This window comes from Dactylosporangium sp. NPDC000555 (assembly GCF_040300025.1).
Taxonomy (GTDB): domain Bacteria; phylum Actinomycetota; class Actinomycetes; order Mycobacteriales; family Micromonosporaceae; genus Dactylosporangium.
Window position 1 is genome coordinate 1 of the sequence record NZ_JBEPDB010000053.1, and the last position, 57300, is coordinate 57300.

Annotated in this window: 56 protein-coding genes; 24 read left to right on the plus strand and 32 right to left on the minus strand. The window is 71.6% G+C overall.

Annotated elements, in window-relative coordinates; translation table 11 throughout:
- The 6 genes from ABT297_RS27415 to ABT297_RS27440 form a co-directional block, all read left to right on the plus strand.
- On the plus strand, positions 1–649 hold a 649-nt coding region (locus ABT297_RS27415; protein ID WP_350554696.1), incomplete at its 5' end, for a sensor histidine kinase.
- Positions 650–691: 42 nt separating this feature from the next.
- Positions 692–2086, plus strand: coding sequence for an AMP-binding protein (locus ABT297_RS27420; protein ID WP_350554698.1), 1395 nt, complete (start codon positions 692–694; stop codon positions 2084–2086).
- A gap of 32 nt (positions 2087–2118) precedes the next feature.
- Positions 2119–2571 (plus strand): cold-shock protein, encoded by a 453-nt coding sequence (locus ABT297_RS27425; protein ID WP_350554700.1) that lies wholly within the window; start codon positions 2119–2121, stop codon positions 2569–2571.
- Position 2572: 1 nt separating this feature from the next.
- Complete coding sequence (locus ABT297_RS27430) at positions 2573–3562, plus strand: NAD-dependent epimerase/dehydratase family protein (protein ID WP_350554702.1); 990 nt, start codon at positions 2573–2575, stop codon at positions 3560–3562.
- A 5-nt stretch (positions 3563–3567) separates the two neighbouring features.
- The gene (locus ABT297_RS27435) at positions 3568–4137 is read left to right on the plus strand and encodes a DinB family protein (RefSeq protein WP_502885653.1); all 570 of its coding nucleotides are present in this window, start codon (positions 3568–3570) and stop codon (positions 4135–4137) included.
- Between the two features lie 253 nt (positions 4138–4390).
- Positions 4391–5704 (plus strand): HNH endonuclease signature motif containing protein, encoded by a 1314-nt coding sequence (locus ABT297_RS27440; protein ID WP_350554706.1) that lies wholly within the window; start codon positions 4391–4393, stop codon positions 5702–5704.
- Between the two features lie 429 nt (positions 5705–6133).
- Here ABT297_RS27440 and ABT297_RS27445 read toward each other — a convergent pair whose 3' ends face one another.
- From ABT297_RS27445 to ABT297_RS27475, 7 genes are all read right to left on the minus strand, one after another.
- On the minus strand, positions 6134–6502 hold the full coding sequence (locus ABT297_RS27445) for a group I truncated hemoglobin (protein ID WP_350554708.1): 369 nt from the start codon (positions 6500–6502) through the stop codon (positions 6134–6136).
- 167 nt (positions 6503–6669) lie between these two features.
- Complete coding sequence (locus tag ABT297_RS27450; RefSeq protein WP_350554710.1) at positions 6670–6825, minus strand: hypothetical protein; 156 nt, start codon at positions 6823–6825, stop codon at positions 6670–6672.
- Positions 6822–7010: a hypothetical protein gene (locus tag ABT297_RS27455; RefSeq protein ID WP_350554712.1), complete on the minus strand. Its 189-nt coding sequence runs from the start codon at positions 7008–7010 to the stop codon at positions 6822–6824. The genes ABT297_RS27450 and ABT297_RS27455 overlap by 4 nt, the downstream gene beginning before the upstream one ends.
- Before the next feature lie 27 nt (positions 7011–7037).
- Positions 7038–7403, minus strand: coding sequence for a hypothetical protein (locus ABT297_RS27460; protein ID WP_350554714.1), 366 nt, complete (start codon positions 7401–7403; stop codon positions 7038–7040).
- Positions 7404–7725: 322 nt separating this feature from the next.
- Complete coding sequence (locus ABT297_RS27465; RefSeq protein ID WP_350554716.1) at positions 7726–8598, minus strand: enoyl-CoA hydratase; 873 nt, start codon at positions 8596–8598, stop codon at positions 7726–7728.
- 63 nt (positions 8599–8661) lie between these two features.
- On the minus strand, positions 8662–9678 hold the full coding sequence (locus tag ABT297_RS27470) for an acyl-CoA dehydrogenase family protein (protein ID WP_350554718.1): 1017 nt from the start codon (positions 9676–9678) through the stop codon (positions 8662–8664).
- 7 nt (positions 9679–9685) lie between these two features.
- Positions 9686–10825 carry an acyl-CoA dehydrogenase family protein gene (locus tag ABT297_RS27475; RefSeq protein ID WP_350554720.1) on the minus strand — a complete coding sequence of 380 codons (1140 nt, stop codon included), beginning with the start codon at positions 10823–10825 and terminating at the stop codon, positions 9686–9688.
- A 162-nt stretch (positions 10826–10987) separates the two neighbouring features.
- On the opposite strand from ABT297_RS27475, the gene ABT297_RS27480 reads away from it, so the two are divergent.
- The 7 genes from ABT297_RS27480 (at position 10988) to ABT297_RS27510 (ending at position 19016) form a co-directional block, all read left to right on the plus strand.
- The gene (locus ABT297_RS27480) at positions 10988–12154 is read left to right on the plus strand and encodes an acyl-CoA dehydrogenase family protein (RefSeq protein ID WP_350554722.1); all 1167 of its coding nucleotides are present in this window, start codon (positions 10988–10990) and stop codon (positions 12152–12154) included.
- 69 nt (positions 12155–12223) lie between these two features.
- The gene (locus ABT297_RS27485) at positions 12224–13393 is read left to right on the plus strand and encodes a thiolase C-terminal domain-containing protein (protein ID WP_350554724.1); all 1170 of its coding nucleotides are present in this window, start codon (positions 12224–12226) and stop codon (positions 13391–13393) included.
- Positions 13390–13809: a Zn-ribbon domain-containing OB-fold protein gene (locus tag ABT297_RS27490; RefSeq protein WP_350554726.1), complete on the plus strand. Its 420-nt coding sequence runs from the start codon at positions 13390–13392 to the stop codon at positions 13807–13809. Before ABT297_RS27485 ends, ABT297_RS27490 begins: the two co-directional genes overlap by 4 nt.
- Positions 13806–15293 (plus strand): class I adenylate-forming enzyme family protein, encoded by a 1488-nt coding sequence (locus tag ABT297_RS27495; protein WP_350554728.1) that lies wholly within the window; start codon positions 13806–13808, stop codon positions 15291–15293. The genes ABT297_RS27490 and ABT297_RS27495 overlap by 4 nt, the downstream gene beginning before the upstream one ends.
- A complete protein-coding gene (locus tag ABT297_RS27500; protein ID WP_350554730.1) occupies positions 15290–16312 on the plus strand; it encodes an MBL fold metallo-hydrolase in 1023 nt (340 codons plus the stop codon). The genes ABT297_RS27495 and ABT297_RS27500 overlap by 4 nt, the downstream gene beginning before the upstream one ends.
- The gene (locus tag ABT297_RS27505) at positions 16309–17352 is read left to right on the plus strand and encodes a ketopantoate reductase family protein (protein WP_350554732.1); all 1044 of its coding nucleotides are present in this window, start codon (positions 16309–16311) and stop codon (positions 17350–17352) included. The genes ABT297_RS27500 and ABT297_RS27505 overlap by 4 nt, the downstream gene beginning before the upstream one ends.
- Entirely contained in the window at positions 17349–19016 is a 1668-nt protein-coding gene (locus tag ABT297_RS27510) for a thiamine pyrophosphate-binding protein (protein WP_350554734.1), read from the plus strand. Before ABT297_RS27505 ends, ABT297_RS27510 begins: the two co-directional genes overlap by 4 nt.
- Before the next feature lie 32 nt (positions 19017–19048).
- On the opposite strand, the gene ABT297_RS27515 is transcribed toward ABT297_RS27510, so the two are convergent.
- Positions 19049–20626: a class I adenylate-forming enzyme family protein gene (locus tag ABT297_RS27515; protein WP_350554736.1), complete on the minus strand. Its 1578-nt coding sequence runs from the start codon at positions 20624–20626 to the stop codon at positions 19049–19051.
- 74 nt (positions 20627–20700) lie between these two features.
- On the opposite strand from ABT297_RS27515, the gene ABT297_RS27520 reads away from it, so the two are divergent.
- Positions 20701–21522: an IclR family transcriptional regulator gene (locus ABT297_RS27520; protein ID WP_350554738.1), complete on the plus strand. Its 822-nt coding sequence runs from the start codon at positions 20701–20703 to the stop codon at positions 21520–21522.
- 25 nt (positions 21523–21547) lie between these two features.
- On the opposite strand, the gene ABT297_RS27525 is transcribed toward ABT297_RS27520, so the two are convergent.
- The 16 genes from ABT297_RS27525 to ABT297_RS27600 form a co-directional block, all read right to left on the minus strand.
- Positions 21548–21688 (minus strand): hypothetical protein, encoded by a 141-nt coding sequence (locus ABT297_RS27525; protein ID WP_350554740.1) that lies wholly within the window; start codon positions 21686–21688, stop codon positions 21548–21550.
- Positions 21685–21843, minus strand: coding sequence for a hypothetical protein (locus tag ABT297_RS27530; protein WP_350554742.1), 159 nt, complete (start codon positions 21841–21843; stop codon positions 21685–21687). Before ABT297_RS27530 ends, ABT297_RS27525 begins: the two co-directional genes overlap by 4 nt.
- Positions 21827–23116 (minus strand): CaiB/BaiF CoA transferase family protein, encoded by a 1290-nt coding sequence (locus tag ABT297_RS27535; RefSeq protein WP_350554744.1) that lies wholly within the window; start codon positions 23114–23116, stop codon positions 21827–21829. The genes ABT297_RS27530 and ABT297_RS27535 overlap by 17 nt, the downstream gene beginning before the upstream one ends.
- Positions 23113–24207 carry a CoA transferase gene (locus ABT297_RS27540; RefSeq protein WP_350554746.1) on the minus strand — a complete coding sequence of 365 codons (1095 nt, stop codon included), beginning with the start codon at positions 24205–24207 and terminating at the stop codon, positions 23113–23115. Before ABT297_RS27540 ends, ABT297_RS27535 begins: the two co-directional genes overlap by 4 nt.
- The gene (locus tag ABT297_RS27545) at positions 24200–25027 is read right to left on the minus strand and encodes an ABC transporter ATP-binding protein (protein WP_350554748.1); all 828 of its coding nucleotides are present in this window, start codon (positions 25025–25027) and stop codon (positions 24200–24202) included. Before ABT297_RS27545 ends, ABT297_RS27540 begins: the two co-directional genes overlap by 8 nt.
- 41 nt (positions 25028–25068) lie before the next feature.
- A complete protein-coding gene (locus tag ABT297_RS27550) occupies positions 25069–26286 on the minus strand; it encodes an amidohydrolase family protein (RefSeq protein WP_350554750.1) in 1218 nt (405 codons plus the stop codon).
- A gap of 11 nt (positions 26287–26297) precedes the next feature.
- A complete protein-coding gene (locus ABT297_RS27555; RefSeq protein WP_350554752.1) occupies positions 26298–27137 on the minus strand; it encodes an ABC transporter permease in 840 nt (279 codons plus the stop codon).
- 159 nt (positions 27138–27296) lie between these two features.
- On the minus strand, positions 27297–28235 hold the full coding sequence (locus tag ABT297_RS27560; RefSeq protein ID WP_350554754.1) for an SDR family NAD(P)-dependent oxidoreductase: 939 nt from the start codon (positions 28233–28235) through the stop codon (positions 27297–27299).
- Positions 28232–29917: an AMP-binding protein gene (locus ABT297_RS27565; RefSeq protein ID WP_350554756.1), complete on the minus strand. Its 1686-nt coding sequence runs from the start codon at positions 29915–29917 to the stop codon at positions 28232–28234. The genes ABT297_RS27560 and ABT297_RS27565 overlap by 4 nt, the downstream gene beginning before the upstream one ends.
- A complete protein-coding gene (locus ABT297_RS27570) occupies positions 29914–32076 on the minus strand; it encodes an acyl-CoA dehydrogenase family protein (RefSeq protein WP_350554758.1) in 2163 nt (720 codons plus the stop codon). Before ABT297_RS27570 ends, ABT297_RS27565 begins: the two co-directional genes overlap by 4 nt.
- The gene (locus ABT297_RS27575; protein ID WP_350554760.1) at positions 32076–33212 is read right to left on the minus strand and encodes a steroid 3-ketoacyl-CoA thiolase; all 1137 of its coding nucleotides are present in this window, start codon (positions 33210–33212) and stop codon (positions 32076–32078) included. Before ABT297_RS27575 ends, ABT297_RS27570 begins: the two co-directional genes overlap by 1 nt.
- 100 nt (positions 33213–33312) lie before the next feature.
- A complete protein-coding gene (locus ABT297_RS27580; RefSeq protein WP_350554762.1) occupies positions 33313–34461 on the minus strand; it encodes an ABC transporter substrate-binding protein in 1149 nt (382 codons plus the stop codon).
- A 92-nt stretch (positions 34462–34553) separates the two neighbouring features.
- Positions 34554–34967 carry a MaoC family dehydratase gene (locus tag ABT297_RS27585; RefSeq protein WP_350554764.1) on the minus strand — a complete coding sequence of 138 codons (414 nt, stop codon included), beginning with the start codon at positions 34965–34967 and terminating at the stop codon, positions 34554–34556.
- Positions 34964–36088, minus strand: a complete 1125-nt coding sequence (locus ABT297_RS27590) for an acyl-CoA dehydrogenase family protein (RefSeq protein WP_350554766.1) — start codon at positions 36086–36088, stop codon at positions 34964–34966. The genes ABT297_RS27585 and ABT297_RS27590 overlap by 4 nt, the downstream gene beginning before the upstream one ends.
- Entirely contained in the window at positions 36088–36657 is a 570-nt protein-coding gene (locus ABT297_RS27595; protein ID WP_350554767.1) for a MaoC family dehydratase, read from the minus strand. Before ABT297_RS27595 ends, ABT297_RS27590 begins: the two co-directional genes overlap by 1 nt.
- Positions 36654–37847, minus strand: a complete 1194-nt coding sequence (locus ABT297_RS27600) for an acyl-CoA dehydrogenase family protein (RefSeq protein WP_350554769.1) — start codon at positions 37845–37847, stop codon at positions 36654–36656. Before ABT297_RS27600 ends, ABT297_RS27595 begins: the two co-directional genes overlap by 4 nt.
- Before the next feature lie 110 nt (positions 37848–37957).
- Here ABT297_RS27600 and ABT297_RS27605 point away from each other — a divergent pair, with 110 nt between their 5' ends.
- Complete coding sequence (locus ABT297_RS27605) at positions 37958–38716, plus strand: enoyl-CoA hydratase/isomerase family protein (protein WP_350554771.1); 759 nt, start codon at positions 37958–37960, stop codon at positions 38714–38716.
- Positions 38717–38720: 4 nt separating this feature from the next.
- Here ABT297_RS27605 and ABT297_RS27610 read toward each other — a convergent pair whose 3' ends face one another.
- The gene (locus ABT297_RS27610; protein ID WP_350554773.1) at positions 38721–39365 is read right to left on the minus strand and encodes a hypothetical protein; all 645 of its coding nucleotides are present in this window, start codon (positions 39363–39365) and stop codon (positions 38721–38723) included.
- Positions 39366–39385: 20 nt separating this feature from the next.
- Positions 39386–40936: a class I adenylate-forming enzyme family protein gene (locus ABT297_RS27615; RefSeq protein ID WP_350554775.1), complete on the minus strand. Its 1551-nt coding sequence runs from the start codon at positions 40934–40936 to the stop codon at positions 39386–39388.
- 57 nt (positions 40937–40993) lie between these two features.
- On the opposite strand from ABT297_RS27615, the gene ABT297_RS27620 reads away from it, so the two are divergent.
- Genes ABT297_RS27620 through ABT297_RS27635 form a run of 4 tightly spaced genes read left to right on the plus strand, consistent with a single transcriptional unit; the run spans position 40994 to position 45966 of the window.
- A complete protein-coding gene (locus ABT297_RS27620; RefSeq protein ID WP_350554777.1) occupies positions 40994–42649 on the plus strand; it encodes an acyl-CoA mutase large subunit family protein in 1656 nt (551 codons plus the stop codon).
- 27 nt (positions 42650–42676) lie between these two features.
- Positions 42677–43516, plus strand: a complete 840-nt coding sequence (locus tag ABT297_RS27625) for a MaoC/PaaZ C-terminal domain-containing protein (protein WP_350554780.1) — start codon at positions 42677–42679, stop codon at positions 43514–43516.
- 22 nt (positions 43517–43538) lie between these two features.
- The gene (locus ABT297_RS27630; RefSeq protein ID WP_350554782.1) at positions 43539–44555 is read left to right on the plus strand and encodes an enoyl-CoA hydratase/isomerase family protein; all 1017 of its coding nucleotides are present in this window, start codon (positions 43539–43541) and stop codon (positions 44553–44555) included.
- A complete protein-coding gene (locus tag ABT297_RS27635; RefSeq protein ID WP_350554784.1) occupies positions 44548–45966 on the plus strand; it encodes an amidohydrolase family protein in 1419 nt (472 codons plus the stop codon). The genes ABT297_RS27630 and ABT297_RS27635 overlap by 8 nt, the downstream gene beginning before the upstream one ends.
- Positions 45967–46037: 71 nt before the next feature.
- Here the strand turns inward: ABT297_RS27635 and ABT297_RS27640 are convergent, their stop codons facing one another.
- From ABT297_RS27640 to ABT297_RS27655, 4 genes are all read right to left on the minus strand, one after another.
- Complete coding sequence (locus ABT297_RS27640) at positions 46038–46631, minus strand: DUF305 domain-containing protein (protein WP_350554786.1); 594 nt, start codon at positions 46629–46631, stop codon at positions 46038–46040.
- Between the two features lie 518 nt (positions 46632–47149).
- Entirely contained in the window at positions 47150–48016 is an 867-nt protein-coding gene (locus tag ABT297_RS27645) for a phosphotransferase (protein ID WP_350554788.1), read from the minus strand.
- Between the two features lie 42 nt (positions 48017–48058).
- The gene (locus ABT297_RS27650) at positions 48059–49093 is read right to left on the minus strand and encodes a LacI family DNA-binding transcriptional regulator (protein ID WP_350554790.1); all 1035 of its coding nucleotides are present in this window, start codon (positions 49091–49093) and stop codon (positions 48059–48061) included.
- Positions 49094–49169: 76 nt separating this feature from the next.
- A complete protein-coding gene (locus ABT297_RS27655) occupies positions 49170–52637 on the minus strand; it encodes a discoidin domain-containing protein (RefSeq protein WP_350554792.1) in 3468 nt (1155 codons plus the stop codon).
- Positions 52638–52871: 234 nt separating this feature from the next.
- Between ABT297_RS27655 and ABT297_RS27660 the strand changes: the two genes are divergently transcribed.
- The gene (locus tag ABT297_RS27660) at positions 52872–54281 is read left to right on the plus strand and encodes a GH1 family beta-glucosidase (RefSeq protein WP_350554794.1); all 1410 of its coding nucleotides are present in this window, start codon (positions 52872–52874) and stop codon (positions 54279–54281) included.
- A gap of 25 nt (positions 54282–54306) precedes the next feature.
- On the opposite strand, the gene paaK is transcribed toward ABT297_RS27660, so the two are convergent.
- Positions 54307–55605: a phenylacetate--CoA ligase PaaK gene (gene paaK / locus ABT297_RS27665; protein WP_350554796.1), complete on the minus strand. Its 1299-nt coding sequence runs from the start codon at positions 55603–55605 to the stop codon at positions 54307–54309.
- A gap of 123 nt (positions 55606–55728) precedes the next feature.
- On the opposite strand from paaK, the gene ABT297_RS27670 reads away from it, so the two are divergent.
- From ABT297_RS27670 to ABT297_RS27680, 3 genes are all read left to right on the plus strand, one after another.
- The gene (locus tag ABT297_RS27670; RefSeq protein ID WP_350554798.1) at positions 55729–55947 is read left to right on the plus strand and encodes a hypothetical protein; all 219 of its coding nucleotides are present in this window, start codon (positions 55729–55731) and stop codon (positions 55945–55947) included.
- 8 nt (positions 55948–55955) lie between these two features.
- The gene (locus ABT297_RS27675; protein WP_502885654.1) at positions 55956–56141 is read left to right on the plus strand and encodes a helix-turn-helix transcriptional regulator; all 186 of its coding nucleotides are present in this window, start codon (positions 55956–55958) and stop codon (positions 56139–56141) included.
- 171 nt (positions 56142–56312) lie between these two features.
- Entirely contained in the window at positions 56313–56480 is a 168-nt protein-coding gene (locus ABT297_RS27680; protein WP_350554816.1) for a zinc-binding dehydrogenase, read from the plus strand.
- Here ABT297_RS27680 and ABT297_RS27685 read toward each other — a convergent pair.
- Positions 56470–56910 (minus strand): DUF309 domain-containing protein, encoded by a 441-nt coding sequence (locus ABT297_RS27685; RefSeq protein ID WP_350554800.1) that lies wholly within the window; start codon positions 56908–56910, stop codon positions 56470–56472. The genes ABT297_RS27680 and ABT297_RS27685 overlap by 11 nt on opposite strands.
- A 66-nt stretch (positions 56911–56976) precedes the next feature.
- Between ABT297_RS27685 and ABT297_RS27690 the strand changes: the two genes are divergently transcribed.
- Positions 56977–57252, plus strand: coding sequence for a hypothetical protein (locus tag ABT297_RS27690; RefSeq protein WP_350554802.1), 276 nt, complete (start codon positions 56977–56979; stop codon positions 57250–57252).
- Positions 57253–57300 lie beyond the last annotated feature (48 nt).

The window sequence follows — 57300 nt, forward strand, 5'->3', positions numbered from 1 at the left end:
GGCGCCGCTCCTGATCATCCTGGGCGGCATCGTGTACGTCATCGTGGTCACCGCGCTGCGCCTCGACGCCGACGCCATGCCGCCCGGCCCGATCGGCGAGCGGATGCGCCAGGCGTTCGACGCCCTCGACGACGAGATCGAGCAGATCATCACCGCCGCCCGCCGCTCCGCCGCGGACCGCCGGCCGGAGAGCACCGACCTGGTCGAGGTCGTCGCCGACCGGCTGGCGTTCTGGTCCGTACTCGCCGAGGACCAGAACCGGCCGTGGCGGGTCACCGGCGGGCAGGAGCCCGTGTACGTGCCCGTAGCCGAGTCCGACCTGGTCTCGGCGGTGGACTGCCTGCTCGGCAACGTGTTCCAGCATACCGCCGAGGGCACCGCGTTCGAGGTGCACGTCTCCGCGCGGGGGCTCATCGTCGACGACGCCGGGCCGGGTATCGCCGACCCTGACCGGGCGCTGTGCCGCGGCTCCAGCGGCACCGGCTCCACCGGCCTGGGCCTGGACATCGTCCGCCGCGTCGCCGAGGCCGCCGGCGGCCGGCTGAGCATCGAGCGCGGTCCGCTGCGGGGCGCGCGGATCGCGATCGAGCTCGGCCCGTCCGCCCCCGAGGTCCCCGCGCCCCGCAACACCCGCCGGATCGTGCGCTGACCGTCGTCGCTGTCGCACTGCGCGCGTGTGACCATTGGGCCCATGCGTCTGCTCGAGGGACTGCGCGCCCATGCACCCACAGTGTCCGTCGCCGGTCGCGCACTGTCGGCCGAGCGGTTACTCAGCGCCGCCACGGCGGTCGCGCACGACGTCCACGGCGCCGCCACGGTCGCGGTCGACGCCACCCCCACGCTGGAGACCGTCGTGGCGGTGACCGGTGCGCTACTCGCCGGGGCCGCGGTCGTGCCCGTGCCGGCCGACGCCGGCCCGGCCGAGCGCGAGCACATCCTGCGCGACTCCGGCGCCGAGGTGACGCTGGGCAACCGCCCCGGGCCGTTCGCCGCGCCGGTGCCGGTCGACGTGGGAAGAGCCTCGACGGGCTCCGGGGCCGGATGCCCGGCGCCGCCCGGGGACGCCGTCGCGTTCGTCATGTACACCAGCGGTACGACGGGAGCCCCGAAGGGCGTCGAGCTGACCCACGCCGCCGTGGAGGCCGGGCTGGACGCGGTCGCCGAGGCGTGGGCCTGGACCCCCGAGGACCGGCTCGTCCACGGCCTGCCCATGTTCCACGTGCACGGCCTGATCCTCGGCGTGCTCGGCGCGCTGCGGCACGGCTCGGCGCTGACGCACACCGGCCGCCCGCACCCGGCCGCGTACGCCGCCGCCGGCGGCACCCTCTACTTCGGCGTGCCGACCGTGTGGTCCCGGGTGTGCGCCGAGCCCGCCGCCGCCCGCGCCCTGCGCCCGGCCCGACTGCTCGTCTCCGGCAGCGCCCCACTGCCCGCACCGGTCTTCGAGCGGCTCTACGCCCTCACCGGCCACCGCCCGGTCGAGCGCTACGGCATGACCGAAACGCTCATCACCATCAGCAGCCGCGCCGACGGCGAGCGCCGCCCCGGCCAGGTCGGCGTGCCGGTCGCCGGCGTGCGCACCCGGCTCGTCGGCGATGACGGCACCGAGCTGCCCCGCGACGGCGAGGCCATCGGCGAACTGTGGGTCGACGGCCCGATGCTGCTGCGACGGTACCGCGGGCAGCCCGAATCGGCGGCCCGCACGCCTGACGGCTGGTTTCGCACCGGCGACCTCGCCCGCGTCGGCGCCGACGGCTGGCACCGCATCGTCGGGCGGTCCTCCACCGACCTCATCAAGTGCGGCGGATATCGCATCGGCGCCGGCGAGGTCGAGGACGCCCTGCTCACGCACCCGGCCGTGCGCGAGGCCGCGGTCGTCGGCGTCCCGCACGCGGACCTCGGCGAAGCGGTGACGGCCTTCGTCGTGACCGCCGGCGTCCCGGTCGGCGAGCGCGACCTCATCGACTTCGTGGCCGCACACCTGTCGGTCCACAAACGGCCACGTGTCGTACACTTCGTGGACGTCCTGCCACGCAACGCCATGGGCAAGGTGCAGAAGAAGCGGCTGGCGGGTCCTATGCTGTAGCGCAGACTTTTCTTGGTGGGTGGTGGTTCGCGGTGGAGACGGGCCGGATTCTGCGGTTCGACGAGGTTCGTGGTTATGGTTTCATCGCGCCGAACGCCGGCGGTGAGGACGTGTTCGTCCACGCCAACGACTTCGGCGAGCAGCGCCATCTCGTACATCCCGGCATGCGGGTCGAATACGAGGTGGAGGAGGGCGAGCGCGGCCTGAAGGTCTCGAGCGTCCGCATCCTCGACGTCTCGGCCCGCCGCGAGCACGCCCGGGCCACCACGTCGCCGTTCGCGCCGGTGGCCACGGCGACGCCCGGCACGCCCGGCCCATCCGGCGAGGACGACGGCCTGTGCGATGTGCTGTCCAGCCGCGAGTTCACCGCCGAGGTGACCGAGCTGCTGATCCAGCACGTGCCGTCGCTGACCGGCAGCCAGATCGCCCAGGCCCGCCAGCATCTGGTCAGCTTCGCCCGCAGTCACGGCTGGGTGGAGAGCTGACGTGGCGTTGAAGGTCCTGTTCATCGGCGGCAGCGGCATCATCAGCTCGGCGTGCTCGCGGCTGGCCGTCGAGCGCGGCATCGACCTGCACGTGCTCAACCGCGGCGAGTCGAGCCTGCGGCCGCTGCCGGAGGGCGCGAAGGTCCTGCGCGCCGACATCCGCGACGCCGCCTCCGTGCGTGAGGCGATCGCCGGGCACACCTTCGACGCCGTCGTGGACTGGGTCGCCTTCACCACCGACCACGTCCACGCCGACATCGAGCTGTTCCGCGGTCGCACCGGGCAATACGTGTTCATCAGCTCCGCGTCGGCGTACCAGACCCCGCCGGCCCGCCTGCCGGTCGTGGAGTCCTCGCCGCTGCGCAACCCGTTCTGGCAGTACAGCCGCGACAAGATCGCCTGCGAGGACCTCCTCGTCAAGGTGTACCGCGACAAGGGCTTCCCGGCCACGATCGTGCGCCCCTCGCACACGTACGACCGCACGCTCGTGCCGTTCGACGGCGGCTGGACGGTCCCGGCCCGCATGCGCGCCGGCAAGGAGATCGTCGTGCACGGCGACGGCACCTCGCTGTGGACGCTGACCCACCACGAGGACTTCGCCCGCGCGTTCGTGCCGCTGCTGGGCCACCCCCGCGCGATCGGTGACGTCTTCCAGATCACGAGCGACGACGTACTGACCTGGAACCAGATCGCCGAGCACCTCGCCGCCGCGCTGGGCACCACCGCGAAGATCGTCCACGTCCCGTCGGACGCGATCGCGGCCACCGACGCGGAGTGGGGCGCGGGCCTGCTGGGCGACAAGGCCCACTCGATGGTCTTCGACAACGCGAAGGTCAAGGCCCTCGTCCCGGACTACGTTGCCACGATCCCGTTCCACCGCGGCGCTCGCGAGATCGTCGCCTGGTTCGACGAGGACCCGGCCCGCCAGGTCGTCGACGAGCGCCTGGACAAGATCATGGACGATCTCGTCGCCCGCTACCGCCTGGGTTGAGCCCGGTGTCGAAGGCGGATCTCAAGCAGTACCTGCAGACCGGGCGCGAGAACCTGCTGTGGAAGCTCGACGGGCTCTCGGCGTACGACATCCGGCGCCCGATGGTGCCCACCGGCACCAACCTGCTCGGGCTCGTCAAGCACGTCGCGTCGGTCGAGGCCGGCTACTTCGGCGCCACCTTCGGGCGGCCGTTTCCCGAGCCGCTGCCGTGGATCGAGGACGGCGCCGAGGACAACGCCGACATGTGGGCGGCCCCGGACCAGACGCGCGAGGACATCATCGGGCTGTACCGCCGGGTGTGGGCGCACTCTGACGTGACCATCGACGCGCTGGAGCTCGACTCGCCCGGGCGGGTGCCGTGGTGGGACCCGGCGCGGAACGAGGTGACCCTGCACCGCGTGCTGATCCACATGATCGCCGAGACGGACCGGCACGCCGGGCACGCCGACATCGTGCGGGAGCTCATCGACGGCGCCGCGGGATGGCGGCCGGCGACGTCCAACCTCGTCGGCGGCGACGCCGACTGGTGGGCCGCCTACCGCGACAAGCTCGAGCGGGCCGCCCGAGAGGCTTAGGAGTTTCACGATCCTGTCGCCGCGGTTGACACGGTGGGTGGTGCTCTGATCGCGGATGGTGCTGGTTTGGGTGGGTTGCGGGCCGGGTTTCGGGCGTTGTGGGTGTGGGGTTTGGATCTTTCGGCGGCCTGGGGTGAGGCTGGTTACGCTGCGGGAACGCCGTGCCGGGGTGGTCCGGGGTGGTGGGTGTGCCGGGTGGGGCGGTGGTGTTGCGGGGTGCGGAAGTGTCGGTGGCGGCGGCTATGGTCCGGGCATGAGTTCGGACCAGGGATGCGTGGCAGCGCTCGGCGACGCGCTCGCCGCGCTCCTCGAACACGACCCCACCCACCTGGACGACACCACCCTGCGCCAAGCGATGCTCGCCCTGCTCCGCCACACCAACCAACTCGACGCCATCATCGCCCACTACATCAGCGCCTTCGACGACCGCCGACTCGCCCGCGCCGACGGCTGGCCCAACACCAAACAATGGCTCCAAGCCTACGGCCGGCTCTCCGGACCAGCCGCCACCTCCCGCATCCGCGCCGCCACCACCATCCAACTCCTACCCACCCTCGAAACCGCGTTCGACGCCGGCGACGTCACCCGCGAACACGTCGACCGCATCGCCCTGACCGCCCAGGAAATCGGCGACGACATCATCGAAACCGCCGAACAACCCCTCGTCACCATCGCCCGCCACCACGAACCCGAAGCCCTCCGCGAAATCTGCGAACGCCTCATCGACGAAACCATCCGCGACCAGCACACACCCACCCAACACCACGACCGCCGCGGCCTCACCATCACCCAAACCGGAACCATGTGGAAACTCCGCGGCATCCTCGACACCGAAACCGGCGCGCTGCTGACCACCGCCCTCGACGCATACACCCAACCCCCACCACCCGACGACGACCGCACCCCCACCCAACGCCGCCACGACGCCCTCGCCGACCTCCTCAACACCACCCTCCGCGAAGGCCGAACCCCCCTCGTAGCCGGCGTCCGACCACACCTCACACTCCTCATGCCAGTCCGCCGCTACACCAAACTCCACAACCACGACAACAACCCCACCACCCCCGAAACCACAGCCGACCCGGCCGACGCGGAGGACGGGCCCGCCACCCTCACCGGCTACGGCATCATCCCCGACACCCTCACCACCCGACTCAGCTGCGACGCCAACCTCCAACACATCTGGCAACACCCCAACAATGGACTACCACTCCACCTCGGCCGCGCCTACCGCAACACACCACCAGCACTCCGCCGCGCCCTCGCCACCCGCGACCCACACTGCCGCTGGCCCGGCTGCCACACACCCGCCAACTGGTGCGACAGCCACCACCTCAAAACCTGGATCCGCGACCACGGCAACACCGACATCGACAACCTCATCAACCTCTGCCGCCACCACCACATCAACGTCCACGAACGCGGATGGCAACTCCACCACCACCCCACCAACGGCACCATCACCATCACCCGACCCGACGGCACACCATACGACCTCGGACCCAGCCGACCACGCACCGGACGATTCCCACCATTAATGAGAAAACCGACCACGAATACAACCTGAATCCGCGAACCGCGCCACCGACCAGCGGCACCCCGTGCCGCAGGGCGAGCGCCTGCCGCTGCCGCTTCGGCAGCGACCAGGACGCACGAGCCGCTCCTCTATGTGCTCGGCAATGGTGAGCCCCGGCTCGGCTCGTTGACGCCCATGACGTAGCCGAGCGCGGCGGGTGCGCCGCGCCGCATGCTAAGAACGGTGATCTTGAGGTGTCCGGCGAGCGCGCGCAGCGGCGATGTGCGCCCACTCCCCCCGCCCCGACGGCCAGCTCGACGCCGCGGAACGCCTACCCGCGCCGCGTCCGCGCCCCCCGCCCCTCGGCGACGGAGCACCTCGTCCGCCACGCTTTGCACTGTCTGAAACTGAGGCGCCCGTGTGCCGCCATTCCGCCCCCACGGTTTGTGCCCGGCTCACGCCACCCGGCGCGGGCCGTGGTCAGCCGGACAGTCCGGACACCGAGACGATCCGCTCCCGCAGCGGGCCGAGCGCCGTTGCGATCTCGGCGATCCGGTCGCCCGGCACGCCCAGTTCGGTCAGGGTGTCCGCAAGGTGGGCCACCACGGCGTCGAAGTGGGCGTCGGTAAGACCCAGTCCGGCGTGGGCCGCGGCCATGTCGCGCCCCGCGTAGACTTCCGGACCGCCGAGGGCCGCGGCGATGAAGGCACGCTGGTGGGTCTTCAGTCGGCTGATGTCCACGTCGGCGAAGAAGCCCGCAAGCCGGGAGTCGCCGAGGACCCGGGTGTAGAAGCCCTCGACGGCGGCCCGGACGGACTCCGCGCCACCGATCGCGTCATAGATGCTCATCTCGCCTCCCGCCTGCGCGGCGACGCGGACGCGCCGCCGCGGCCGATCGTACGGCGACCGTAGCGCCGGCCCGTTACCCCAGCGTTGGTGCCGCGCGACATCCGTGCTACAAACACCGCACCTCGGCATCGGGCAGGAACTGAGCCACCGGCGGCGCGACCACGCCGTCACCGCCGGACGCCGGCCGGGCCGTGGACGGTGACCAGGGCGAGCGCCACGCCGGTCCAGAACGAGACCGCGGCATTGACCAGGGCCAGGCGCAGGCCAGGTATCAACCCCGTGCCGTGGCCGACCAGCGCGCCCAGCAGGGCCGCCCCGATCACACTGCCCACCTGGCGGGCGGCGTGATCACGCCGGCGGACGGCCCGGCCTGCTCGGTGGGGACGCCCTCGGTGACCGCGGTGGTGGCCGCCGGCATCGTGAACGACATGCCGAAACCGGCCGCGACCAGCGGCACCACCAGCAACGGGTAGGGGGTGTGCGCGCCGGCCACGGTCAGTCCAGGCAAGTCCGGCGCCGCACGCGAGCAGCCCGATCAGCAGGGTTGGCCGGGGGCTGCCCGTGCGAGCGGCGAATCGGCCGGAGGCGGCCGAGCCGACCGCGACCACGCCCATCTGCGGCAGGAGGCCAGACCGGCCGGCAGCGCCGAGTAATTGATCGCGAACAGTTCACCGTAGAACCCGAGGTTGATCAACAGGCCGACGATGGTGGCCCCGGTCAGGGTACGGCCGGCGAACAACCGCAACGGCAGCATCGGGGCCGCAACGCGCCGTTCGACCAGCAGAAGCCCGACCGCCGCGGCAACGAACACAGCGCCGTCGGCCAGCACCGCCGGCCAGCACCGTCGGCCAGCACCGTCGGCCCCAGACCGAAGCAGGCCGGGCAGGTCGACGAAGCCCACCGAGATCAGCGTGCCGATGCGGCAGCTCACCACACAGACCGCCGCGAACCTCGGCGACGGGGCGTCGCGGACGACCTGGGCGGCGTCGATGCCGTGGTGGACCGCTCGGAGACGATCAACCGCACCATGCGGGTGGAACGCGAACGCACTCCCCGCCCGTGCAACTCGCCCGTCACCGACATCAAGCAGAGCCCGGAGTCGCAGGTCTGCGACCGGCTCTTTCACCACGGTCGCCCGTGGTGGCGGCCGCGTGCCGCAGCCGCGGCAGGAAACCCGCCCCAGACTTTGCAGGCGTCGCGGCGGTGACCGTCAGGCCGGAATCTCAGCCGGCGTCGGCCTCCCGGCCGGCGTCGCGCATCGATCGGGCGTCGTGGCCGGCTAGGGCGTCCTGTCCTACCTCCGCGTTGTGCGCGTGCGCCAGGTGGTGCAGGCCGAACGCGGCGTCCATGCCGTCCCGCAGTCCCATGAGATCCTCGGCCTGGTTCACTGCCCGCTTTGCCAGCGCCAGGCCCAGGGGCGGCATCGACGCGATCCGCGTCGCGATGTCGAGTGTGAACGCCTCCAGATCCTCCCGCGCAACGACCCTGTTCACCATGCCGAGCTGGTACGCGCGGTGGGCGTCGATGCGCTCGCCGAGGAAGAGAAATTCCTTGGCCTGCCGGGCACCGAGCGCCCACGGGTGCGCGAAGTACTCCACTCCGGGGATGCCCATCCGCAGCACGGGATCGGCGAAGAACGCGTCATCGGCGGCGACGATGAGGTCGCAGACCCAGGCCAGCATGAGCCCGCCCGCGATGCAGGCGCCGTGTACCGACGCGATGGTCGGCTTGGGCAGATCCCGCCACCGGCGGCACATCCCCAGATAGACCTCTGATTCGCGGGCGAACCGGCTCTCGGCGCCCGAGCGGCCGACGTGGTCCCACCAAAGACCGGCCCGGCGCGGGAAGCTCCGGTCGATGTCCCGCTCCGGCGTCCCGATGTCGTGCCCGGCGCTGAAGTGCTCACCCGCACCGCGAAGCACGATCACCGCGACCTCGTTGTCGTCGGCGGCACGGTAGAAAGCGTCGTCGAGGGCGTACGTCATCGCCGAGTTCTGCGCGTTACGGTATCGAGGCCGGTTCATGGTGATGATGGCGATCGGACCCCGGCGCTCGTAGCGCACCACGTCATCGCCAGTGCCGGACTGCTGCGTCACCGGTGTTGCCTCCCTTGTCTCCAGGTCACCCGGGGTTTCCCCCTGCCATCGAGCCATTTCCGATCAATGCGGCGTCAGGCTCAGCGCCCGACCGACCTCCCGACGGTGCCAACTGGCCGCGCCCCACGCTCCTGCCAGAGCCCAGGTGCGTTTCAGGAACAGGTGCAGGTCGTACTCGACCGTGTAGCCGAGGGCGCCGTGGCACTGCAGGGCTGTCCGCGCGACAGCTGACGCGGCCGCCGACGCCAGTGCCTTCGCCATCGACACGTCCCGCCCCGCGTCGGGGGAACCGGTGGCCATGCTGTGGCCCGCCCGCAGTACCGCGGGCTCGGCGAACTCGATCCGGACGAGCGCGTCGGCCAGCGCGTGCTGAACGGCCTGGAAGCTTCCCACCGCAACGCCGAACTGCCGGCGTTCGCGCACGTACCGGGCCGCCATGTCGAGCATCCGGCGAGCGAGTCCGATGAGTTCTGCGGCCGTGCCGAGAACCGCGCGGCGCCAGGCACGCAGAACCTCGGGACCATCGGCGATGGGCTCGCCGATCGGTCCGGTGCGGCGAACCAGCCCACGGGTCGGATCAACCGATTCGACCGGTTCGACGTGACCCGTGTCGAGCGCCGCCAAATGAATGGAGCCGGTTCCACCCCACCCTCCGGTCAGGAGGTACGCGGCTGCGCGCCCGTGCGGAAAGCAGCCGGCACCGGCGGGGTCGGCGGCCACGGTCACCTCACCCCGCAGCAGCGACGCCAAGGTACTGCGGTGCTCAGTCCTCCCGGCGAGCACCGGACCGGCGAGCACCGGACCGGCCAGCGCGAGGGCCTCCAGTACGGGAAGCGGCAGGGCGACCCGGCCGGCCTCGATGAGCAAGGCGACCATCCCGACTTCGTCGAGCCCGAGTCCGCCGAGTTCCTCGGGGACGAGCACGCCCAGTGCCCCGATCTCACCGAGCCGGCGCCAGAGTGCCCGCAGCGCTGGCGCGTCCGGGGCGGAGCGGACCACGGCGGTGGAGCACTCGCGCTCGAGCAGAGACCGGGTCAGTGACCGGAGCTCCTCGTGCTCCGCGGAGTACCCGAAGTACATCGGCCGCTCATTTCCTGGGTAGGCCGAGCAGCCGCTCGGCCACGATGGTGCGCTGGATCTCGTTGGTTCCGGCGTAGATCGGCCCCGCCAGCGCGAACTGGAAACCGCGACTCCACGGGCCGTCCAGCTCGCCCGCGGGGCCGAGCAGTTCGAGCGCTGTGGTGTGCAGCCGGACGTCCAGTTCGGACCAGAAGAGCTTGTTGAGGCTGGATGCCTGGCCGGGGTCACGGCCCTCGAGCATGTCGGTGACTTGACGAAGCGTGAACAGGTGGTAGGCCTCAGCGGCCATCCATCCCTGCACCACCTCGTCCGCGAGCAGGGGATCGAGGTCGTCTCCACGGGTGGTGGCCAGGTGGACGAGGCGTCGCGCGGTGTGCCGGAAGCGGCCGGGCGAGCGCAGGGTGAGGCCCCGCTCCGATCCGGTGGTCGCCATCGCCACGTGCCAGCCCTGGTCGACCTCGCCGAGCACGGCGTCGTCCGGGACGAACACATCGTCGAAGAAGACGTCGGCAAAGCCCTCGTCCCCGTCGAGCCGGCCGAACCCGCGCACGGTGACACCCTCGGCGTCCAGCGGCACGAGAAAGTAGGTGAGCCCGCGATGCCGCGGCGCCTGGGCATCCGTGCGAAACAGTCCGAACAGGTGGGTGCAGAACGCGCCGCGGGTCGTCCACGTCTTCTGGCCGCTCAACAGCCAGCCGCCGGCCCGCTCATCACGGAGCGCACGACTGCGGATCGCGGCCAGGTCGCTGCCCGCCTCGGGTTCGGACCAGCCCTGGCACCACAGATCCTGCGCCGCGGCCATCCGTGGCAGGAGGCGGTTCTGCTGTTCCGCGGTACCGAAACGGAACAGGGCCGGGGCGAGCAGGAAGATGCCGTTCTGGGTGACCCGCTGCGGTGCGCCTGCCCGGTAGTACTCCTCCTCGAAGATGAGCCACTCGACGAGCGAGGCTTCCCTGCCGCCATACCGGCGGGGCCACGACACGACCGACCAACCGGCGTCGAACAGCATGCGCTCCCACTCGACGTGTAACGCGAACCCGGTTGCGGTGTCCCCGGACGGCAGCGGTGGATCTGGGCGGTTCGCCGTGAGCCAGGCCCTCGCCTCCGCGCGGAAGGCGGCCTCCGCCGGACTGTCGCTCAGGTCCATCCAGCACTCCGGCGACGGACTTCCAACATGTGGAGAACGTATCCACTTCACCCCGACGTCGTCAATCCCGAAGGTGGGGGCTTGACCAGACCCGGGGCGCATCCGTAACTTCCACTTTATGGAAGTTACTTTCGCAACCAGTCGGCGGGGGGTGGAAGCGGGGTGGATTTCGAGCTGAGCGACGTTCAACGGGACCTCCGGGAGTCCACCCGGAAGCTCTGTCAGGGCTTCGACTCGCACTACTGGCGTCGCATCGACGGAGAGAAAATCTTTCCAGAGGAGTTCGCCAAGGCGTGCGCCACAGCCGGCATCCCCGGCACCATGCTCCCCGTCGAACTCGGCGGCGTGGGCCTGCGCGTCACCGAGGCCGCCCTCGTGCTGCAGGAGATCGCGGCGAGCGACGGCGGGCTCGACGCCTGCTCCGTGGTGCACATGGGCATGTTCGGGCTCAATCCGGTGCTCGTGCACGGGACCGAAGAGCAGAAGCAGGCATACCTGCCACGGGCGGCGCGCGGCGAGCTGAACTCCTGCTTCCTGGTCACGGAGCCGGATGCCGGGGTGGACACGACCCGAATCACCACCACCGCCCGGCGCGAGGGCGACGATTACGTAGTCACCGGCCGCAAGGTGTGGATCAGCCGGGCCGCGCAGGCCGAGTACGGATTGCTGTTGTGCCGCACCCAGCCGTACTCGGCGGTGAGCCGCAAGACCGACGGCATGACGCTGCTCTTCATCCCCATGCGTGTTCCCGAGATAGTCATCACCGAGATCCCGAAGATGGGCCGCAACGGGGTCTCATCCAACGAGGTCGTCATCGACGGGCTGCGAGTGCCGGTCTCATGCCGCATCGGCGTGGAGGGGCACGGCTTCCGGCACCTGCTCGACGGGATCAACCCGGAGCGAATCATGATCGCGGCCGAGGCGGTCGGTCTCGGTCTGAACGTGATCCGCCGCGCCGCCGCCTATGCACAACACCGGGTCGTGTTCGGCCGACCGATCGGGCAGAACCAGGGCGTACAGCTACCGCTGGCGGACGCCTACTCACAGCTGAAGGCGGCCGAACTGGCCACCTATGAAGCGGCGTGGCGATACGACTCCGGACTGGACTGCGGCGCACAGGCGAACATGGCGAAGCTCCGGGCCACCGAGGCGGCACACTACGCGGTCAACATCGCGTTCGAGACCTTCGGCGGCTACGGCTACGCCAAGGAATACGACATCGAACGGTTCTACCGGCAGTTGCCGCTGACGCGCGTCGCGCCCGTCACCAACAACCTGACCAAGGCGTTCATCGCCACCCAGGTCCTTGGCCTGCCGAAGTCCTACTAGAAGTCCTGCTAGAAGTCCTGCTAGAAGTCCTGCTAGATCCACATCATCGATCGAGCAAGAGGAGCCGGAGTGGATTTCCGCGGTGCGGTCGCGATCGCCGGGATCGGCGAAACCCCGGTGGGCAAGGTCCCCGACCGGTCGAGCACCCAACTGCACGCCAATGCGATCGAGTCGGCCGTGCGCGACGCCGGCCTCGCATTGGCCGATATCGACTTGTTGATAACCGGCAACTCCCGAGCGCGACCCTACCTCTACCACGCCGAGATGGTGGCGGAGTACCTCGGCATCCGTCCCCCGCACTGCCTGACGGTCAACACGGGCGGCTCGACCTCCCTGGCGCTGCTCCAGTACGCGGCGGCCATGATCCTGACCGGCCAGGCCGAGGTCGCGGTCATCGCCAAGGCGGACAACCTGGCCACCGGAATGGGCCGCGCGGCGACGATCGAGTCGATGGCGACGATCGGGCACCCGGAGTTCGAGGCGCCGACCGGCCCGCCGATCCCGGGGCTCTACGCGCTCATCGCAGCCCGCTACTACCACCGCTACAACATCAAGCCCGAGCATGTCGCCGAGGTCGCCGTCGTCGACCGGATGCACGCCGCGCTCCATCCCACCGCGCAGTTCCGCTCTGCGCTGACCGTCGACGACGTCCTCGGCTCGCGCCTGATCGCGGACCCGCTGCACATGCTCGAATGCGCCCCGGTTTCCGACGCGGGCGCCGCGATCGTCATCACCTCGGCAGCTCGAGCGCGAGATCAGCGCCAGCCCCCGGTGCACCTGCTCGGCATGGGCGAGTCGCACCCGTTCGAGCATGTCTCCCAGGCCGCCGAGCTGACCGAGACCGGGGCAGCGGAGTCCGGCAGGGCCGCGTTCGCCGCGGCGGGCTGCCGCCACGATGACATCGACGTGGCGATGGTGTACGACGCCTTCGCCTTCATCCAGCCCATGCAACTGGAGGATCTCGGCTTCTGCGCCAAGGGCGAGGGCGCGGAGTTCGTCGCGGCCGGCAACACCCGCCTCGGTGGGCGGCTCCCGACCAACACCCACGGCGGCGTGCTGTCCCACTCACACGCCGGCAAGCCCAGCTCCCTCTTCCTGCTCACGGAGGCGGTGCACCAGCTGCGTGGTCAGGCCGGCGACCGGCAGGTCCCCGGCGCCCGAAATGCCCTGGTGCACGCCGAGGGCGGCATTCTCGCCTCGCACTGCACCGCGATCTTCTCCTCGGAGGTACCCGCGTGAGCGCACCCGCCGCGAAGCCCCTGCCCGTGCCCGACCAGGACAGCGCCGGATTCTGGAGCGCCGCCGCGGAGCACCGGCTTGTTGTGCAACACTGCGACGACTGCGACGCCGACCAGCTCTTTCCACGGCTGATCTGCACACGCTGCCACGGACACGCGCTGCGGCTGCGACCCGCCGCCGGCACGGGCACCGTGTACTCGTACACGGTGGTCCGGCGCGCGCCCAGCCCGGCGTTCGCCGCGGAGGTACCCTACGTCGTCGCGCTCGTCGAACTGGCCGAGGGCCCCCGCCTGATGGCGAACATCGTGGACTGTGTCCCCGGCGACGTCCACATCGGCATGACCGTGCGGGTGTGGTTCGACGACGTGGCCGAGAGCGTTTCGTTGCCCCGGTTCCGGCCCACGGCTGCGCCATGAGCGTGCCGTTGCTGCTGGAGATGGCGACCCAGTTCCACCCCGACCGGCCCGCCCTGCGCGCTCCCGACGGCGCGCTGCTGGACTTCGCCGGCTACCGGGACCGGGTGGTGGCGGCGGCGGGCCTGTTGCGGGAGCGTGGCGCCCAGCGCGTCGTGCTGCTCGGCGAGACCACCGCCGCCTTCCCGGTCGCGCTCTTCGCCGCCGCGTGGGCCGGTCTCCCGTTCGTGCCCGTCAACCACCGGCTCCCCGTCGACCGGATCCACGAGTTGCTCGAACGGCTGCCGGGTGCCTGCGTCGTCCGGGGCGCCGGCGTCACCGTGCCCGCCGGTATGGACGTGCTGAGCGAGGCTGAGCTGATCAGCGCTCCGCCATCCGGCCTCGATCGCGACGAGGGCGACCGTGCCGACGCCGACGGCACCGCGGTCGAACTGTTCACCAGCGGCACCACGGGACCGCCCAGGCTGACCTCGCTCACCCACGCCAACCTGTTCAGCTACGTCACCAACACCGTCGAGCTGGGTGCCGCCGCCGAGGACGAGGCCCTGCTGCTGGCCACGCCACCCTTCCACATCGCAGCCGTGGCCGCGGTGCTCACCTCATGCTACGCGGGTCGCCGGCTCATCCCGCTGGGCCGCTTCACCCCGGAGGGCTGGTTGCGCGCCGCGGCCGCCGAGCACGCCACCCACGCCTTTCTGGTACCGACGATGCTCGCCCGGGTGCTCGACACGCTGCACCGGACACCGGACCGTCCGGCGCCCGCCCTGCGCAGCCTCTCCTACGGGGGTGCGCGCATGCCCCGGCCCACGATCGAGTTGGCACTGCGCGCCTTTCCGCACACGGATTTCGTCAACGCCTACGGCCTGACCGAGACCAGCTCCACCATCGCGGTGCTCGGCCCCGACGACCACCGGGCCGCCGCACTCGGTGACCCCATCGCGCTGGAGCGCCTCGACTCCGTCGGGCGGGTACTGCCGGGCGTGGAGGTGCGGCTCGTCGACACCGCCGGCGGGCCGGTCCCACCCGGAGCCAGCGGCATGGTGGAGGTGCGGGGCGCCCAGGTCGCGTCCGGCGGCTTGACCGGCGGGTGGCTCCGCACCGGCGACACCGGCCGGGTCGACGCGGACGGCTACCTGTTCCTCGGCGGGCGCAGCGACGACATCATCATCAAGGGCGGCGAGAACCTGGCGCCTGGCGAGATCGAGGATGTCATCCTGCGGCATCCGGCCGTGGCGGCCGTGGCCGTCGTCGGCCTGCCGGACTCCGAGTGGGGCGAACGTGTGGCCGCGGCGGTCGTGCCCCGTGCCGGCACCGCGGAGCCGGAGGCGATCCGGGAGTGGGTCCGCCGGCACCTCGGGTCGCTCAAGACCCCGGACGTGATCAAGGTTCTTGATGAGCTGCCGGAGACCGCCACCGGCAAAGTGCCGCGCGCGCGGGTACGTGCACTGCTGGAGTCCCGGCAGCCGGCCGCGGAGGTGATCCGATGAGCACGGCGCCGGAACTCCCTCCGGTCGAGCAGGTCCTGCCCGGTATCTGGGCGCTGCCGCTGCCGCTCACCGGCACCGGCCTGGCGTACGTAACGGTCTACGCGATCGAGGCCGATGACGGCTTCTACCTCGTGGACGCCGGATGGTCGAGCCCGAACGCGCTGGACCTGCTCGCCGCCGGGCTCGCCGCCGCCGGTGCCTCGCTCGCGGACCTGCGCGGGGTCCTCGTCACGCACATCCACCCCGACCACTACGGGCTGGCGGCACGGATCCGGGCGGCGACGACCGCATGGATCGCGCTGCACCCCGCCGAGGCCGCGCTGATCGACGTCCGGTACAGCACCGAGAGCAAGCTCGGCGCCAGTATCCAGCAGTGGTTGCACGCTGCCGGCGTGCCGCACAGCCGCAGCGATGAACTGGGTGCGTCAATGCACGCCGGTTCCGGCGACGTCGGCGTCTGCCACCCCGACCTGGAGCTGCGACACGGCGACCGGCCGCCGATCCCCGGGCGTGAGGTGGTCGCCGTGCACACGCCCGGACACACCCCTGGTCACCTCATGTTCGACCTGCCGGCCGAGCACGCGGTGTTCGCCGGGGACCACCTGCTCTCCCGGGCGACGCCGAACATCTCGTTCGGCCCGCTCTCCGGCCCCGATCCCCTGTCGGACTACCTGCGCTCGCTGCTCGCGGTGGCCGATCTCGGTCCACGGACCGCCTTTCCCGCCCATCAGCATGCGATCCCCGACGCGGCGAGCCGGGCCGGGGAACTTGTACGCCACCACGACGATCGGCTGCAGGAGGTGCTGATGGTACTGCGGAGCGGAGCGGAGACCGTGCACGAGGTGTGCGGCGAGCTCGCCTGGCACCGCCGCCTGGAGAGCCTGCCCGCCTACCTCGTCCGGGCCGCGCTCGGCGAGACCCATGCGCACCTGCTGCGACTCGCCACGCTCGGTGCGGCCACCGTGTCGCCCGGCCCGCCGCAGCGCTGGGCTGCCGTGTCCACAAGGGGGACGGAATGAGCGCCACGATCTGGGTCGTGGGGGCGGGCGGCATCGGCGCCAGCATCGCCGCCCGGCTCGCCGGGGCCGGTCAGCGGGTCGTGGTGATCGATGACTGGGCCGAGCATGTCGACCGGATCCGCGAGCACGGGCTCACGCTCGAGCACCCGGGCGGTGTGCTGCACACGCGGCCCGCGGCGATCCGGCTGTCCGAGCTGCCCGAGTTGGCCGAGCTTCCCGCGGCCGCCGACGCGGCACCGCCGGATCTCGTACTGCTCGCGGTGAAGTCCGACCGTACCCGCGAGACCCTGCTCGCGGTGGCCGACCGGCTGCCGCCGGGCTGTCCGGTGCTGTCGCTGCAGAACGGCCTGAACGAGCCGGTCATCGCCGACGTGGTGGGCCCCGCCCGTACGGTGGGTGCCGTCGTCCGGTTCGACGGCGCGCTCGCCGGCCCCGGCCGAGTCACGCAGCAACGCTCCGACGGGGACCTGGTCATCGGTGCGGTCGACCGGGCCGCGGCCGGCCTCGTCGCCGGGGTCGCCGACCGGCTCCGTACCGCGCTGCCGGTGGTCGTCTCCGACGACATCTGGGCCGGCCTGTGGAGCAAGCTCACCCGCAACTGCCTGCTGAACCCGGTATCCACGCTGGTGGGGCTGGGCCTGGGGCGGATGGCCGCGCTTCCCCCGGTACGCCAGGTCTGTCTGCGGACCGGGCTCGAAGCGGTCGCGGTCGCGCGCGCCACCGGCGTCGCCGTCGAGCCCGGGATTCTCTACGGCGCCGATCTGGACCGGTTGTTCGCCGGCGACCCCGCCGCGGTCCGGGATTTCGAGGCCGCGTTCGAACGGACCTACGCCCCGTTCCCGGACCTGAAGCCGTCGATGCTGCAGGACGCCGAGAAGGGGCGCACGGTCGAGGTCCGCTGGCTCAACGGCGCGGTGGTCGACGCCGCGGAGCGGGTCGGGGTCGCCACACCGCTCAACCGGGCACTGACCGAGCGGGTGGAGGAACTGGTTCGCGGCGTACGGACGCCGGGGATGCACAACCTGGAAGGGCTGACATGAACACGGAAACAGCGGGTTACGCCCGTCTTGTCGAGGCGCTCGAGTGCCTCGGCGTACGCGAGATGTTCGGTGTCATGGGCGTGGGCAACATGCACATGATCGGCGAGTTCCACAAGCGTGGCGGCCGGTACGTGGCGACCCGGCACGAAGCGGGCGCGGTGAACATGGCCGACGGTCAGGCGCGTGCCACCGGCGGGCTCGGCGTGGCGACGGTGATCCAGGGCCCGGGCCTGACGAACGCGCTCACCGCGCTGACGACCGCGGTCCGCTCCGCCTCCCCGGTCCTGGTCATCACCAGTGAGCTGCCGGTCGGTCGCAGGCCCACCGGGCAGGCGATCGATCAGGAGCCGATCGTTGCCGGCACGGGCGCCGCGTACCTTCGGGTCACCGAGACCGATCCGGGGGCGGCGCTGGTCGAGGCGGCCGAGTTGGCCTTACGTGAGCGCCGCCCGGTCGTCGTCAGCGTGCCCGGCTCGGTACAGCAACGGACCTGGGCGCCGGCGGCCCTGACCCGGCCGGCGGTGCGGCGAAACCGGGCACCGGTCGACGAGGCCGACGTGATACGGCTGGCCGAGCTGTTCTCCGCCGCGACCCACCCGGTCGTGGTGGCCGGCCGAGGCGCGGAATGGTCCGGCGCCGGGGACGCGGTGGCGGCACTGGCCGAGCGGACCGGCGCCCTCCTCGGGACCACCGCGCTGCTCAAGGATCGGTTCCACGGCCACCCGGCCGACATCGGCGTGGTCGGTGGCTTCTCCCATCCGCTGGCCCGCGAGCTGCTGGGCGCGGCGGACCTGGTGGTCTCGCTCGGGGCGTCGCTGAGCGTGTGGACGATAGCTCGCGGCGGGCTCTTCCCGCACGCCACATTGGTGCAATGCGACGAGGACGCGGACGCCATCGGCGCGCAGGCCCGGCCGCACCACGGGATAGTGGCCGATGTACGGGAACTGGTCGAGTCGCTCCTGCCGCGGCTGCCGGAGCGGGGCGCGGCACCGGCGCGGTGGGCCGCCGAAGGCGCCTTCGACCGGCTCGCCCAGCGGCGGCCCGAGGAGGGGTTCGCCGACCGCAGCGGCGACGGCAAGATCGATCCCCGTACCGCGTCGATGGTGCTGGACCGGGAGCTGCCCTCGGATCGGGTCCTGACCGTCGACGGCGGGCACTACATCGGTTTCCCCACGGAGTTCATCACGGTCCCCGCACCACACCGGTATCAGTTCACCCTCACGTTCGGCGCCATCGGCCAGGCTCTCGGCGTGGCGGCCGGGGCAGCCGTCGCCGGGCCGGGACCCTCGCACGTCTGTGTGATCGGCGACGGCGGGCTCGCCACGTCCATCGCCGACCTCGAGACGCTGGTGCGGGAGGCCGTCCCTCTGCTCGTCGTGGTGTTCAACGACATGGCCTACGGCGCGGAGATCCACCACCTACGCCACGAGGGACTGCCGGACGACCTCGCGCGCTTCAGCGGTCCGGACATGGTCGAGGTGGCCGCCGGCTTCGGTTGCGAGGCCCGGCGCGCCACCACCGCCGGCGAACTCGCCGACGCGATCCGCGCCTGGTCCGGCGACGCGCCGATGGTGATCGACGTGGCGATCGACGGTCAGCTGCTGGCACCCTGGTACGCGGAGGTGCTCGACCCGCCGCAGCGCGTCACCCCGCGTACCGGCTGAGCGGCACCACCACTCGGAGGGGGCGGGCACGGTCACGGCTTTGCGGAGCCGCCCGTGCCCGCTTGCCGAACCCGCTCGCGCAACGCCTGCTTGAGCACCTTGCCGGCCGCGTTGCGCGGCAACGCCTCGACCACCTCCACCCGGCGCGGGCATTTGAAGTCCGCCAGCAGTTCCCGGCAGTGTGCGATCAGGTCGGCGGGTGCCGGCGGCGAGCCGCCGACGCTCTCCCGCAGGACCACCACCGCGTACACGTCCTCGCCGAGCCGCGGATGCGGCACGCCGATCACCGCGGCCTCGCGTACCGCGGTGTGGGCGTGCAGCGCCGCCTCCACCTCCGCGCTGGCCACGTTGTGCCCACCGCGCACGATGATGTCCTTGCGCCGGTCGACGTGGTACAGGAAGCCTTCGTCGTCGACCCGGACCACGTCGCCGGAGCGCAGCCAGCCGTCGAGGAACGCCGCCTCGGTTGCCTCCTCGTCACCGTAGTAGCCGACCATGATGGACGGTCCTCGCAGCAGGAGTTCGCCGGTGCCGCCGGGTCCGACGTCCGCGCCGTGCTCGTCGACGACCCGCACCTGGGTAAATCGGCCGGCCCAGCGGTTGCCGATCGACCCGAGCCGGGCCAACGCGTACTCCTCGGGCAGGTAGCACCCGCCCGGACCGGCCTCGGTGAGCCCGTAGGTGTGCATCAGCCCGGCCGAGGGCACCGCGGCCCGCAGTTGTTCGATCAGCGACGCGGGCATGCTGGCCCCGCCGTAGTCCAGGATGCGCAGGGTTTCCAGGGATGCCCGCGCGATCAGGGGGCTGTCCAGCCAGAACGCGTAGATCGACGGCACCGCGACGTACACGGTCGCTCCGACCTCGGCGATCAGGGCGAGGCTCGCCGCGGTGTCGTAGTCGTCGACAACGACGCAGGCACCGGCCGACAGGCACGACAACGCGTTGAAGTGCAGGCCGGCCCCGCTGGTGACGGGGAAGGGGCTTTGCAGCACGTCGTGCGGGGTCAGGCGGAAGGCGTCGCTCCAGCCGATCGCGGCGGCCAGCGACGAGCCGTGGGTGTGCAGGACCCCTTTCGGCCGTCCGGTCGTGCCCGAGGTGTAGAGCAGGTTGGCCGGGTCGGTGTCGGCCAGGCCGGCGACCGCCGCTACCGGCGCACCGCGCAGCGGCCCCAGCGGATCGGTCGTGTTCAGCACGACCACGTCGCAGGGCGCGTCCCGCGCCCGGTCTTTGTGGTCCGGACCGGCGAGGACCATCCGGGCCCCGCTGTGGCGCAGGATGTGCGCCACCTCAGGCGGCGCGAGCCGCGCGTTCACCGGCACGTTCACCGCGCCGAGCCGCAGCACGGCGTGGTAGATGATCAGCGCGTCGACGCCGCTGCCGTTGTCGAGGATCCAGCCGACCCGGTCGCCGCGCCGGACGCCCGCCGTGGCCAGCCCGCCCGCGACCCGCCCCGCCGCCTCGTCCAGTTCCTGGTACGTGAGCGCCTGGTAGGAGCCGCTTCCGGAGCGCCCGACGACCGCCCTGGCATGCGGTGTGCGGGCCGCGCGGGCCGCCAGGAGGGACGGGACCGTGCGCCACGCGAACTCGGGTGGCAGTGGTATAGATCTCATCGGCCAACCTCGGTGATCCACTGCGTGGAATATACTTCCATGATCTGGCGGGAGTCATGACTGACAGGGGAGCCATGAAGAAAGATGCCAATACGCCGGCCGCCAACGAGCCAACCGCCGAGCGGGGGTCTCAGGCCATCCACCGGGCACTGCAACTGCTCAAGTGCTTCAGCGTGGAACGTCCGACGGTCTCGCTGACCGAGCTGACCCGGCAGACCGGGCTGACGATGCCGACCGTGCACCGGATGGTCAAGGCCCTGCAGAGCAGCGGTTTCCTGGTCCAGGATTCGGTGACCAACCGCTACAGCCTGGGGCCGGCCGTGATGAACCTGGCTCGGGTGATGATGCATCGGTCCGCGAACGAGGATCTGGTGACGGCGGCGATGCCCCACCTCGAGGAGCTGCGGTCGATCACCAACGAGACCGTCGGCCTGCACTGCCCCACCGCCGAGGCGCGGTACTGTGTGGCGGAGCTCGTGAGCCGCCAGCCGCTGCGCCTCAGTACCGGCGTCGGACACACCTACGAACTCTTCATCGGCGCTACCGGTCACGCCATCCTCGCATTCTCCAAACCGGACACCGTCGAACGCGTCCTCACCCGCCTCGAACACGCCGACCGTCGTGACTACCCCGAGTTCGAGATCCCGACCAGGAAACAGATCGAGGCCGAACTCGCCACGATTCGCCGCCAGGGCTACGCGATGAGCCTCGGCGAGGTGGTGGCGAACGCCACCGCCGTCGCGGCGCCGATCCTCAGCGACGAGGGCATCGCCGTGGCAGCGGTCAACGTGACCGGGCCCGCCGACCGGTGGACGCGCCCGCTCATGGAGCAGCACACCTCCGACCTGATCAAGGCCGCCCGGCAGATCTCGGCCCGGCTGGGCTACCCCGAGTGAGCACTGGGCGGCCCGGCCGCCCGGCTCAGTCCGACGCCGGCAGGGGCTTGGCGGCCTTGACCCGCATGGGCGCACCGCAACAGGCCAGCGAGCCCTCGCCCTGCCGGGTGCAGAGCACCTCCGCCCCGCACCGTTCACATTCGTACCGCTTTCCGATCAGGTTCATGCCTGCCTCCGGCCACTGTCCAGCGGGGACATCGGTACCGCGCAGCAGATGAGCTGCTCCGCGGGCGGGCGCACGACCACGATCTCGGTGCCGCACCGCTCGCAGCGCACCCGGCTGCCGACGCGCACCTGTGCCCCGTCACGTATCTCCGCCATCGCGCTCCTCCTCGACCCCAAGAATCCGCTCACTGATCACGCCTCGGTGGCGCAGCTCGTCGATCTCCTCGGGGTTCATGCCGAGGCTCTCGCGCAGGATCTCCTCGTTGTGCTCGCCCAGCAGCGGTGAGCGGAACCGGTGCGCCAGACGCACTCCGCTGCCGGAACCGAACCGGAACGGCCAGCCCGGGTACCGGCGGACCCCGGTCAGGGGATGCTCGATCGTTTGGTAGTAGCCGGTCGCCGTCACCTGCGGATCGTGGTACATCCCAGCCGGGGTGAGCACCTTGGCCGCGGGGATTCCCGCCGCCTGGAGCAGCTCAGCGGTGCCGGCCGGGTCACGGTCCCGGGTCCAGTCGGACAGCCAGCGGTCAATCGAGTCGTGGGCGGCCCGGCGCCCGGCAAGGGTCGCCAGCCGCTCCGCCGGCAGTCCCCGCGGCTCTCCGACGATCCGCACCAGCCGCGTCCACTCCGCGTCGTCGCGGACGGTCAGCGCGAGCCACTCGTCCTCGCCGCGGCACGGGTACACGCCCTGTGGTGCGAACCGCGCCGACCGGGCGCCCGTGCGCCCGAGTACCTCACCGGCGAGGGAATGTTGGATCACCGGCTCCGCCGTCATCGCCGCGACCACCTCGGCCTGCACCAGCTCGATCAGCTGACCGCGCCCGGTGCGCTCCCGGTCCCGCAGTGCGGCGATCACCGCCAGCATGGCGTGCATCGCGACGAGCGGATCGGCGTACCCGCCGGGGCCGAGCGGGGGGCCGTCCGGGTCACCCGTGATCCAGCCCAGGCCGCCGGCGTACTCGAAGGAGTTGCCGAACCCGACGAACTCGCGCCACGAACCCTCCAGCCCGTACCCCGGCATACGGACCATCACGATCCGGGGGTTCACTGCGGAGATCGCGGGATAGCCGAATCCGAACTGCTCGATGACCCGCGGCGAGAAGTTCTCGATGACGATGTCGGCGCCGCCGAGCAGGCGCTCGAACACCGCCCGACCGGCGTCGGTACCGAGGTCCAGGGTCATCCCGCGCTTGTTGAGGTTGGTCGCCTGGAACAGTCCGCTCATCTCGTACCAGCGGCTGCCCTGCTGGGGGAACGCGGCGACGAAGCGGAACCCGTCCACCCGGCGCGGGCCTTCCACCTTCAGCACGTCCGCACCCAGCGCGCCGAGCAGGCTGCCCAGATAGGGGCCGGCCCAGAAGGTGCCCAGGTCCAGCACCCGGAGCCCGGCGAAGGCGTTCGGCTCGGTCACCACGTTCGGCTCGGTCACCGCGTCCGCCCGTCGGCGAGCGCCGGGGCCGGCCCGAGCGGCTCGGCGGGGACGTCGCGCAGCCGGAACGGGGGCCCCGGGTGCACCGCCCCGTCGGGCGCGGGCACGAAGAAGCCGCGCTCCCGGAACGGAGGCAGGTCCGGCGCGGTGGCGCCCGTCGTGATCGGTGCGGCGGGTACCCGGAACGCCTGGCAGATCTCCACCGCGTCGACGACCGTCGTCGCGGCGAACCACGGGCGCACCGCCGCGTAGAACGCCTCCATGTCCCCTTGGTCGTACCGCATCTCCACGTACCGGTCCGCGTACTCCGGCACGCCCAGCAACGAGCACAGGTCGTACCAGTGCTGGCCGGTCAGGCAGTTCACCGCGACCATACCGTCCTGGCAGCGCATCGGGCCGGGAATGTAGGCGGTGTAGCGGGTCTGGACGTACCCCAGTTCGACGAGGGTCTCGCGGCGCAGCATGTCGTACGCGACGGTGTTGAACACCGCTGACATCCGGTCCACCACCACGCGCACCGCAGGCTCGTCCGCTCCGGATCGCCGGCCGGTGAGTCCGGTGAGTCCGGCGACGGCGAGATACGTTCCGGCCGCATACTCCCCGAGCCTGCCGCCGACGGGCACCGGGTCCCCCTCGGCCCGCCCGCGCGGGGACACCCAACCCGCCGCGGCCTGGACGACGAGTTCCGAGGCCTGCCACGTCGCGTAGGGTCCGCCCTCGCCGAAGTCGAGCAGCCGCACCACCGTCCCGGCCCCCTCCGCGACGTCCGCCGCGACCCCCGGCACGGCGCCGAGCCCCTCGTCGACGAGGACCACATCCGCGTTCGCGCACAGCCCGGCGGCCACCGCACGACCGTCCGGTCGCGAGGGATCGAGGGCGACCGAGGACTTTCCGGCGTTGAGATAGCGGAACAGGCCCCCCACCCCGGCCGCCGAGTCGCTCGGCGCGTACCGCCTCAGCCGGTCACCGGCCGGTGGCTCGATCTTGCACACCTCGGCGCCGAGCAGGCGCAGCAAACGGCCGGCGTAGGGAACGGCGATGTCCTGGCCGATCTCCACCACCCGCATGCCGCCCAGCGGCCCCTCAGCCATTGACCGCCGGCCCCGTGAGCAGGTGCCGGATGTGGTTGACGGCCATGCCCGCTTCCGGCGAGGCCATGTCGTCGATGGTCCGTGGCCGGGGCAGCGGAACCCTGAAGTCCTCGATGACGTGGCCGGGGCGGGCGGCCATCACGATGACCCGGTCGGAGAGCAGCACCGCCTCGGAGATGCTGTGGGTGACGAACACGACCGTCTTGCGGTCCTGATCCCAGATCCGCAGCAGCTCGATGTTGAGCGTGTCCCGGGTGAAGGCGTCGACCGCGCCGAACGGCTCGTCCATCAGCAGGATTCGGCTGCCCGCGGCAAGGGCTCGCGCGATCGAGGCACGCTGCCGCATGCCACCGGAGAGCTCCCGCGGAAGCTTGTTCTCGAAGCCGGCGAGGCCGACCATCTCGATCAGCTCCCGGGCCCGTTGCTCGCTGTCGCGACGGTTCCGGCCGGCGATCTCCCCGGGCAGCATGACGTTCTTCAGGACGGTGCGCCAGGCGAGCAGCACCGGGCTCTGGAAGACCATCGCCACATCCGGGCGCGGCCCCTGCACCGGCTGTCCGTCGATTCGCGACCCGCCCAGCGATGCCGGGTACAGCCCCGCGATGATCTTGAGCAGGGTCGTCTTCCCGCAGCCGCTCGGACCGACCAACGAGACGAACTCCCCTTCGCCGACCTCCAAGTCGATGTCGCGCAGCGCCATCACCCGCTCGCCGGAGCGCGTCTCGTACACCTTCGACAGCGCCTCGACGGTGATCAAGGCCTCGGGCGCCGGCCGATCGTGGGTCATCGGACCGCTGCTCTGCGATACCAACTCAGGCACGCCTTCTTCTCCCTGCGAATCAGCCAATGTCCGGTCACATGTCAGGTCAGCGGCCCGGAGACCGGGAAACGGAACAGCTCCGCCGCATTGCGGTAGGTGATCCGGTCCACCTCGTCCCGGTCGATGTCGCGGAGCTGCCGGTGCAACACTTCCTGCGTGTCCGGCCAGGTGGAGTCGGGATGCGGGTAGTCGGACTCGACCAGGATCCGGTCCACCCCGATCCGGTGCCGCTGCTCGAAGCCGGACGGGTCCTCCAGCGAGCTGAACCAGAAGTTGCGCTGGACGATCTCGGTCGGCGTGAACTCGTTACTGGCCCAGCCGCCGGCGTAGCCCGCGTGGTTCTGGTCGACGCAGAACCGGAGCCGGTCCAGCATCGAGGGCACCCAGCCGATCCCGCTCTCGGCCAGCATGATCTTCAAGGCCGGGAACCGGACCGGGATCATCGAGTACAGCCAGTCCACCAGAGCGACGCTCGAGTTGAGCGGGAAGAGCACCGTACGGGTGTCCAGCGGCGCGTCCGAGGCGGCGCCGAGGATGAACGAGGCCGACCCGACGTGCAGGCAGACCACGGTGCCGGTCTCGGCGCAGGCCCGCAGCAGCGGATCCCAGTGCCCGGAGTGCACCGACGGCAGGCCCAGGTGCTCGGGGTTGTCCGGGAAGGTCACGGCCCGGAATCCGCGTTCGGCGTTGCGCCGGATGTACTCGGCCCCCTCGGCGGGATCGCGGAGCCACGGAATCTGGCACGGAATGATGCGGTCCGGGTACGCGCCCGCCCAGTCCTCGAGATGCCAGTCGTTGTAGGCCTCGAACGCCGCCCGGCCGAGCTCCGTGTCACGGCTCATCGAGAACCGGTACCCGCCGAACCCGGCGAGCTTGGACGGGAAGCACAGCGAGGCGGCGATGCCGTTGACATCCATGTCGCGGACCCGCTCGTGGATGTCCCAGCAGCCCTGCCGCATCTGGTCGAAGCGCTGCGGGTCGAAGCCCGCGTTGGTGATGTCGAATCCAACGGTCGCGTGCACGCTCATGTTGGGCAGCAGCTCACCGTCGTACAGCCACGCCTGCTCCCCGTCGGCGTCCTCGACGATCCGGGGCGCCCGGTCCTTGAGGGCGGCGGGGATGCGCCCCTCGAACGTGGTCGGGGGCTCGACGACATGGTCGTCCACCGAGATCACGGTGTAGTGCACCTTCCGCGGTTCCGGCTCGGGCAGCCGGCGCGGGACGTTCTGGGTTCGGGTTGCTCCGTCGGTAGGCGTCATGCCGTGTCTCCTCAGCCCTGCCAGTAGATGACCTTTTTCCGGAGCCAGGTGATGAGCATGTGAACGGCCATGCCCAAGGTGGCGAAGATGATGAGCAGCGCGAAGATGTCCTCCGTGCGCAGCTGGGCCGAGAACTGCTGGATGAGGAACCCGAGCCCCTGCCTCGAACCGAGGAACTCCCCGGTCACCGCGCCGAGGATCGCGAAGACGAGCGCCAGCTCCAGGCCCGCGAAGATGTAGGGCATCGCGGTGGGGAGCCGGAGTTTGACGAAGGTCTGCAGCCGCGAGGACCGAAGCGAGCGCATCAACTCCTCGGACTCCACGTCCAGCGCGGTCAGGCCGACGTAGGCGTTCACCATGACCGGGAAGAAGGCGAGGATCCCGGCGATGATGATCTTCGGCTGGGCGTCGAAGCCGAACCAGATCGTGAGCATCGGGACCAGCGCGATCTTGGGGAACGTCTGGAACGCGACGATGTACGGGTGCAGCACGCGCTCGACGATGGATGACGCCGCGAGCAGGCCACCGACCAGCACACCGAGGATCGTCCCGGCGGCGAACCCGGTCAGCGAATTGCGCACGGTGTAGAGCAGATGGTCGGTGTACCGACCTTCCTGGATGTTGCGCACCAGCGCCTGGATCACGTCGACGGGCGGCGGCAGCACGAATCTGGACACCTCGAACCACTTCACGACGAGGTGCCAGACGGCCAGCACGAGCACCAGCACCGCCGGCGAGAGCAGCAGCTCCGGCCGCCGGCGCAGCAGGCTCGCCTTCTCGACGGGCCGGTCCATCAGGGCGTCGGCAGCACTACGGGCCGCCGAGCCCTCCTGCCCTGCCCGATCGGACACGGTCTGCGGAGTAAGACTCACCGCTCTCCCCCTCTGGTGCGCGGTCCGCGTCTCCACGGTCCTGATCGATCGGGACATCCGCATTGTGGAAGCGGTTTTCACGCTATCAACCTGGTCTTGCATGGTCAATAAACGGTTAATTCGAGTGAACAAAACCCGTCAACGATCGGCTGGGCCGCGACGGGCCTCTTGGGTTGGTCCCCACAGGTCGGCGGCCGCCGCGACCACGTCGTCGGCGGCATAGCCGTCGCTCAGCCGCTGCGCGAAGCGCGACTCGGCGAGCGTCGCCGCGAGGGCCTGGGGCGTCCACCGGCCATCCGGGGCGTCGGCTGTCGCCGCCAGGACCGGCGGTGCCAGCACCCCGACCCGGGGGCCGTAGCAGATGAAGACGTTCCCGCTGACCGATGCGGCCGCGTCCGAGGCGAGATACACCACCAGCGGCGCGACATGCTCGGACGAGAGCCGCCTGGCATCCTCGGGCCGGTCCGCGAAGATCGGCGAGGTCATGGCGGTCGCCGCCCGTGGGCAGATCGCGTTGACCCTGACCCCGTACGCCGCGCACCCCTTCGCCGTGGACACGGTCAGCGCCACGATTCCGGCCTTCGCCGCCGCGTAGTTGGGCTGACCGGCCGGCGCGTTGAGAAACGCCTCGGAGGCCGTGTTGACGATCGAGGCGCTGACGGCCCGCCCGGCCTTCGCCTCGGCCCGCCAGTACGCGGTGGCCCACCGGGTCGTGCAGAAGTGCCCCCGCAGGTGCACCCGCAGCACGTCGTCCCATTCCCGCTCGGACATCGTGAAGACCATCCGGTCCCGCACGATCCCGGCGTTGTTCACCAGCACGTCCAACCGGCCGAACACCCGCACCGCGGTGTCGACCAGCGCGCCGGCCTGTGCCAGGTCGGCGACGTCCCCGTGATCGGCGACCGCCTCGCCGCCGGCCGACACGATCTCGTCGACGACCTCGCCGGCGGCGGCGTCCACGTCGTTCACGACCACGCTCGCCCCCGCCGCGCCGAGCGCGAGCGCCTCGGCCCGGCCCAGCCCGCGGCCGGCCCCGGTCACGATCGCCACCCGCCCGGAGAGATCCACCGTGGTCACGAGTCGCCCCCGTACCCCGATCCAGCCAGATCGAGCGCGACGGCTCGGCCGTGCCGCTCGAAGAGCATGTTCCACTCGTCGCGCGCGGACGCGTCGAAGCGGTGGAATCCGGCGGCGGCCCGGGAACGCCACCACACCGGGTCGTCCACCTCCCAGCGCTCGGCGACGAGCACGCGTTTGCGGACCTTGTTCGTCGCCGTCATGGGAAGCTCGCGGGTGAGCCGGACAAAGCGCGGAATGCCCTTGGGCCCCAGGTCGGGCTGCTCGCGCAGCCACCGCTCGAACGCGGCGGGATCGAACGGCCGGTCGGCTCGCCAGTGCAGGGCCACCATGAGCTGGTCGCCCGCGGCGGGGTCCGGTACCGGATAGACGGCGAGGTTGACCACGTCCGGGTGACGCTGCAACACCAGTTCGATCCCGGCCAGCGCCATGTTCTCCCCGTCCACGCGGGCCCAGTCGCCGCGTCGCCCGGCGAAGTAGAAACGGCCCTGCTCGTCGCGGAAGGCCAGGTCCCCGGTCCAGTACCACCCGTTGCGGGTCCGTTCCCGCTCGGCCTCGGGATCGTCGTAGTAGCCCTCGAACGAGCCGAGACCGCCGGTGTTGACCAGCTCCCCGATGCACTCGTCGGCGTTGCGGATCCGCCCGTTCTCGATCCGGACCGGCGGGCATTCGCGCCCGGTGGCCGGGTCCACCACCCGCTCCCCGCCGCTGCCTCGTCCCATGGCGCCCGGCGGGTCAGCCGGGTCACGGGCGAGGGTCAGCCCACCCTCCGTCTGCCCATAGTGGTCGAAGACCAGGCAGTCGAACCTGCGTCCGAAGGCGACGATGTCGCGCGCGGCCGCTTCGTTGCCGAAGACCGCCCGCAGCGTGCTGGCGGCATCGTCCGGGCGCTCGGGCTGGGCGAGGACGTAGCTCAACGGCTTGCCCACGTAGTTGGCGTAGGTCGCCCCGAATTTGCGCACGTCGGCCAGGAAGCCGGACGCGGAGAACGACCGGCGCAGCGCCAGCGCGGCACCGGCGACGAGCGCGGGGGCGAAGCCGGCGATGATCGCGTTCGAGTGGAACAGCGGCATGCAGATGTACGCGGTGTCCTCGGGGCCCAGCGACACCCGATCGGCGACCTTCTTCCCCCGCCGGACGATGGCCCCCTGCGAACAGCGCACCGCCTTCGGTTCGCCGCTGGTGCCGGAGGTGAACAGGAGAAGGTACAGCGAGTCGGGGCCGACCCGCGGCGCGGACCCGGCCGGGTGGTCCGGGATGTCGATCCGAGTGGCATCCAGAACCGGTACGCCGAGGTCGATCCCGTCCAGCCGCGGCCGCAGCGCGGGCTCGGTAACCACGACCTGGCAGTCCGCGCGGCGGGTGTCGCGGGCCAGCCCCGCGGGCGAGCGGGTCGCGTTGAGACCGACGACCGTCGCGCCGCACAGGGCCGCCCCGCAGAGCAGGAAGATGTGCTCAGGCGTCGTGTCGAGCAGGGTACCGATGTGGAACGGTCCCGGCCGGCGGCGGGACATCAGCAGATCGGCCCACCGGTGGGCCTGTGTCACCACCTCGTCCCAGGTCCAAGTCCGATCCTCGAAGAGCAGCCCGGTCCGGTGGTCGCCGGCCCTGGCGAGAACGAGATCGCGAACCGTCGGCCCGTCGCCGGTCATGCGCCCTCCGCTTCGCTCCGGATCGGTCATGACCGTTCCTTGGGCAGGCCGAGCAGGCGCTCACCAATGACGTTGCGCATGACCTCGCTGGTCCCTCCTCCGATGCTGAGCCCCCGGGTATCCAGGAACGCGTGCCGCCAATGCCGCGCGTCGGCCCCGTCGGCAAGGGCACCGCGTCCAAGCAGTTCCAGCCCGAACGCGGCCACCTCCTGCCGGTGCTCGACGCTGATGAGCTTGCGCACCGTTGGGTCCGGGCCCGCCGACCCCTCCGGCTGCGGGTGCGCCGCACGAAGCCCGAGCGCCCGGACCGCGTACTCGGCCGCCGCGAGCCGGCCCAGCCGCCCCAGCACGGTGGCGTCGGGGTGCACCGAGCGCGCCGTGGCGAGTATCCGGTCGAAGCCGCCGCCGGAGAACGCCATGGTGCTCATCGCGGTCCGTTCCGCCGCCAGAGCGAGGCGCACCAGCCGCCACCCGTCGTCGACCTCGCCGAGCACCATCGCGTCGGGCACGAACACGTCATCGAGAAACACCTCGTTGAACCGTGTCTCGCCGGTGATCTGCCGCAGCGGACGCACGTCGACGCCGGGGGTGCTCATGGCAACCGCGAAACAGGTGATCCCACGATGGCGCGGGCCGCCGCCGGTCCTGGCCAGGCAGAGTCCCCAGTCGGCCTCATGCGCGCGGGATGTCCACACCTTCTGGCCGCTCAGGCGCCATCCACCCGCGACCCGGACCGCCCGCGTCGCCAGGCCCGCCAGGTCCGAGCCTGCCCCGGGCTCGCTGAACAGCTGGCACCAGCGCTGCTCGCCGGAGAGGATCGCCGCGATCATGCGTTCGCGCTGCGGGCAGAGCGTGCCGTCGAGCAGTACCGGGAGCACCCAACGGGCGATGCCGAGGTCGGGCGGTTCGATGCCGTACGCCCGGGATGCGGTGAGGATCTCGGCCGCTTCGCGTGGCCCGGCGCCGCGGCCCCACGGCGGTGCGAGTCCCGGGACGATGAGCCCCTCGGCGGCGAGCGCCGCCCGGCGCTGCTCTGGGGCCACCGCCGCACACCGGCGTACCGCGGCCAACGCCTCGGTCTCGCCCTCCCCGCCGTCGCCCACCATAGGGACCGGCTCGGGCAGCCCACCGTTGAGGCAGCGCCGACCGAGCTCGACGGCCTCCGCCGGCCCGGCGGCCAACCGCTGGTTCACGACCGCCCGCCGCAGGTGCAGGTGCACGTCGTGTTCCCAGGTGAAGCCGAGACCGCCCAGGATCTGCAGGCATGATCCGGCACCGGCGACCGCCAGGTCCGGCGCGAGGACGGCGGCGGCCGCCACCGCCACGCCACGGCGCGGATCGTGCCAGCTCCGCGCCGCCTCCCAGACCAGGGCCTGGACCGTCTCCCGGCGCACGAGGAGATCGGCGCACCGATGCTTCACGGACTGGAAGGCCCCGATCGGCCGCCCGAACTGCTCGCGGCTCACCGCGTGGGCCGCCGCGGTCCGGGTACACCAGTCCAGGGTCCCGGCCGCCTCGGCGGCACAGAGCAGGCCGAGTGCGTGGGCAATGGACGTGGAGAGCCCCACCGGCAGCAGGCGGTCACGACCCTGGCCGGCGTCGACGGTGCCGCTCGCCATCGGCCGGGCGCCATCGAATGCCGGCTCGGGGCGAGTGACGACCTCCCCGCGCCGCAGCAGCAGCCACCGCTCCCGATCCGCCAGCGCGCGGACGAGGAGCAACTCGGCGTCGGCCGGACCGACCAGCAGCGGCAGGTCGCCCCGCACGCGCAGGCCGCCGTCGGGGGTCGCGGTGAGTCGCGGTGCGCCGTCCACCGCGACGGCCACCCGGGCCCGCCCCGAGCCGATCTCCTCGCACAACGAGGCCGCCAGTGGATGATCCAGGTGATCGGCGAGGGCGAGGGTGGCGAGCAGCCCGGCGAAGTAGGAACCGGTGGTGAGCTCGGCGGCGAGTCGCTCGACGACGATGATCAGGTCGAGCGGGTCACCGCCGCCGCCGATCGGCTCCGGCAGGTGCGCGGCCAGCAACCCGAGCTCGGCGAGGCCGCGAACGGGATCTGGCGCCGGCCCATCCGTCAGCGCGGCACGTGGAAGCCGCGGGCCCGCGTGCCGCCGCGTCCACCCGTCCAGCGCGCCGGCGAGCAGCTTCCGCTCCTCGGCGCGCGCGTCGTGCGGTGCGGCGGCGGACATTACAGCAGCTCGAGAATCGTACCGGTGGCGAGCGCACCGCCGGCGCACATGGTGATGAGGGCATACCTGCCGCCGCGGCGCTCCAGTTCGTGCAGAGCGCTGACGATGAGCCGGCTTCCGGTGCTGCCGACCGGATGGCCGAGGGCGATGGCACCGCCGTTGACGTTGAGCCGCTCCGGGTCGGCGCCGGTGGCGCGCAGCCACGACAGCGGCACGGCCGCGAAGGCCTCGTTCACCTCGAAGATGTCGATGTCGGAGAGGCTCAGGCCCGCCTTGTCGAGCACCGCCGCGGTCGCCTCGACCGGACCGTCGAGCAGGAAGTACGGGTCCGTTCCGACCAGGACATGGGCGAGCAAGCGGGCCCTGGGCCGCAGATCGCGTGCTTCGGCCGCCGCCCGGTCCATCCACAGCACGGCGGCGGCCCCGTCGGACAGCTGCGACGACGTTCCCGCGGTGTGCCGGGCGTCCTCGGCCAGCGGGCGAAGTCCGGCCAGGGCCTCCCGGCTCGTCTCCCGCAGTCCCTCATCACGGGTGACGGGCGCGCCCCCGGCCGGGTCTGGTACGGGGATCACCTCCCGGTCGTACCGGCCTTCGTCCCACGCGCGGCGAGCCAGCCGCTGGGAGCGCAGCCCGAACGCGTCGAGATCCTCCCGGGTGAGCCCGCGGCGGTCGGCGATGCGCTCGGCGGCGCCGTACTGGGTCGGCATGTCCCAGGGCCAGCCGGGCGGGCGTGGCGTCTGCAGGCCGGCGGGCTTGTTGCTGTGCAGCGGGACGGTACTCATCGACTCGACGCCGCAGCCGATCCCTATTTCGATCATGCCGGCGGCGATGAGCGCCGACACCATCGCGTTCGCCTGCTGGCCCGACCCGCACGCGCAGTCGACCGTGACGGCGGCGACGTGCGCGGGCAGGCCGGCGCCGAGCCAGGCATTGCGAGTGACGTTGCTGCTCTGCTCGTTGGCCGTGGTGACACAGCCGCCGATCAGCTGCCCGACGTCACCGGGATCGACGCCTGCGCCGCTCAGTACTGCGCGCAGCGGCGCGGCCAGCAGGTCGGCCGGATGGACCCCGGCGAGCCCGGCTCCCCGCTTGCCGATCGGGGTCCGCAGCGCCTCAACAATGACCGGCTCGTTCATGTCGTTCCTGTTCCTCGAGTACCGCGGGGACGCCCGGTGGGCGGATCGGAGTTCTGCGGATCGGAGTTCTTTGTCACCGATCCGCCCGCCGGCTACCGCATCAGAAGGACGGTGCCTTGTAGGTACGGGCAAGTTCTTCGATCGGTTTCGGATCGAAGTCCTTGGCGACGTCGTTGAGCAGCGAGAGGTCACGCCAGGCGTCCAGCGTGATGTTGGCGGGGGCGAGGCCGGCGGCCTTCAGCGGCTCGATACCGCGGCTGAGCGCCTCATCGGACGTGAACCCCAGCGACGTCTGGGGATAGCCCGGGGGACGCGAGTTCTTCATCCGCTCCTCGACGATGGCGAGCGCCTTCTTGAACGCTTCCTGGTCGTTGTCGGCGGCGGGCTTGGATTCCGGGTACAGCTTGAGGGCGATCGCCGTGGCCTTGTCGGGCGCCGCGAGCGCGAACGTGTATCCCTTCAGCAGCGCGCGGAGGAACCGCTTCAGGACATCCGGCCGCTCCTGGAGCATCTTGGTCGTCGCGACGAGCGTCCCGGGCGGCAGCAGATCCTTGTCGAACTTGGTGTCGAGCCGGTGGGAGGGCAGGCCCGCGTTGGTGAAGGCGATGCCGTCGCTGTCGATGCCGCACCACGAGTCGATCTTCTTGGAGCGCAGTGCCTCCGCGACGGCCGCGAGCCCCGAGTTGATCGGTACCTGTTCGATCTGGTTCGCCGCGACGCCGTCGAGCCGAGCCGACTCCAGGCAGTAGATGGCCGTCCCCGTGCCGATCGAGGTCACGCCCATGCGTTTGCCCGCGAGGTCGGCCGGCGACTGCACGGGGCCGCTGTCGGGAACGTAGAGGCCGATGTTGGTGAAGGCGGTGAAGAACACCGACTTGGTAACCGGCTTCTTGCCCGCGAACACGACCTGGCTGAGCGTCGCCGGCACGCCGACGTCGAAGCGGCCCGTCTCCATCTGCGCCAGGGCGATCTCACTATTGGTCTGGCCGCTGGCCTGGATCGTCACGTCCAAGCACTCCTCGGCGAAGAAGCCGAGTTCCTGTGGCACCTGGGCATATCCGACGGAACCCAGCGTGACGCTCGCGGCGGCGAGAATGTAGTTGACCTTGTCGACGGACTTGCAGTTCGCCGTGCTGCCCGCGGTGCTGTCCGCACCGCCTTTTCCGCAGCCCATGGCGCCGCCGGCGACCAGCGCGAGGCAGATCAGTCCGCCTGCGGTACGTCGGCGCCACCCTCGAGTCACGGTCATAACGATCACCTCCTTACTCCACATAATGGATGTGGCCTTCACATTGCAGAAGCTATGGGCGTCATGACAGGGGTGTCAAGGCCCCACTTTCCCTATTGACAGATCTGCAGCCGGGCGAGCCCGCGAACATGGGCGCCGCGGTCGTTGCGGCCTTCGAAGCGCACGGTCACCGCCGTCCCGGCATCCGCGGCAGTGCACTCGACGACCTCGCCGGTGAGTCGCATGATGTCGCCCGGGTAGTTCGGCGCGCCGAGACGCAGGTCGATCCCGTGCACCACCGCCCGCGGGCCGGCCCAGTCCGTGAGGTAGCGACTCACCAGGCCCGCCGTCGTCATGATGTTCATGAAGACGTCCGGCGAGCCCGCTCGCACCGCCGCGTCGCGATCGTGGTGGCCGGGGTAGAAGTCACGCGAGGCGATCGCCCCGCAGACGATCAGCGTGGTGGTGACGTCCACGTCCAGCACCGGCAGTTCCTGTCCCGCCCGGGCGGGCGGCGTCCCCGTCACAACGCACCTCCCGGCCGGCTACGCGTGGCGAGGGACCGGCCCAACCCCGCCAGGTGCTCGGCCGCCACCCCGAGGGTGAACTCGAGCGTCTTGAACCTGAAGAAGTACCGATGCAGCTGGTAGTCGAGATCGATGCCCACCCCGCCGTGCAGGTGGTGGGCCGCGGAGATGATCCGGTGGCCGCCCTCGGCGGCCCAGAACCGCGCCACGGACACCGCGTCCCGGGCGTCCTCCCCCTGGTCCAGCAGGTTGGCGGCCTTCCACATGGTCCAGGTCATGGCCTGCAGATCGATGAATCCGTCAGCCACCCGGTTGGCGACCGCCTGGAAGGAACCCAGTGGGCGGCCGAACTGCCGCCGCCGGGTGGTGTAGTCGGCGGTGAGCCGCAGCGCCGCCTTGGCCAGACCGCAGATCTCGGCGGTGCTCAGCACGAGGTGATGCAGCCGGGCCCGCTCGAGCAGCGCGATGCCGGCCTCGCCGGCGAACACGTCCCCGTCCCGCAGCAGCGGCCCCTCCACCGCGACCCGGGCGCAGACGTCCACGCCACTGGTTTCCACCCGCTCCACGACCACCCCCGGCAGCCTCGGCTGGAGCAGGACCGCGAACCGGGCACCATGCGGATCGGCCGCGGCGACGAGCAGACGGTCGGCGATCGTGGCGTAGGGCACCACCGGCAGGGTTCCGTGCGCTGTCCAGCCGCCCTCGACGGGCTTGAGCGCGATGGGTCGCATGGCCTCCTCCGCGCCCGCGACCGACGGGATCACCAGTGCCCGTCCCGCCGCGATCTCGGCGAGGAGCCGGTCGGGCCGCAGCGCCGCGGGCAGGCCGGCCAGCGCCAGGGCGGCGGCGAGCACCCCCGGCAACGGCGCCGGGGCGACGCAGCGGCCGGCCTCCCACGCGACCAGGCCCGCTTCCACCACGCCGCGCCCGGCCCCGCCCACGTCCTCAGGCAACGCGATCCCGAGCAGCCCCGCGCCGGCGAGTACCCGCCACAGCTCCTCGTCCCAGTCGGATCCCGACGTCTGCCGCGCGGCCAGCCGCTCGGGCGTGACGAGGTCACTGAACACCTGCCGGGCCAGCTGCGCCACCGCGGTCTGGTCCTCGTCGAACGAAAAGTCCATCACTCTCCCCGCTCACGCGGCCGGAACCGCAGCGTCACGAAGTCGACCGAGCCGACCAACTCATCCGCGTCGTCGGTGTAGCGCATCTCGGTGGTGATGAAGTAGCCCTCACCGAGCGCCGTCGACTTCCGTGGCGAGATCGACCGGATCGTTGCCTGATAGTGCACCCGTTCTCCGACCGTGAGATACCGGGCGATGCTCAGCGTGCAGCCGGTCGCCACCACGGAGGTGTAGCCGGCGTCCGCGAGCTCCGCGACCAGTTCCTCTTCAGCGTTGCCCGACTGCTCCGGAGTGGGGCACCGCCGGTCGTGGTGGGTCCAGGACTGGAGCATGGCCGGCGGAGCGACCGTCTGCCCGAACGGTCCCGTGCGGGCCCAGTCCGGATCGGTGTAGGCGGGGTTCCAGTCGCCCATCGCCTGGCACCAATGACGGATCATCGGTTCGTTGACGGCATCCGCGGCGACCCGGGGCGACCCGCTGGTCCGGCCGACGAAGGTCAGCAGGCGGGTGTGCAGCTCGTCCACCGCCGGCCCGCCGGAGACCTCCGGCCCGCGATTCGGCGCCGTCATGCCCGCACCGCCGAGTGCAGACGCCGATCGACCCGGGGCATCCCGAGGCCGGCCCTGGCCACGATCTCGCGCTGCACCTCGTTCGTCCCGCCCCCGAACGTGTTGATCACGGCGCGGCGGTAGGCGAACTCCAGCGCCCCCCAGGGCGAGTGTCCACGATTCGTGTCCGCGAGCAAGCTCTCCGGGCCCACCACCTCCATGAGCAGCCGGTAGACCCGCAGCACCGTCTCGGTGCCGAACACCTTCACCGCGGAGGCGTCCGCCGGGTCCACCTCGTCCCGGCCGACCTCCCACGCCATACGGCAGTTGAGCAGGTGCATCGCCTCGACGAGAGCGTGACTGCGGGCCAGGTTCTGCTGTACCCACGGAATGTCGATGACGAGGACACCGTCCCGTTCCGTGGTGCCCGCCCACGCCACGACCTCCTCGTGCAGCCGGACGGCCAGGCCGCCGAACCCCGCCATCGCGACGCGCTCGTGATTGAGCTGGGTCTGCATCAGCCGCCAGCCGTCGCCCTCCTCGCCCACCAGCCCGTCGCGCGGCACGCGCACGTCCTGATAGTGGGTGATGTAGGTGTCATAGGAGGCGAGGGTGCGGATGGGGGCCGCGCTGTAGCCGGGCGACGCGGTGCCGACGATGAACACCGAGATGCCCCGATGGTCCTGGGTATCGGGTTCGGTACGCGCCGCCAGCCAGATGTAGTCGGCCGTGGCACCCCGGCTCGTGAAGACCTTGGTGCCGTTCACCACGTACTCGTCCCCGTCGCGGACCGCCCGGGTGCGCAGCGACGCCAGGTCGGTACCTGCCTCGGGCTCGGTGTAACCGATCGCGAAGTCGATCTCGCCGCGCAGAATCGCCGGCAGGAACCGCTCCTTCTGCTCGGGGGTGCCGTAGTCCATCAGGGTGGGCCCGACCGTGTTCAGCGAGATCATCGGTATCGGTGCGCCGGCTCGCTGCGCCTCGTCATAGAAGATGAACTGATCCATCGCGGGACGCCCCTGGCCGCCGTACTCCACCGGCCAGCCGAGGCCGAGCCAGCCGTCCGAGCCGAGGCGGCGAATCCAGGCGCGGTAACGCGGCCCGTGATCTTCCCATCGCAGGTCGGAGAACTCCCCCTCCAGATGAGTCCGGAAGTACCGGGAGAGTTCGGCACGCAGCTTTCGCTGCTCATCGGTGTACGTCAGGCGCATGTGGACCGGCTTTCGATGAACGGCCTATCGTTGTGGAAGTTAACTCCGTATTGTGGAAGTAGCTTAGGAAGCCGTGACCCAGCCGTCAACCACGCCGCAGAGGAGAACGCATGCACCGCACCTTCGACGAGTACCGCACCGCGTACCGTCACCTGACCATGCAGCGCCGCGACGGCGTGCTCGAGGTGCGCCTGCACACCGGCGACGGTCCGCTGGTCTGGGGCGCCGGGCCGCACAGCGAGCTCGGCTGGGCGTTCCGGGAGATCGGCGGCGACCCCGGCAACCGGGTGGTGATCCTCACCGGGACCGGCACCGAGTTCATCGCCCGGCTCGACGACAGCTGGGTGGGGCCGATGACGCCGCAGAAGTGGGAGCGCATCTACACCAACGGCAAACGCCTGCTCGCGGCGCTGCTCGACATCGAGGTCCCGGTGATCGCGGCGGTGAACGGCAAGGCGACCGTCCACGCCGAACTCGCCGTACTGTCGGACATCGTGCTCGCCACGCCGGAGACGGTGTTCGCCGACGCGCCGCACTTCCGCTTCGGCACCGTGCCCGGGGACGGCGTGCACGCCGTCTGGTCGACGCTGCTGGGCATCAACCGCGCTCGCTACTTCCTGCTCACCGGACAGCGGCTCACCTCGCGCGAGGCGAAGGATCTGGGCGTGGTCAACGAGGTCGTCCCCGCCGGGGAGCTCCTTCCCCGCGCCCGCGCGATCGCCGAGGACCTCTGCCGGCAGGACGACATCACGCTGCGCTACACCCGGGAGGTGATGACCGAGCCGTTGCGGCGGCTCCTCGCCGAGCGGATCGGTCACGGCCTCGCCCTGGAAGGTCTCGGCGCCGCCGCCACCTGGCCCGCGGGCTGACGCCTCACGCGGCATCCGGGTCGTGGTCCCCGACGTAGAGGGCGGGCGGCGGACGGTCCGGGTCCTCCCGGTAGACCCAGTGCTGCTCGCAGCCGTCGTCGCCCTTCCACCGGCACCTGTGGACCTCGACCCGGAGCAGGTTCTCGTCGGCCGCCCGGTACCCCTCGAAGCACCCGGACTCGAACGCCCCCGTGTAGCGGGCGTTCTCCGGGTGATCCTCGCTGTAGTAGACGCACTCACGGCGCCGGACCACACAGCGGCCCTCGTCGTGCTCGGCGTAGAGCGCCGCCGCGTGCTTGGGTCCGCGGATGCTGTGCACCAGGTCCTGGTACAGCGCCATCATCCGGGCGCTGCCCGCACCATCCTCGATGCCGTGGGCCCGCAACAGCATCGCGTACCCGCGACCGCCGTACCGGCGGCCGATCTCATGCGCGATCTCGGTGGCCTTCTCGACCCCGACGACCTCCTCGGCGATGCTGTAGAACGTCTGGAAATTGTTCTCGATCTGCCGGCTCATGCTGTAGACGAGATGGTCCACGGTGAGCTCCTCGATCGGGATCTCGTACCGGTCCATCCGCTCCCGCTCCTGCGCCGTCAGCCGCCGCCCCGGGTAGAACAGCAGCGGATCGTTCGCGTACGGCTCCTGCATCCTGCGATCTCCTTCCGACCTCAGACATGGCGTTCCCGCCCCTGCCAGTACGGCTCCCGCAGCACCCTCTTGGCGATCTTCCCTGTCGATCCGCGCGGAAGCGCGTCGGCGAACTCGATCGAGCGGGGCTTCTTGTATCCGGCCAACGTGGTGGCGCAGTGCTCGACCAGTTCCCGCTCCGAGGGCGTGGCCCCCGGCCGCCGGACCACGATGGCCTTGACCGCTTCACCCCAGTGGTCGTCGGGTACCCCGATGACCGCGACCTCGGCAACGCCGGGGTGTCGCGCGAGAGCGGCTTCCACCTCGGCCGGGTACACGTTGTACCCGCCGCTGATAATCAGCTCCCGCATCCTGTCCACAATGGACATATAGCCGTCACCGCCTCGCCGCGCCACGTCGCCGGTGCGGTACCAGCCGTCCCGGAAGACCTCCCGGTCGGCGTCGGGCCGCCCCCAGTAGCCGGCCATCACGTTCGGACCCCGGACCCAGAGTTCACCGGCCTGGCCGTCCGGCACGTCCGCCCCGTCCGGGCCGGCGAGCCGCACCTGAACGGTCGCCACCTCGCGGCCCGCGGTTCCCAGCCGCGCGCCGTCCGGGACACCGTTCAGGACGTGGTCCCGCGGCGGCAGCACCAGCACCGGATGCGGCGCCTCGCACGACCCGTAGACCTGGACGAAACGCGGCCCGAACACCTCGATCGCCTCCCCCAGCGTGGCGGGGGCGATCGGGGAGCCGCCGTAGGTGATCGCCCGCAGCGACTCCGGGCTCGGCCCGCCCCGCCGGGCCACGTCGGTGAGTGCCGCCACCATCGTGGGGACGAGGAAGCTGTGCGTCGCATGCTCCCGGACCACGAGCGCCAGGAACCGCTCCGGGTCCCAGGAGCGCACCGGGAGGTTACGGCTGCCACGCAGGAAGTGGGCGAGCACCTTCGATCCGCTGCCGTGCGCCATCGATCCCACGTGGACCATCCCGTCGCCGGGCCGCGGGTCGATCTCGTCCGCGAGCATGTTCACGGTCGCCGCCAGCCGGCTGCGGTTCGTCGCGGTGGCACCCTTCGGGCGTCCCGTCGTGCCGGAGGTGTAGAGCAGAAAGCTCGGCGCGTCGGGCGCGAGCGCCACGCCCGCAGGCCCGTCCACGGCCCCGGCGAGCGCCTCGTCGTAGTCGAGGCCGAGGCGGCCGGCGCCGAGCCGGATGAGGTGGCGCAGCCGCGGGCAGAGCGCCCGCAGTTCGGCCACGGACTCCTCCTCGGCCGCGTCGAAGACCAGGGTGTCGGCGCCGGAATCGGCGAGGACGAAGGCCCGCTCGTCGAGCGTCAGGCGGGTGTTGACCGGGACCCGCACCCGGCCCGCCTTGGCGATGCCGAAGTCGATCTCGACCGACTCGAGCCGGTTCGCCAGCAGCATCGCGACCCGTCCACCGGTCGCGCCGCCCAGGCCCAACAGCAGATTCGCCAGCCGGTTGGAGCGCCGCTCGACATCGGCGAACGTGGCCGTACGCTCGCCGTCGACCACGGCGGGCCGTTTGCCGAACCACGCCGCGGCGCGGGCGACCAGAGCATCGATCGTTACCATGTCGGACTCCCTGCACTAGCTGTGGACTAGACTTCCACAATATGACAACATCGGGAAGTGCCTGATGACCGATTGGCCGAGGCGGTCGCTCGGTGGCGGGATGACCACGGTGATCGCCTCACCGGGCCAGACGACCGGACCGCCTCCGGGTTGCCCGTCGCGCCCCTATACACCCCGCTCGACGTCGCCGACGGGCCGGACGAGCACCTGACCCAGCGTGGGCTCCCCGGCGAGTACCCGTTCACCCGTGGCATCCGGCCGGGGATGTACCGCGAGGGCCTGTGGGTCATGGGCCAGTACTCCGGGCGGGCCTCACCGGCCGAGACGAACCTGCGGATCCGCAGCCTGCTCGCCGGCGGGCAGCAGGGCTTCTCCATCGCCCTCGACCTGCCGACCCAGAACGGGCTGGACTCCGACCACCCGCTCTCCGCCGGCGAGGTCGGCAAGGTGGGAGTGCCGATCGACACCCTCCGGGACGTGGAGGACCTGCTCGACGGCATCCCGCTCGACCAGGTGTCCCAGATCCGGACCACCGCGAACGCCATCGGCCCGATCGCCGTCGCGCTCCTCGTGGCGGGCGCGGAGGCCCACGGCTACCGGCCGTCGGACTTCAAGGTGATGCTGCAGAACGACGTGCTCAAGGAGTACCTGGCCCGCGGCACGTACATCTTCCCGCCCCGCCGGGCGCTGGAGTTCACCGTCGACGTGATCGAGTACTGCGCCAGGGAGCTGCCGCACTGGGAACCGATCGAATTCTGCGGTTACCACATCCGCGACGCCGGCGGTTCGGCTGTGCACGAACTCGCGATCGCCTTCGCCAACGGGATCGAGTACCTCGACGCGGCCCTGCGCCGCGGCCTGCGGCTGGAGGACTTCGCGCACAACGTGTATCTCTTCCTCGCCGCACACATCGACCTGCTCGAGGAGGTCGCGAAGTTCCGGACGGCGCGGCGGATGTGGGCGCGGCTCATGCGGGACCGTTACCGGGTCACCGACGAGCGCGCATGCGCGGCGAACATCTTCGTGTACACCCTCGGCAGCCTGCAGACCGCGCAGGAACCGTTGAACAACATCGTGCGGATCGCCTACCAGGCCCTCGCGGCGGCACTGGGCGGGGTGCAGACGCTCGCCACGTCCTCCTACGACGAAGCCCTCCAACTGCCCGGGGAGCAGGCCGTCCGGGTCGCGCTGCGCACCCAGCAGATCCTCGCCCACGAGACCGGGGTCACCCGGACGGCGGACCCGCTCGGCGGCTCGTACGCCGTCGAAGCGATGACCGACCGGCTCGAACAGGCCGTCGCCGCGGAGCTGGACCGCATCCGGGACAGGGGCGGAGCCCTGGCCGCGCTGGAGTCGGGCTGGCTGCGCGACACGCTCGACGACGAGGCGTACCGCCAGCAGATGGAGATCGAGGAGCGCCGTCGAACGGTCGTCGGCGTGAACCGCTTCACCACCGATCAGCCGCCCGCGTTCGGCGAGTTCGGCGGCGGCCCGGGCGGCGACACCGAAGCCGAGCAGCGCGAGCGGCTCGCGAAGGTCAAGCGCGACCGGTCCCCGGGCGCCGTCGCCGACAGCCTCGCCGAGGTCGCGGCGGCCGCACGGCGCGGCGACAACACGATCCCGTCGATCCTCGTCGCCGTCCGCGAGTACGCCACGGTCGGCGAGATCTGCGCGGCGCTGGCATCGGTATGGGGACGCGCCTCCACGCGCTGATCACCTGACGTCTGACGGGAGTTCGAGGTGCCGATCGACAGCACGGTCGTCGGGCGGGAGGGACCGGCCCGGACCCACCGCTGGTCCGCCGCGGACACGCTGCTCTACGCGGTCGCGGTCGGCGCGGGCATGGACGACCCCACCCGGGAACTCGCCTTCACCACCGAGAACACCGCCGGGGTCCGGCAGCGGGTGCTGCCCAGCTTCGGCGTGCTGCTCACCCATGCGCCGCTCCCCCGGCTGGGTAGCTACGACCCGGCCGGACTGGTGCATGCCGAGCAGTCCTTCACGCTGTCCCGGCCGATCCCGGCCGAAGGCACGGCGCGGGCCAGGACGCGGGTGACCGGTGTGTACGACAAGGGCTCCGGCGCGCTCGTCGTCACCGAGTCCACCGCCACCTGCCCCGATGGCGAGGTCCTCGTCACCGCCCGCAGCGCGGTCTTCATCCGTGGCGAAGGCGGTTTCGGTGGCGAACGCGGCCCGCGGGACACCTGGCGGCTGCCGGACCGCGCGCCCGACCGTGCGGTCACCTACCCGACCCGTCCCGAGCAAGCGCTGCTGTACCGGCTCAGCGGCGACCGTAACCCGCTGCACTCCGACCCGCGGTTCGCCGCCCGAGCCGGGTTCGACCGTCCGATCCTGCACGGCCTGTGCACGTACGGCGTGACCGGACGGGCCCTGCTGCACGAGCTCGCCGGCTCCGATCCGGCTCGCCTGCGCGGCATGTCCGGCCGCTTCACCGCCACCGTGTTCCCCGGGCAGAGCCTGACGGTGGAAATGTGGGCACAGCAGGACACGGCGCTCTTCCGTACGCGCACAGACGACGGGACCATCGTGATCGACCGTGGCCGGGCGTGGGTCGAGTGAACGGGCATGTGAGGAGGCGAACGTGGATCTGATCAGCCTCCGGCACATCGCCGAGCGCGGCGTGACCTTCGAGCTCGACGAGCGGGGGTTCCCGATCCGCCCGCTGGTCGTGGTCGACCTCGACGATGCCGACTGGCGCGCCGCGCGGGACGCGGCCGCAGCGCTGGACGGGCGCAACCCCGTGCTGGTGGGCGTGGCGACCTCGGCGCTACCGGCTGCCTCCGCGCCCCTGCTCGAGCGGATGACCTGCACGCTCGCCCCGGACGGCCCGGGCCGGTACTGCGCGGGTGGCATCGAGGATCTGGGCAGCATCGCGGAGACGGTCGGCGCGGCGCCGCACGCCGCCGTGGCCCTCGCCGAGCTGCTCGAGGTCAGCGCCCGATGCTCTGTCGCCGACGGCCTGCTGCTGGAGTCGTTCGCCTACTCGATGCTGCTGGCCGGGCCGGAGTTCACCGCCTGGCGCGAGGGCACCCCGCGGCGCGACGTCGGCGACAGCGACGATCCGGTCGTGCTCGATCGGTCCGGGGACACCCTGACGATCACCCTGAACCGTCCGGATCGGCACAACGCGTTCGGCCGCGCCATTCGCGACGGCCTGCTGCGAGGCCTCGACGTCGCACGACAGGACCCGTCCGTCCGGGAGGTGATCGTCCGCGGGGCGGGACGGTCGTTCTGCAGCGGGGGCGACCTGGACGAGTTCGGCACCGCGCCGAACGTGTCGGCGGCGCATCTCGTTCGCCTGCACCACAGCGCCGGCCACGCCGTACACCAGGTGCGTGACCGCGCTCGTTTCGTCGTGCACGGCGCCTGCATCGGCGCCGGCGTCGAGATACCCTCTTTCGCCGGGTCCGTGGCGGCCCGGGACGACGCCTACTTCCAGCTGCCCGAGCTGCGCATGGGGCTGATTCCCGGCGCCGGTGGCACGGTCAGCGTCACGCGACGGATCGGACGCTGGCGGACGGCCTACATGGCATTGACCAACCGGCGGGTCGACGTTTCGACGGCGCTGCGGTGGGGTCTGGTGGACAGCCGTGCCTGAGCCCGATCCGGTGGCGGAGGCGGTGAACCTCCTGTTCCGCGACGTGGAGGTCGACGGCGACCGGGTCGACGTCCGGGTGCGGGGAACCCGTGTCGTCGATGTCGGAGCCGGCCGGAGGGCCGACCACGGGGAGGCGGTCACCGTCGTCGAAGGCCGTGGCGGGGTTCTGCTGCCCGGTCTGCACGACCACCACGTGCACCTGCTCGCGCTCGCGGCCGCCCACGACTCCGTCGACTGCGGCCCCGCCGTCCGCGACAGGTCCCGCCTCGCCGCTGAACTGCGCAAGGCCAGGGGAACCTGGGTGCGGGGCACCGGCTACCACGAGTCCGTGGCCGGAGACCTCGACCGGCACGCACTCGATGCGCTCATGCCCGACCGCCCGGTGCGCATCCAGCACCGCGGCGGCGCGCTCTGGATGCTGAACTCGGCGGCGATCGCGCTGGTGTCGCACGTGCTCGACGACTCCGCCGACGTCGAACGAGATGCGCGTGGCGAGCCGACCGGGCGGCTCTGGAGGTACGACTCGCGCCTGCGGCCCGCCCTTCCGCCGCCGGACCTCGACCTGGCCCGGCTCGGCCGGGAGCTCGCGGAGCATGGCATCACGAGCGTCACCGACGCCACGCCCGACGTGGACGCGGGAGCGGTATCACTGCTCGCCGCGGCGCACGCCGGAGGCGACCTCCCACAACGCATCACGCTGCTGGGCGCGCCCACCGGCACCGCGCTGCCGGCCGGGCTCACGGCCGGGCCACGCAAGCTGCTGCTGCGCGACCACGCCCTGCCGACCTTCGACCGGCTGCGCGACATGATCGCCGAGACCCACCGGACCGGACGAGCGGTCGCGGTGCACTGCGTGACCAGTGAGTCGCTGACCCTGACCCTTGCCGCGGTCGAGGACGTCGGCGCCATCCCCGGTGACCGCATCGAGCACGCCTCGGTCGTTCCACCGGGCCTCGCGTCCTGGATCGCCGGCCTCGAGGTCGCGGTCGTCACGCAACCGGACTTCCTGCGCACCCGCGGCGACGACTACCTGCGCGAGGTCGACATCGCCGAGCGGCCATTCCTCTACCCGTACCGTTCGCTGGTCACGTCCGGTGTGCGGGTCGCGGCCTCCAGCGACGCCCCGTATGGCGAGCTCGACCCGTGGCAGGTGATCCGGACGGCCGGTCGGCGGACCAGCACGCGGGGGCGAGTGATCGGCCCGGAGGAGTCGGTCACGACGGCTGCCGCCCTCGCCGGCTATCTGTCCTTCCCGCGTGACCCGGGCGGTCGCGCCAGGCGGGTTCGCCCCGGAGTCCACGCCGACCTGTGCCTGCTGCACGTTCCGCTGGCAGAGGCCCTGAGGGACCCACGATCCGAGCACGTCCGATTGGCGGTGATCGGCGGACGGCTCCATCGACCGCCTTCCTGAACGCAGACGCTGAACGGAGACGCTGACCGCTTGCCGGAAGACCCTGGCCCCGCCGCGGCACGGTCGTCCGTTCACTTCGGCAGACGCGCGCTCGCGCCGGCCCGGGTCTCGGCGACCTGCCGGGCCAGGGCCTTCACGGCCGGGCTGGTGCCGTTGGCGATCTCGGCGGCCGCGAGCCGGCCCAGCTGGTCGAGGTGCTCCCGCAGGCAGTCCACGGCCTGCCGCTCGAAGTCGGCCCCCGAGCCGGCCCGCAGCGCGGCCAGCCGGTCGGCGTCGACGAGGCCCGGCATCCTGTGGCCCTTGTGCGGGTTGTCCTTGGGCAGGCCGGCCTGGTCGGAGAGGGCGCGCAGCCGGGGCAGTTCCCCCTCGTACACCCCGCGCAGCTCCTTGGCGAGCGCGACCAGCCCCGGGTCGGAAGCCCGCTGCCACAGCAGATCGAGCACCGGCAGCAGCTGCTCGTCCATCGGGATCATCAGCTCGACCCAGGCGAGATCGGTACCGCCGAAGTCCCCGGCGGCGGCCGCGGCGGAGACGGACGAGGCAGGCGCGCCGGAGACGGGCGGCACAGGGTGTTGCGCGGTGGCGGACGCGGCGCAGCCGGCGGCGAGGGCCAGGACGGCTGCGAGCGATACGAGCGATGGCAGCGGGTTCGGCAGGCGTCGCATGGCGGTGTGAGCCCTTTCCGGTGGCGGGACGCGAAGCCTGCGGCTGCGGCGGTCCTGGGCGCCCAGAGCCCGGAGCGGGCCGCCGCAGCCGCGAGGTCGGCGCGGGTGCGACCGCTCGCACGGCCACGCCCGGTGGCGGGGACCCCAACCCGGTCACCGCCACGACGCATGCGGAGCGCCCGGGTACCAGCCCGGACACCGCGCCCGGCCCGGCGCGGCTGGTGTCCCCGCCCGGAGACACCAGCCGGAGACACCGGGACTCCCGGGCAGCCCCCGCCTGGTGACCAACCCGAACGACCATGCCCCCGTACGCCACTGGCCGGGCGGCCCAGCCAGCCCCGGTCAAGCCCACTGACCCGCTGCGCTGGCCGCCCTGGACAGCGCTCGCCGCCGGCACCCGACCCATTGGAGAGCGCTCTCCACACGCCAGTCTCCCGCCTGGGACGAACCCGTGTCAACGGCATCCGGCAGGGCCGTCGGGCGAGATCATGGGAGAGCGCTCTCCCATGCGGTGCGTCTCAGCCCAGACGCACCTCGCGCAGGGTGTGCTCGGCGACCGCGGCCATCTCCGCGGTGCCCGTCGCGTCGGCGGCGAGGGCGGCGCCGATGTTCAGCGCCCAGCCGCGCGCCCGCTGCCAGGTCTCCTCGTCGCGGCCCGGGCCGGAGCCCAGCGCCGCGCGGAACGCCGCCCGCGCCGGGGCATCGAAGACCAGCCACGCGGCGGCGAGGTCGGTGGCCGGATCACCGGAGGTGAGGTCACCGAAGTCCAGGACCGCCGCGAGCCGCCCGCCGGGGCCGGTGAGCAGGTTGCCGGGGTGCGGGTCGCCGTGCACCCACAGCGGCGGCCCGGACCAGAACGGTACCGCCACGAGCTCGTCCCACAGCCCCCGCAGGCCGGCGGGCACGCGCCCGGTGGCGAAGCGCTCGGCCATCGCCTCCGAGCGGGTCGACAACGGCACGCCGCGCACCGGGTTCGCCGGCGCCGCGGCGGGCGCGGGCACGTGCAGGGCCGCGAGAAACCCGGCCAGCTGCTCGGCGAACGCGGCACGCGGCGCGACCGGGGACGCGGCGACGACGGTGCCGGTCAGCCAGGGCGTGATGCTCCACGGAAACGGGAAGCCCGCCGACGGTACGCCCACCCGCAAGGGCACGGGGACCGGCACCGGCAGCGCCGCGGCGAGCCGGGGCAGCCACTGCTGCTCGCGGTACACCAGCTCGGCGGCGACCCGGCGGCGGGGCAGGCGCACGGCCAGGTCGGCGCCGAGGCGGTAGATGGCGTTGTCCCAGCCCATCGCGACCGGCGTCAGCGGGCCGTCGAGATCGGGGTGCTGTTCCAGGATCAGCCGGCGGACCAGGCTGGCGTCCACAGCGATGTCGGCTTCCATCGACACAGCATGCCAACAGCCACGAAACCCCGCGGCCACGAGCTACGCGGACTGCCGTACCACCAGCTTCGGGTCGAAGATGACCGACTCCACGCGCAGCGACGGATCGTCGATGCGGGCCAGGACCAGCCGTGTCGTCTCCGCGGCCATGTCCTCGAGCGGGTGGCGCACCGTGGTCAGCGGCGGCCGCGCGTCCAGCGCCGCGCTGCTGTCGTCGAAGCCGATCACCGCGACGTCGTCGGGCACCCGCACGTCGCGCGTGCGCAGGGCCATCAGCGCGCCCTGGGCCATGAGGTCGTTGGCCACGAACACGCCGTCCAGGCCGGGATGCCGCGAGAGCAGCGTGAGCATCGCCGACTCGCCGGACTCGTAGGTGAAGCCGCCCTCCACGGTGGGGAACCAGGCGTGCCCGTGCCGGGCGAGGGCCTGCCGGAAGCCGGTGAGGCGGTCCTGCGAGGCGGGCACGTGCGCCGGCCCGGTGATCATGCCGAGCCGGGCGCAGCCGCGGCCGAGGAGGTGCTCGGCGGCCAGGACACCGCCGGCGTCGTTGGCCAGGTCGACGTACGAGATCGGCACCGGCTGCGCGGGGCGCCCGACGAGCGCGGCGGCGATGCCGGCGTCGCACAGTTGCTGCGGCAGCGTGTCGTCGGGGTGCAGCGACAGGACCACGGCCCCGTCGGCCTGGCCCTGGCCGAGGTCGCCGACGAGCCGGGTGCGGGCCTCCTGGGTGCCGACGATCTGCAACGCCAGCTGGATGCCCTTCGGCCGCAGGACGCTCATCACGCCGCCGACGATGCGGCCGAAGAACGGGTCGGCGAAGAACCGGCGCATGAACGGGTCGTCGTCGTGCGACACCGCGTCGGAGACGACCAGCGCCACGGTACCGCTGCGGCGCGTGACGAGCGACCGGGCGGCCCGGTTCGGCACGTAGCCGGTCGCGTCGACGGCCTGCCACACGATCTCGTGCAGCTTGGGGTCGACGTTGCGCACGCCGTTGATGACCCGGGAGACGGTGGCCCGGGACACCCCCGCGGCCTCAGCAACGTCTTCGAGGGTCGGTCGCCGTTTTTCGCTCATCACGCGCTTTTATAGCACGACGCCGGAAAGCGCTCTCCGGGCAAAAGTCCCAGAGAGCGCTTTCCGGCCGAATCGCTTACCGGTACACGCCGAACTCCCAGAGGGAATAACCGTACGCGGTGGCGCGGACCTGCCCGTTCATCCGGACGTACCGCGCGTTGCCGTTGACGTTGATGTCGTCGAACCCGCCGTCGCCGGCCGTGGTCGAGAAGATCGTCGTCCAGTTGACGTTGTCGTCGGACGTCTGGATCTGGTAGCTCTTCGCGTACGCCGCCTCCCAGGCCAGGAACACCTTGTTGAAGGCCTGCTTGCTGCCGAGGTCCACCGTGATCCACGCGGTGTCGACCCACTCGCTGGCCCAGCGGGTGCCGTAGTCGCCGTCGGTGGCGTACTTGGGCAGCTGCGGGCCGTTGGCGCCGGTCGGCTGGTAGCTCGACGCGGTCGTCGGCTTGTTCAGCGCGATGTTCGTGCCGGGGATCGACGGCGCGACGACCCTGAACGAGCGGGTCTCGATGCCGACGTTGCCCTGGCCGTCGAACGCGTACACATAGATCTTCCACACGCCGAGCGTCTCCGGCGCGGTCACCGTGAACGTGCTGCCGTTCTGCGTGAAGTTCACGTTGCGCAGGCCGGTGCCGCCGGTGATGTACTTGTCGCCGGCCATGAGGTTGTAACGGATGGTGTCGCCGTCGGGGTCGCTCGCGGCGACGTTGACGGTGAACTGGCTGCCGGCCGGCACCGCGGTCTGGTTGCTGACCGTCATCGAGGTGATCCGCGGCGCGGTGTTGGCCGGCGGGGAGCCGGTGTACGCCTGCTGCAGCGCCCCGTACCCGAGCCGCCGCCAGCCGCCGCCGTAGGTGTTGAGCCACACGCCGCCGAAGTCGTTCTCCAGGCCGTAGTGGAACTCCGTCGCGCCGAGCGCCACGCCCGGGTGCGACTTGATGGCGTTCCAGCTGGCCGTGTAGCCGTCGCGCTTCTGCAGGTCGGTCGGCTCGGTCGGCACGCCGTTGACGTCGTTGGGGACCTCCCACTCGCCGGACGGGCCGCCCTCGGTGACCACGTACGGCTTGGTGTACCCGCCGTTGATCCAGTCCTGCTTGACGTTGCCGATCGCGCCGTAGGAGTTCACGGCCAGCAGGTCCAGGTGCGGCGAGTTCGCCTTGTAGTAGGGCCACGCGCCGGTGTAGGCGTCGGTCGAGGTGACCGGATGGTTGGGGTCGGCGGCGTGGATGGCCACGGCCAGCTCGTCCACGTACTTGGCGTACGCGACCCGGCGGGCCTCGACCTCGGCGGCGGACAGGCCATGGTCCTGCATGGTGAGGATGACCTCGTTGCCGACGTCCCACATGAGCACGCCCGGGTGGTTCTTCAGGGCGTTGACCCGGTTGACGATCTCGGTCTTCGTGTTGTTCTTGTACGCGGTGTCGTTGACGTAGTCGGCGCCCTGGTTGAGCCAGTGCCCGACGATCACCTTGATGCCCTGCTGGGCCGCGCGGTTGAGCAGCTCCGGGGTCTGCGCGTCGTCGACGCCCCAGGTGCGCACCGTGTTGACGCCCATGTTGCGCAGATCGCGCATGTACCCGTCGGCGGCGCCCTGCGGCGGGCCGTAGGTCAGGCCGCGGACCTCCCACGGCCGGCCGTCGACCTGCAGCTGCCAGTTGCCCTGGCCGCCGGTCACCTTGACCACGCTCGGGCCGGCCGGGGTCGGCGGGTCGGTCATCGCCGGCGGGGCGGTGCCGGCCGCCTTCGACACGGTGACCGAGTCGATGGAGAGCACGCCGCCGGAGGTGGTGTCCGGCGTCGGGGTGGTGCGTCCGGCGATCGCGTTGGGCAGCGAGCCGCCGATGGACAGGTCGAAGCGCAGGTAGAAGCCGTGGTGCACGGCGGCGTTCCACGCGGTCACGCCGACCTGGCTCTCCCGCACGACCCACGTCTGCTTGCCGTCGAGGTAGAAGCGGATCTCCTCGTCCGTCTTGGTCCGGTCGATGACCTGGGTGTACTCGTGGTAGCCGGTCTGGCAGCCGGTGCAGGTGGCCAGTCCGGAGCTGCGGCCGTTGTACTCGCCGCACGGCCCGTCGGGCGCGGTGCCGCAGTGCAGGGTCTGCGCCAGCTGGCTGCGGCCGTTGACGTCGGTCATGATGTCGGTCTCGCCGACCCCGGGCCAGTTGTTGAAGTTGCCGCGGTAGGCCGCGCCCGTGGCCCGGAAGCCCGGCCAGTAGCCGGCGCCGTTGGCGACGTCGGGCTGCTTGATCAGCGCGGTGAACTTGACCTGCTCGCCCGGGCCGGCCTGGAAGTCGGTGCGCTGGGTCTCCAGGCGGCCCGAGGTCCAGTTGCCCGCGCCGTCGCGGATCGCCTTGATATTCAGCTTGCCGGCGCCGTCGAGGTACACGTTGGCGGTGCTGTTGCTGGCGGTCTCCACCTCGCCGGTACCCCAGTTGGCGGCGCCGCCGGGGAACTGGGTGCCGGTGCGCATGATCCAGTTCGCGGCCGACGGCGAGGTGTTCGCGGCGCCGTCGAAGGTGTCGGTCCACACGGTCGTCCAGCCCGGCTCCTGCGTCGGCGGGGTCGACGGGGTCGGCGACGCGGTGGGCGAGGCCGACTGCGTCGGGCCGCTGCCGGTGAAGACCTTGAACTCGTACAGCGAGTAGCCGTACCCGCTGCCGCGGGCCGTGCCGTACATGCGCACGTAGCGGCCCGAGCCGGTCACCGGGATGCTCTGCGTGCCGCCGGCGCCGGTGCTGGTGGAGTACACGTCGGTCCAGGCGGTGCCGTTGGCCGACGTCTGGATCTGGAAGGACTTGGCGTAGGCCGCCTCCCACTGCAGGACCACCTGGCAGATCGACTGGGTCGAGCCGAGGTCGACCTGGATCCACTGCGGGTCGCTGAACTGGCTGCTCCACCGGGTGTTCGCGTCGCCGTCGAAGGCGTAGCTCGCGGCGGTACCGGCGCCCTCCGACGAGGACGCGCTGGCCGGCTTGCCCTGGGCGACGTTCGTCGTGCCGCAGGCGCCCGGCGACGGGTTGCCGCCGCCGAACGAGCCGTAGACCTTGAACTCGTACAGCGAGTAGCCGTACCCGCTGCCGCGAGCCGTGCCGTACATGCGCACGTAGCGCCCGCTGCCCGACACGTTCAGCGTCTGCGTGCCGCCGGTACCGGTCGTGGTGGAGTAGATGTCGGTCCAGTTCTGGTCGTCGGCCGAGGTCTGGATCTGGAAGGCCTTGCCGTAGGCGCCCTCCCACTGCAGCGTGACCTGGGTGATCGTGGCGGTCGCGCCGAGGTCGATGCGGATCCACTGTGGGTCGCTCCACTGGCTGCTCCAGCGGGTCCCGTCGTTGCCATCGTTGACGTAGCTGGGCGCCAGGTCGTCGGACTGCGCCGACGAGGCCGTGACCGGTTTGCCTTGCGAGATCAGGCCGTCCGCGGCGCGCGCGAACGGCGCGACCACGACGGCGACAACGGCGACGACGGCGAGCACAAGGGCGATGCGCCATCGCGAACTGAGCAGGTTCCGCCAGGCGGGGGCGGGCGTGTGCGCCGGATGCACGAGAGCTCCTTGGTGGGGTGTGAGGAGGCGCGGCGGCGGTTTGGAGAGCGCTCTCCGATAGGTCGCAGTGTTGCCCCGCGCTTTCGGCCGTGTCAAGTCTGCGAGCCGGCGCCAACTCGGCATCGCCGCCGCACCTTGACACCTCGGCACTGCGCGTCGCAGTCTGATCACGCCACTTGGAGAGCGCTCTCCAAGTCCTTCTCAGGGTGACGACTTCGACACGGGGTGATGTGTGTGAGCACGACGGCGGTCCAGGCCACGCAGGGCAGGCTGACCTTCCCCTCGAACTTCTGGTGGGGCGCCGCCACGGCCGCGTACCAGATCGAGGGCTCGGTGGACGCCGACGGCCGCACCCCGTCGATCTGGGACACCTTCGCCGCGCAGCCGGGCCGAATCGACAACGGCGACACGGGCGCGACGTCGACCGGGCACTACCTGCGGTACCGCGAAGATGTGCGGCTGATGGCGGAGCTCGGCCTGTCGGCGTACCGGTTCTCGGTCGCGTGGCCGCGGATCCGCCCGGCCGGCGGCGCCGGCGTGAACGAGGCCGGCCTGGACTTCTACGACCGGCTCGTCGACGAGCTGCTCGCCGCGGGTGTGCGCCCGGTCGCCACCCTGTACCACTGGGACCTCCCCCAGGAGCTCGAGGACGCGGGCGGCTGGACCAGCCGCGAGACCGCGCTGCGCTTCGGCGACTACGCCGCGACCGTCGCCGAACGCCTCGGCGACCGGGTCGCGCTGTGGAACACGCTCAACGAGCCGTGGTGCTCGGCGTTCCTCGGCTACGGCACGGGCGGGCACGCCCCCGGCCGGCGCGGCCACGCCGGTGCGCTCACCGCGACCCACCACCTGCTGCTCGCGCACGGTCTCGGCGTCGCCGCACTGCGCGCCGCGGGCGTCGCCGGGCAGGTTTCGGTGGCGCTCAACGCCGGCGCGGTGCGCCCGCTGACCGCCGACCCGGCCGACATCGACGCCGCGCGCCGCATCGACGGCCTGCTCAACCGCATCTTCTTCGACCCGATCCTGCGGGGCGCGTATCCGGCCGACACCATTGAGGACACCCGCGAGGTGACCGACTGGCACTTCGTGCGCCCCGCTGACCTGCCCGCCATCGCCGCGCCGATCGACGCCGTGTGCGTGAACTACTACCAGCCCGACCTGGTCAGCGCCGCGCCGCAGGGCCGGCTCGACCACGCCACGCCGTATCCCACCGCCCAGGCCGTGCGGTTCCACCCCACGCCCGGGCCGGTGACCCACATGGGCTGGTCGGTGGACCCGACCGGCCTGCGCGACCTGCTGCTGCGCATCCGCCGCGACTACGGCGACCGGCCGATCTACGTCACCGAGAACGGCGCCGCGTACGAGGACAGCGTCGGGCCCGACGGTGGCATCGACGACCCGGAGCGCATCGGCTACCTGCGCGCCCACCTGGCCGCGGTGCACGAGGCCCGCACCGCCGGCGTCGACCTGCGCGGCTATTTCGTGTGGTCGCTGCTGGACAACTTCGAGTGGGCGTTCGGTTTCAGCCGCCGCTTCGGCCTGATCCACGTCGACTACGCGACGCTGGGGCGCACGGTGAAGGCGAGCGGCCGCTGGTACTCGCAGGCCATCGCCCGCAACGCCATCGACGTGCCCCTGACCTGAGCGGCCCGCAGCCGGTCAGCGTTCGTCAGCGTTCGTCCAGGACGCGGCGCATCTTGCCCGCCGAGCGCTCCACCGCGCCCGGCGCCAGCGCCTCCACCCGGATCGTCACCCCGATCGAGCCCTTCGCGGCCCGCTCCAGGGCCGCGGCCGCCTCGCCGGCCGCCTCCGGCGTGGCGCCGGGGCGCCGCTCCGTGCGTACGGTCAGCAGGTCGAGGCGATCGTGGCGCGAGAGCACGCACTGGAAGTGCGGGGCCAGGGCGGCCTCCCGCAGCAGCAGCTCCTCGATCTGGGTCGGGAACACGTTGACGCCGCGAACGATCATCATGTCGTCGCTGCGGCCGGTCACCTTCTCCATGCGGCGCATCGTGCGGGCGGTGCCGGGCAGCAGCCGGGTCAGGTCGCGGGTGCGGTACCGGATGACGGGCATCGCCTCCTTGGTCAGCGACGTGAGGACCAGCTCGCCGCGCTCGCCGCCGGGCAGGACCGCGCCGGTGTCCGGGTCGACGATCTCGGGGTAGAAGTGGTCCTCCCAGATCGTCAGGCCATCCTTGGTCTCGGCGCACTCGTTGGCCACGCCGGGGCCCATGACCTCGGACAGGCCGTAGACGTCGACGGCGTGCATGTCGAGGCGCCGCTCGATCTCGGCGCGCATGTCCCGCGTCCACGGCTCGGCGCCGAGGATGCCGACCTGCAGCGACGTCTCGCGCGGGTCGAGGCCCTGGCGGACCATCTCGTCGAGGATCGCGAGCAGGTAGGACGGGGTCACCATGATGATGTCCGGCCGGAAGTCGCGGATCAGCGTCACCTGGCGCTCGGTCATGCCGCCGGAGACGGGCACGACCGTGCAGCCGAGGCGCTCGGCGCCGTAGTGGGCGCCGAGGCCGCCGGTGAACAGACCGTAGCCGTAGGCGACGTGCACGACGTCGCCGGGGCGGCCGCCGGAGGCCCGGATCGAGCGGGCCATCAGGCCGGCCCACGTGTCGATGTCGGCCGCCGTGTAGCCCGCGACGGTGGGCCGGCCCGTGGTGCCGGAGGAGGCGTGCAGGCGAAGAATCCGCTCGCGCGGCACGGCGAACATGCCGAACGGGTAGTTGGCCCGTAGATCGTCCTTCGTGGTCATCGGATACCGCGAGAGGTCCGAGAGGTCGGTCAGGTCGTCCGGCGCCACGCCCGCCGCGTCGAACGCGGCCCGGTAGTGCGGCACGTTGGCGTATGCGTGGCGCAGCGTGGCGCGGAGCCGGGCGAGCTGCAGGGCGGCCAGCTCGTCGCGGGAGGCGGTCTCGATCGGTTCCAGGGTGCCCGGGGCGGGGGTGACATCGCGCACACGAACATCCTGCACCCGCAGCTCGGCCCGTGCGTGCCCGCCGTCACGGCGCATCGGCCAGAGATGATCTTTCTGAATCGATACAGTAGAACCGCAGACCCAACGAAGAAGGAGTTCACCGACATGGAGACCGCAACCCGCCGCGTTCGCGCCGCCGTCGCTCAGCGCGTCGAGGCCCGCCGCGCACGCCGCCGGCTGGCCGGCGAGATCGCCGCCTACCGGACCCCGGCCGAGCGCCTGGAGCTGGACCTGATCCTGGGCCGGCACACCGAGGAGGAGATCGCCGAGGTCGACGCGATCCTGCGGGCGCAGCCCAACGCCCGGGCGCTCGACCTGACCTGACGCGGGCGCTGCGCTTCGCCCACGGGGAGATGACCCAGGCGGAGCTGGCCGAGCGCGTCGGCGTGACGCGGCAGACCGTCATCGCGATCGAGCAGGGGCGCTACTCCCCCACGCTGGAGACCGCGTTCCTGATCGCGCGCGTCTTCGCCGTACGCCTCGAGGAAGTCTTTCAGTATCCGCAGGAGTCCCCATGAGGGCGATGGTCCGCGAGAGGTACGGCACGCCGCTGGAGCCGCGCGACGTGCCCGAGCCGGCGATCAGCGCCGGGGGCGTGTTGGTGCGCGTGCGCGCGGCCGGCGTGGACCAGGGCGTGTCGCACGTGGTGACCGGCCCTCGGCGCGTTCACCCGCCAGCGGCTGACCGGGCTGACGGCCAGGGTCGGCCCGGAGCCCCTGGAGACCCTGCGCACGATGATGGATGACGGCAGCGTGTCCCCGGTGATCGACCGCACCCTCCCGCTCGACCAGGCGAACGAGGCGATCGCCTGCCTGCGCTCCGGGCGTGTGCGGGGCAAGCTCACGCTCACGATCTGAGCCGCGGCGGCCCCTCCCGGCGCTGCGCCACGAACGCGACCAGCCCGTCCACGTCGATGCCGTGCGGCGGGTCGTCCCGATACGCCTCGATGCGCAGCGCGGCCCTCGCCAGCAGCCGGGCGGCGCCCGCCGCGTTGCCGCGCCTGGCGTGCGTCAGCCCGACGGCGAGCTGCGCCAGCCCCCGCCACAGCTCCCGCTCGGCGTCGGGCGCGGCCTTCCAGGCGGCCTCGAGCACCTCGTGCGCGTGGAACGGCCGGCCCTCGTCGAGGAGCCGCTGGGCCTGCTCGAGGGCCTCGTCCGGGGTCACCGGCAGGACGTCGGGCATCGTCGGCACGCCGGCGGCGCCGCGGGGCAGCGGCCGCCCGAGCTCGTCACGCGGGCGCGCGTTGCGGGCCCTTCCGGCCGCGTCCCGGTCCCTGTCGCGATCCACTCTCCGACCGTACTTCACAGCAATCCGTGACGGTGGAGTCGCTCGATGTCGGGCATGATGGACCGCGTGACGCAATGGGAATATGCGCGACTGGAATACCGTGCGGCCGGCACGCTGGGCACGGACAAGTTCGAGGACTGGGACGCCGTGTTCCACCACCCCGGCGGCGTGCAGCGCTGGGGCACGGACGAACGGTTCAACGACCTGCGCCACCTCAACCGCGCCGGCGCGGAGGGCTGGCAGGCGTATGACCGCGCCGCGATGCTCATCGGCCAGCCACACCGGCTGCACGCCGTCACGTACTCGCTGCGCCGGCCCTTGGAGCGCGGACCGGTGCGCTGACGGCCGGCTGGACCATGGTCGAGTGCGGGCCGGCCACTGACCCGGCCG

What these genes read in the sequence shown, in the direction of transcription:
- ABT297_RS27540 (WP_350554746.1), bottom strand. Translation starts at nt 24,207, where the DNA reads ATGGCTGAGGGGCCGCTGGGCGGCATGCGGGTGGTGGAGATCGGCCAG.
- ABT297_RS27530 (WP_350554742.1), bottom strand. Translation starts at nt 21,843, where the DNA reads ATGGCGGAGATACGTGACGGGGCACAGGTGCGCGTCGGCAGCCGGGTG.
- ABT297_RS27645 (WP_350554788.1), bottom strand. Translation starts at nt 48,016, where the DNA reads ATGGAAGCCGACATCGCTGTGGACGCCAGCCTGGTCCGCCGGCTGATC.
- ABT297_RS27615 (WP_350554775.1), bottom strand. Translation starts at nt 40,936, where the DNA reads ATGGTAACGATCGATGCTCTGGTCGCCCGCGCCGCGGCGTGGTTCGGC.
- ABT297_RS27520 (WP_350554738.1), top strand. Translation starts at nt 20,701, where the DNA reads ATGAAGAAAGATGCCAATACGCCGGCCGCCAACGAGCCAACCGCCGAG.
- ABT297_RS27650 (WP_350554790.1), bottom strand. Translation starts at nt 49,093, where the DNA reads ATGAGCGAAAAACGGCGACCGACCCTCGAAGACGTTGCTGAGGCCGCG.
- ABT297_RS27510 (WP_350554734.1), top strand. Translation starts at nt 17,349, where the DNA reads ATGAACACGGAAACAGCGGGTTACGCCCGTCTTGTCGAGGCGCTCGAG.
- ABT297_RS27515 (WP_350554736.1), bottom strand. Translation starts at nt 20,626, where the DNA reads ATGAGATCTATACCACTGCCACCCGAGTTCGCGTGGCGCACGGTCCCG.
- ABT297_RS27525 (WP_350554740.1), bottom strand. Translation starts at nt 21,688, where the DNA reads ATGAACCTGATCGGAAAGCGGTACGAATGTGAACGGTGCGGGGCGGAG.
- ABT297_RS27670 (WP_350554798.1), top strand. Translation starts at nt 55,729, where the DNA reads ATGGAGACCGCAACCCGCCGCGTTCGCGCCGCCGTCGCTCAGCGCGTC.
- ABT297_RS27420 (WP_350554698.1), top strand. Translation starts at nt 692, where the DNA reads ATGCGTCTGCTCGAGGGACTGCGCGCCCATGCACCCACAGTGTCCGTC.
- ABT297_RS27505 (WP_350554732.1), top strand. Translation starts at nt 16,309, where the DNA reads ATGAGCGCCACGATCTGGGTCGTGGGGGCGGGCGGCATCGGCGCCAGC.
- ABT297_RS27590 (WP_350554766.1), bottom strand. Translation starts at nt 36,088, where the DNA reads ATGGACTTTTCGTTCGACGAGGACCAGACCGCGGTGGCGCAGCTGGCC.
- ABT297_RS27500 (WP_350554730.1), top strand. Translation starts at nt 15,290, where the DNA reads ATGAGCACGGCGCCGGAACTCCCTCCGGTCGAGCAGGTCCTGCCCGGT.
- ABT297_RS27565 (WP_350554756.1), bottom strand. Translation starts at nt 29,917, where the DNA reads ATGACCGATCCGGAGCGAAGCGGAGGGCGCATGACCGGCGACGGGCCG.
- ABT297_RS27605 (WP_350554771.1), top strand. Translation starts at nt 37,958, where the DNA reads ATGCACCGCACCTTCGACGAGTACCGCACCGCGTACCGTCACCTGACC.
- ABT297_RS27595 (WP_350554767.1), bottom strand. Translation starts at nt 36,657, where the DNA reads ATGACGGCGCCGAATCGCGGGCCGGAGGTCTCCGGCGGGCCGGCGGTG.
- ABT297_RS27580 (WP_350554762.1), bottom strand. Translation starts at nt 34,461, where the DNA reads ATGACCGTGACTCGAGGGTGGCGCCGACGTACCGCAGGCGGACTGATC.
- ABT297_RS27550 (WP_350554750.1), bottom strand. Translation starts at nt 26,286, where the DNA reads ATGACGCCTACCGACGGAGCAACCCGAACCCAGAACGTCCCGCGCCGG.
- ABT297_RS27475 (WP_350554720.1), bottom strand. Translation starts at nt 10,825, where the DNA reads ATGGACCTGAGCGACAGTCCGGCGGAGGCCGCCTTCCGCGCGGAGGCG.
- ABT297_RS27570 (WP_350554758.1), bottom strand. Translation starts at nt 32,076, where the DNA reads ATGTCCGCCGCCGCACCGCACGACGCGCGCGCCGAGGAGCGGAAGCTG.
- ABT297_RS27610 (WP_350554773.1), bottom strand. Translation starts at nt 39,365, where the DNA reads ATGCAGGAGCCGTACGCGAACGATCCGCTGCTGTTCTACCCGGGGCGG.
- ABT297_RS27575 (WP_350554760.1), bottom strand. Translation starts at nt 33,212, where the DNA reads ATGAACGAGCCGGTCATTGTTGAGGCGCTGCGGACCCCGATCGGCAAG.
- ABT297_RS27495 (WP_350554728.1), top strand. Translation starts at nt 13,806, where the DNA reads ATGAGCGTGCCGTTGCTGCTGGAGATGGCGACCCAGTTCCACCCCGAC.
- ABT297_RS27445 (WP_350554708.1), bottom strand. Translation starts at nt 6,502, where the DNA reads ATGAGCATCTATGACGCGATCGGTGGCGCGGAGTCCGTCCGGGCCGCC.
- ABT297_RS27640 (WP_350554786.1), bottom strand. Translation starts at nt 46,631, where the DNA reads ATGCGACGCCTGCCGAACCCGCTGCCATCGCTCGTATCGCTCGCAGCC.
- ABT297_RS27440 (WP_350554706.1), top strand. Translation starts at nt 4,391, where the DNA reads ATGAGTTCGGACCAGGGATGCGTGGCAGCGCTCGGCGACGCGCTCGCC.
- ABT297_RS27470 (WP_350554718.1), bottom strand. Translation starts at nt 9,678, where the DNA reads ATGTACTTCGGGTACTCCGCGGAGCACGAGGAGCTCCGGTCACTGACC.
- ABT297_RS27600 (WP_350554769.1), bottom strand. Translation starts at nt 37,847, where the DNA reads ATGCGCCTGACGTACACCGATGAGCAGCGAAAGCTGCGTGCCGAACTC.